Here is a 55894-nt window from a genome sequence, read left to right as displayed (position 1 = left end):
GGCGTTCTTCTTGACGATGCCGATCAGGAGAATAATGCCGATGATGCCGATCACGCCCAGGTCCTGCCCGGAAATCATCAGCGCCAGCAAGGCGCCCACGCCGGCCGACGGCAAGGTCGACAAAATCGTCAGCGGGTGGATGTAGCTTTCGTACAGCACGCCCAGCACGATGTAGACGCAGACGACGGCGGCCAGGATCAGCCACAGCTGGTTCGACAGCGAGTTTTCATACGCGCCGGCCGCACCGAGGAAGGTCAGGGTCACCGATGGCGGCAAGGCGATATCCTTGGCCGCCTGCCGGATGGCGTCGACGGCGCTGCCCAGCGCCACGCCTTGCGTCGTATCAAAGCCCAGCGTCGTGGCCGGGTATTGCGCCACGTGCGTGATCTGCAGCGGCGCCTGTTTTTCGCTGACGCTGGCAAAGGCGGACAGCGGCGTCGACTTGCCGGAACCCGTGCGCACCTGCAGTTCCGACAGGTCGGCCGGCGTGGTGACAATGCCGGGCTGCGCTTCGAGGATCACGCGGTACTGGTTGGTTTCCGTAAAAATGGTCGAGATGATGCGCTGGCCGAAAGCGTTGTACAGCGCGTCGTCGACAGTGGCCGTAGTGACGGACATGCGTGCGGCGCTGTCGCGGTCGATGGCCACCACGACGGCGGCGCCCGTGGCGCCCGCGTCCGTGACCACATTGCGCAGCTGCGATTTTTCGCGCATGCGGGCCGCCAGCTTGCCGGCCCACTCGGTGACGGTGGCCGTGTCGGCCCCTTCGAGCGAGACGCGGTATTGCGTCGGCCCCGATTCCGCATCGATGGTCAAATCTTGCGTCGGCTGCAGATACAGGGTCACGCCGGCCACCTTGGCGACACGGTTGCGCAGGCGCTCCATGATGTCGTCCTGCTTGCCGCTGCGAGAGCGCTTCAGGTTGATCAGCATGCTACCCGTGTGCAGCATGGTATTGTTGGCTGCATCGACGCCCACCAGGGAACTCAGGGTATCGACATCGGGGTCCTCCAGCAGCGCGCTGGCCGCCGCCTGCTGCAAGGTGGCCATGCGTTCGTACGACACGGCTTGCGAGGTTTCGATGCGCGCCTGCAGCTGCCCTGTATCCTGCGTGGGGAACAGGCCTTTCGGGATGGTGATGTACAAAATCACCGTCAACAGCAAGGTGGCCAGGGCCACCAGCAAGGTCAGTCCCTGGCGTTTCAAGACCCACACCAGCGCATGGTCGTACTGGACGATCACGCGGTCGAGGAAAGCCTGGATGCGCTGGCCCGTGGCGCTGACTTTTTCATCGGCATGGCTTTTCAACCAGCGCGCCGACATCATCGGCACCAGGGTGAGCGAGACGACGGCGGAAATCAGGATCGTGATGGCCAGGGTCATGGCAAATTCGCGGAACAAACGGCCCACCACGTCGCCCATGAACAACAGCGGAATGAGCACGGCGATCAAGGACACCGTCAGCGAGATGATGGTAAAGCCGATCTGCGACGCGCCCTTCAGGGCGGCGGCCATCGGCGTTTCGCCCTCTTCGATGTAGCGGGCGATGTTTTCGATCATGACGATGGCGTCATCGACGACAAAGCCGGTGGCAATGGTCAGCGCCATCAGGGACAAGTTATTCAGGCTGTAGCCGAGCAGATACATGACGCCGCAGGCGCCGATCAGCGAGATCGGCACGGACAGGCTGGCGATCACGGTGGCGCGCATGCTGTGCAGGAAGGCGAAAATCACCAGCACCACCAGCAGCACGGACAGCAGCAACTCCATCTCCACGTGTTCGACGGAGGCGCGAATGCCCGTGGTGCGGTCGCTCAGCACGTCGAGCTTCATGGCCGCCGGCAGGCTGGCCTGCAGGTCGGGCAGCAGTGCCTTGATGGCGTCGACCGTCTTGATGACGTTGGCGCCGGGCTGACGCTGCACGTTCAGGATGATGGCCGGCTGTTTGCCCGACCAGGCGCCCAGGCGCGTGTTTTCCGCACTGTCGACCACATTGGCCACATCAAGCAGGCGCACGGGCGCGCCATTCTTGTAGGTGATGATCAGGCGCTTGTAGTCTTCCGCCGTCACCAGTTGATCATTCGCATTGATGGCAAACGAGCGCGTGGGGCCGTCGAAACTGCCCTTGGCGCTGTTGACGTTGGCTCCCGCGATGGCCGTGCGCAGGCTGTCGAGGCCCAGGCCATACGACGCCAGCAATTTGGTGTCGCCCTGGATGCGCACGGCGGGACGCTGGCCGCCCGACAGCGACACCAGGCCCACGCCATTGACCTGGCTGATCTTCAGCGCCAAACGCGTGTTGACGATGTTTTGCACCTGCGTCAGCGGCATCGTGTCCGAGGTAATCGCCAGTGTCAGCACGGGCGCGTCGGCCGGATTGATCTTGGCGTACACGGGCGGCGCCGGCAAGTCGGTAGGCAGCAGGGAACCGCCCGCGTTGATGGCCGCCTGCACTTCCTGCTCGGCCACGTCCAGGGTCTGGCCCAGGGTGAATTGCAGGGTGATGATGGAGACGCCGGCCGCGCTGGTGGAACTCATGCGCTGCAGGCCAGACATCTGCCCGAACTGGCGCTCCAACGGCGCCGTGACGGTCTGCCCCATGACTTCGGGACTGGCGCCCGGGTACAGGGTCTGCACCTGGATGGTGGGGAAGTCCACTTGCGGCAAGGCGGCCAGCGGCAGGAACTTGAAGCCGACCAGCCCCGCCAGCACGATGGCCAGCATCAGCAGCGCCGTGGCGACGGGGCGCTTGATGAAGGGAGTCGATGGACTCATTGCGCTGCGCCCTTCGCCGGCGCGGTGGCTGGCGCTGCGGCTGGCGCACTGGCCGGTACGGATGCGGAAGCCGATGCACTGGCCGCGCCGTCAGCCTGCTGGCGGCGGTGGCGGCGTTCGCCGTTCGCGCCAGTTGCACCGCCCGCGCCGGCACCGCGCGCGCCGGCCGGCTTGTCGCCAGCCAGGGTGACTTTCGCGCCTTCCTTCAGGCGGTCGGCGCCTTCCGTGATGACTTGCTCTCCCGCTTCCAGGCCGGCGCGGATTTCCACCATGTCGGTGGTGGCCTGGCCGCGCGTGACCATGCGCACGGTGACGGTTTTATCCGCTTTCAGCACATATACGAAGTCGCCATTATTGCTGTGACGCAGGGCCGTGACGGGTACCAGCACGGCGCCCGTGATATTGCCCAACTCCAGGCGTACGTTGACGAACTGGCTGGGGAACAGGGCCATCTTGTCATTCGTGTAGCGGGCCTTGGCACGCACGGTACCCGTCTGCACATCGACCTGGTTATCGAGCGCGCTCAAGCTGCCCTTGTCCAGGGTATGCGTGCGCGTGCGGTCCAGCGCCAGCGCCGGCAGGGCCGAGCCGGCATTCAGGCGCTCCTGGATGGTCTGCACCTTATCCTGTGGCACGGAAAACTGCACGTCGATGGGCGACAGCTGCGTCACCACCACCACGCCGCCCGCGTCGCTGGTATTCACCAGGTTGCCGATATCGACCACCTTCAGGCCCGCGCGGCCGCTGATCGGCGACACCACCTTGGTATAACCCAGATTGAGTCTGGCAGTGCCTTCTGCGGCGCGGTCCGTCATTACCGTGCCTTCCAGCTGCTTGACCAGGGCGGCCTGCGTATCGACGTCCTGGCGCGCGATGGAGTCCTGGCCCAGCAGGGTTTGATAGCGTTTCAGTGTCAGGCGCGCGTTTTCCAGCTGCGCTTCATCGCGCTGGCGCTGGCCCGTGGCCTGCATCAGCGCCATCTCGAACTGGGCAGGATCGATTTGCGCCACCACCTGGCCCGCCTTGACCATGCCGCCTTCCTTGAATTTCAATTCCTTCAGGATGCCCGATACTTGCGGGCGCACCGTCACGGTGGACGCCGCCGTCACGGTTCCCAGCGCATCGAGCACCACGGGCAGGTCCGATTTCACGGCAGTGGCCACGCCCACGGTGGTCGAGGGCGCGCCACGGCGCCCGCCACCGGGGCCACCAGGACCACCTGGCCCGCCGGGTCCGCCCATGCCGGGGCCGCCCTGGGCACTGGTGCCGGAGTGGGTCAGGTACCAGGCACCGCCCCCCAACGCAGCCATGACGGCCAGCGCAATGACACTGCCGACGATTTTCGAACGGCGGCTGCGCCGCGGGGTGTTGGGTGTTGTCTGCGAATCCATCGCTTATCCTTGTATAGGCCGCTGGCACGGCGAGTCTGTGGCGCCGGCCGAGGTGGAACACACTCAGGCCGGACGACCGTTTTTCGGGGTTGTTTCGGTACACAGCCGGGGGAGTCAAGAGCTGAAAGTCAGCTGAAAAAACATCGCTCCCTAGCGTGAAACGACTCTAGCATAGTCATGTTTCTGTTTCATTTCTACTTGAAACAATTACACACAGCCAGACTGGCATGGGAGGATCAGGAGGACCGGCTGAGGTGCCGCCGCTGTGGGGGAACGTCGGAAAAATCAGGCTTGCGGGCCGTCGCGCTGCGGCGCCAGCCGTGCGCGAGCGCCTCGCATGCAGATACAAAATCGCTACAAATCTCCCGCCATCGGCCTTGACCTGGCGCCATACGGCTGCTCGGGCGACGGAAACTCTTTACCTCGATTTACAAGGTCAAGCCGAGGATGACATCCTGATAGTCGGTGCGGCCCACGCGGAAAGTGCGCCGGCCCACTTGCGCAAAGCCGCAGCGCGCATAAAACGCCAGCGCATCGTGGTTTTCCGCGTAAACGCCCAGCAGCACGCGCCCTGCGCCGCTGGCGCGCGCCTGGCTCAGCGCCGCCTGCATCAAACGCTGTCCCACGCGCTGGCCCTGGAAGCGGTGCAGCAGGTAGATGCGCTTGATTTCCAGATCTTGCGGATGCGGGTCGGCCACCGGCAAGCTGGCGGGACTGAGCACCAGATAGCCCACGGGCGCGCCGCCGGGCCTGGCTTCGGCCAGCCACAAACGCATGGCCGGCAGCGCCAGCCAGTCGCGGTACAGCTGCGCGTCGTGCTGGCGCTGGCAATGGGCGATGACGTCGGCTCCATCGAGGATACCGGCGAACGCTTCCAGGAAGGTGGCCTGCCCCACCAGCGCCAGCGCCTGGTCATCGCCCTGCACGCATGGGCGGATGGCGATCGCCGTGTCAGTGTGTGTACTCATGTCGTTTGCCATGCATCGCTCCTGATATGAAACAAGCCGGACGAAGCCGGCTTGGGTATGCAGTTTATGTGGATGTTACTTGCCGCCCAGAGGCACCTCGCACAAGCAGTGCGTGAGGGCCATGAATGGTTTGTGCTCGCGCGTGATGCCCGACAGCCAGCTCAGGTCCTGCGCCATGCCTAGCGCCGCGTCGGCCGGCAGGCCCGTGCTGGCCAGGCCCAGTTTCACGTGCTCGCCCAGGCCCAGTGAGGCCATGGCCTTGGAGCCGAACATGCCGATCAAACGGTCCACGTTCGACGTTTCCTGCTCCAGGTAGGTCACGCGGTAGTCGCTGCCCAGCTTGGCGCGCTTGGCGGCCGAGGCCAGCGCATCGCCATAGCTGCCGATACGGTCGACCAGGTTGCGTTCTTTCGCCTGCAAGCCCGTCCAGACGCGGCCCTGCGCCACTTCATTGATCTTTTCAGGCGTGGTCTTGCGCGCCTTCGCGGCCAGGTTCAGGAAATCGCCATACACGTGGTTGATCGAGCCCTGGATCACTTGCGCAAAACGGGGGTCGAGCGGACGCAGGGGGTTGCCCGCGTCGGCCAGCCAGGTGGTGGGCGAACCTGCCGTGTGGATGCCCAGCTTTTCCACTACCTTGTCGGCCGTCGGCAAAATCGCGAACACGCCGATGGAACCGGTGATGGTGGCCGCGTCGGCGATCACTTCATCGGACGAGGTGCTGATCCAGTAGCCGCCCGAAGCGGCCACGTTGCCCATCGAGACGACCACCGGCTTGCCGGCGGCGCGCGTCAGTTCCAGTTCGCGGCGGATCAGTTCCGAGCCGAAGGCGCTGCCGCCCGGCGAATCGACGCGCAGCACGATGGCCTTGATCGATTTGTCTTCGCGCGCCTGGCGGATCAAACGCGAGGTGGACAGGCCGCCGATGGCGCCCGGTGGCGCGATGCCGTCGCCGATTTCACCGGAAGCGATGACCACGCCGACGGCGTCGCCGATGTGCACGGGGCGCAGGCGCGCCAGGTAATCCGTGTAATTGATCTGGCGGAAGTTCGTGCCTTCCGTATTTTTGGCGCCGCGCGCCATCATGAACTGGCGCAGTTCATCGCGCGTTTTCAGGCCGTCGACCAGCTTGGCATCCAGCGAAAGCTTGCCCAGGTCGCCGCCGGCCGCCGTCATCAAGGCAGGCAGATTGTCGATCGATTGCATGATGGCGCCGGCCGGCAGCTTGCGCGCCTTTTCCACGTCCGACGTATAGGTGGTCCACAAACCGTTGTTCAGGTAGCGGTCCGCTTCGGCCGCCGCTTCGGACGGGCCGTTGGCGATGAAAGGCTCGGCCGCGCTTTTATACGTGCCCACTTTCAGCAGGTTGACCGTCACGCCCACTTTGTCGAGCGCGTCGCGGTAGTAATTACGGTAGCGGCCAAAGCCTTCCAGCATGACGCCGCCCATCGGGTGCAGATACACCTCATCGGCCTTGGCAGCCACCAGGTACTGGCGCTGGTTGTAGCTCGAACCCCAGGCCGTGACTTTCTTGCCGGTGGCGCGGAAGCGTTCCACGCCGGCCGCCACTTCGCGCAGCGAAGCGAGACCGCCGCCCTGCAACTCGTCGAGCAGGATCACCATGGAGCCGATGTTCTTGTCCTTGGCCGCCGTGTCGAGCACCGCCAGTACATCGCGCAACTGCACGCTTTTCTTGACTTCGCCGCTGACATTGGCCAGCACCGCCTCGCGCACGCCGCCCGGGGTTTCCTCGACCAGCGGCCCTTGCAAGTCCAGCACCAGGGTGGTCTTTTCCGCCAGGGGCTTGGCGCCGCCGCCAAAGATGGCGATCAGGATGGCGATGACGATCAGCAGGAAAATCAGATTGATGACTGCGCGGCGGGTGGCGTCCAGCGCGCGCCAGAATGCGCCAAAGCCGCGGCGCAGCGGCGGGAAGGGGTTCAGTGACATTGATGCTCCGTGAGGTGATATGCCTAAAGGAAATCAATATAGCTGAAAACGGCCGGAATCGTCGTAGGATTCGTCTTATTTTGACAATATTACGCGCTCTTGCCTCCCCGCCCTGACGGCATGGAAATGAGAAACAGCCCCCCCAGCACCAGGGCACCATTCAATATCAGCAATTCCAGGCCGATGCGGTAATGCTCGAACAGCCGCGCCTGCTCCCCTTCGATCAGGGCGCACAGCAATGGCCCGGCGATGGCCACCAGCGGCACCCAACGGTCGCGCACGTCGCGCCGGCTCAGCAAGCCGAAGGCGAACAGGCCCAGCAGCGGCCCATAGGTATAGCTGGCCAGCTTCAGGATCACGCCTATCATGCTGGGACTATCGATCCACTTGAAGGCCATGATCAGGATCAGGAACAGTGCGGAAAAGCCCAGGTGGACGCGGCGGCGCCAGCGCATCTGCGCCACCGGGGTCAAATCCGTCCTGCGCTGCAGGCCCAGGATGTCGATGCAAAAAGTCGACGTCAAGGCAGTGAGCGCCCCGTCCACGCTGGGAAACAGGGCGGAAATGAGGGCGATGAAGAAAATCAGCTGCACCACGGCGGGGAAGTGCCCGAGCACCACGGCGGGGAACAGTTTATCGCCCGTGGCCGTCACGCCCGCCAGCGGCGCATACAGGTGCAGCAAGCCGCCGAGGAAGAGAAACAGCAGCAGCACGCCCGTCAGCACGACGGTCAGGCTGAGCATATTCTTTTGCGAATCGCGCAAGGTGCGCACGGAAATGTTCTTTTGCATCATTTCCTGGTCCATGCCCGTCATGGCAATCGTGATGAACATGCCGGCGAGAACGTGCTTCCACACATACGCGGGGCTGTCCGGGTCGACGGTGAAGATGCGCGTGAGGCCCTGCGCGCGCATGTGTTCCAGGCTGTCGACGAGGGACAGGTCCATCTCGCGCAACAGGAATATGCTGCAGATGACGAGGCCTGCCAGCATGCACGCCGTTTGCAGGGTATCGGTCCAGACGATGGTTTTCACGCCACCTTCATACGTGTAGAGCAGGATCAGCAGCAGCACGACACCGGCCGTCAGCCAGAATGGCACGCCCAGGCTGTCGAGTATCGTTGCCTGCAGGATATTGACCACCAGATACAGCCGCGCCGTGGCGCCCAGCAGGCGCGAAAGAATAAAGAACGCCGCCCCGCTCTGGTAGGAACGCCGGCCCAGGCGCAGCTCCAGGTAACGGTAAATGGAGGTCAGCTGCAGCCGGTAGTACAGCGGCAGCAGAATAAACGTGATGGCAAGGTAGCCCAGTACATAGCCGATCATCAGCTGGACGTAGCCGAAACCATTGCTCCCCACGGCGCCCGGCACGCTGATGAAAGTGACACCCGTGAGCGTGGTGCCCACCATGCCGAAGGCCACCAGCATCCAGTTGCTGTCCTTGTTGCCGATGAAAAAACTGTCGTTGGTGGCGTGGCGCGAGGTGCGCCACGCCACGCCCAGCAGGATCAGGAAATAGGCGAGGACGACGGCAAAAAGGATGGTGGGCGACATGGGCGTTGCGCTGGCGGCAAAGTGGAACAGGGGCAGAAATATACAGCAAAGCCCCTATTTACGCCGGTCTCAGCAGCCGGTCGGTTTCACGCGCTCCACTTCCAGGCCGAACCACGGGCGCAAGCGCGTGCCGACGACATTGCCGACGAAGGCGCACACCAGCCACAGCCAGCCGTGCAGGCTGCCCGAGACGATACCGCTGAAATACGCGCCGATATTACAGCCGTAGGCCAGGCGCGCGCCGTAGCCGAGCAGCAAGCCGCCCACGACGGCGGCGATGATCGAGCGACGCGGGATGCGCCACACGGGCGCATAGCGGCCCGCCAGCGCGGCGGCCAGCATGGCGCCCAGCACGATGCCGATGTCCATCACGGACGTCTTGTCTTGCGTCAGCGGCGCGGCCAGGGCGGCCGCGTTGGCCTTGGTGGACCAGTAAGCCCAGCTGGCCGTGTCAATGCCGACCACGGATGCGGCTTTCGCGCCCCACAGGGCGAACGCGGACGTCACGCCCCACGGCTTGCCCGACAGCGCCAGGGTGGCGAAGTTCAGCACGACGAGCGCCACGGCGCCCGCCACCAGCGGCCACGGGCCGTGCAGCCAGGGCGACGACTGCGCCGGGCGCAGCGGTGTCGCGACGAGCTTGCCGTGGCGACGCTTTTCAACGAGGACCGTGATGCCTGCGATCAGCGCGAAAACGATCCAGTTCAGCGCCAGTGCCGGTACCAGGCCCAGGGTCGTGACGAGGGAAATGGGCTTGAGTTGCGGCAGCGAGGTCCAGAATGGCATGTGCGCCGTGCCGATCACGGAGCCGACAATGAAGGCAGCCAGGGTGACAAGCATGCGCGTGCTGCCGCCACCGACCGTGTACAGGGTGCCGGAGGCGCAACCGCCGCCCAGCTGCATGCCGATACCGAAGATGAAGGCGCCAAAGATCACCGAGGTGCCAGCGGGAGAAACCAGGCCCGCGACGGGCGTGCCGAACAGGGTGCCGGCCGATAGCGCGGGGAAGAACAGCGCCACGCCCACGGCCAGCATCAGCATTTGCGCGCGCAAGCCGTCGCCGCGGCCATCGGCAATGAAAACGCGCCAGGCGGACGTGAAACCGAAGGCTGCGTGATACAGGGTGATGCCGAGCAAGGCGCCCACCACATACAGCGCGGCCTGGTTGATGCCCACGGTGTGCGCCAGATACCACGCACCCAGCAGGATGAGCACAAGCGCAACGCCCAGCGGTTTCGGATTGATATCGGTGCGCAGGCGTAGCGATGAAGCTGCAGTATCGGACATGGTAGGGAACGCTAAAGGAAGGGAAGCACCATTTTCCCCCGTTTTGCTGTTTTCTGCCAGCAAGTTAGCTTGCCTTGCTGCCCCACCAGCAATGCAAAGATGGCGGGCGGCACGCCGGCAAGGAAGGCCTGCCCCCCTGCCCTGCGTACCTGCAGCCCTTATCGGACGGCGCGCATCATTTCGACAGTTTCACCTGCGTCAGTTCCGCCGTCAGATAGCCGACAGCGCCGCTGGCCTTGCTGTTGTAGTTGGTGTTGATGATGATGTTGATCTGATCCTTCAGCGCCGATGGCAGGCCGGGGAAGCGGTTCCACTCATCACCCGGATGCTGGAAGTTGCTCATCACATAGGTCCAGCCATTGATCTCATCGACCGCATGCAGACCGGTCGATTCCGCGCCGGCCGGGCAGGACAGCAAACGTTCCAGCTTCCTGGTATCGACGTTGTACGCCCACAGGAAGTTGTTCAGGTGGTTGCCGCTGTCCTCGCCGATGAACAGGGTGCGCAGTTTTTCTGAGAATTTCAAGTTGTCGGGACTGGCAATCTTGGCCGGGTTGGCGGTATTGCCCAGGCCATCGGCCGCGATGTCCTCACCTGCGATCAGCAGGGTCGATTCGCTCGGCACCCATTCGCTGTCGATCGCCGCGCCGGTGTCATCCTTCTGTCCGCCCGCCAGCTTGTGCGACACAACGCCGCCCGCCACCAGTTTCTTGAACTTGACGTTGTTGCCGGCCACGTAGCCCGCACCGCCTTCGACCATCGAGTCCTGGATGTTGGCATACGCCGAGTAGGCAATCTTGTCCTTGGCGTTGACCGTCGTGCCTTCGTTCTTGGTAAATGCCATGCTGCCACCCTTGAGGGCGGCGTACCGGTGGGTTTCCAGAAAAGCGGCGGCTTTTTCCTGGCCAGCCTTGACTCTGACCCAGGCGGTTTTCTTGTTCAGGACGATCTTCGTGTAGCTGGCATCGGACGGATCGACCAAGGTCGAATCCATGATGTCGGTGGCCTTGATGCCACCGTCGACCAGCGCCTTGATCTCGGCGTGCGTCGCATGGCCCAGCTTGACCCATTGCAGCTTGCCGGTGGTGGTCTCGGTCAGCTGGGTGGTGTATTTGGCGACGTACAGGGTGCCGCCTGCCGCCAGGTCGGCGATCTTGTCGGCCACAAACATGAACAGCCCGCCATTCGTATAGTCGTCACCGCCCAGGATGGTGCGCTGGTCTGGCATCACCTGCACCAGTTCGCGCGAGTAGCGGCCCAGGCAGTAGTGCTTCTTGATGCTGCCGGTGCCGTCCGGGTTTACCGACACTTCCGGCAGGTGGCCGTAGTCATACGCATTGGCGGTAGTCGTATCGCCAAAGACGTTCTTGCTGAATTCCTTGAGCACGGCCAGGGTCTGGCCACCCAGGCCTTGGTCGAAGGCATCGGGTTCATACTCTTCGCTCGACAAATGGGTGTTCCAAGGCGACAGGCTGGCGCCGCAGGTAATCCACAGGCCTTTGACGGACGAAGTATCGACATTGTGGTATTTCACCAGCGACAACTTGCCGGTGGTCTGGTCCTGATCCAGGGTCAGCACGGCGATCGGCGACGGCAGCGTGCCGTAGGTGGATGCGCCGGCCTGGTTGAGCGAGTTATATTCAAACTGCACGACGGCAAACACAGGCTTGCCCTTGACGCCGGTCACGGTGGCGTTGGCCACCGTCAGCATCGAGCTGCCGTCTGGCGAGTCCGAGAAGAACTGGCGTTCCTTGCCCGGCACCGAGCTGTCGATGATAGGCTGGTTCCTGATGTCGAAGTAGCCGCCCGCAATCACCGTTCCGCCCTTGCCATCAGGCACACGGTCGCCGGTCAGGAAGAAAGGCTGGTACGCCAGGTTGTAGCTGTTGCTGCTGCCATCGCTGAAATTGACCTTGAGCTTGGAGCCGACGGTGGTTGTGGCCAGCGCGGCAGGCGCGCTCGCCAGTGGCGCCGCCATGCCGGTGAATTCTGCCGTGGTAAAGGTCGCAGCCGGGGTGCCTGTGCCTGGCGTGGTCACCGGCGGCACGTCGTTATTCGAACTACCGCCACAACCGGACAGAAAGGCGCTGACACCGGTCAAGCCGGCCAAAGGCAGCATGGGTGCACCGGCAAACAGTTGCAACAGGCGGCGACGTGAGGACTCAGGGACGAAATTCGACATTTTTTGTTTCTTCCGTTATAAATAAATATCGTGGGACAGACCAGCTTGAATACGAGGCCGGAGCATAAACGACAAATATTTCAGCTTGATTACAGGCAAACTGTTCCGGGAAGTAAGGGCAAGCGGGCACTCAGGGTTTCAATGGCCTGTCGCATGCATCGATTTTTCGCCGGCAGCCCGCACGGGGATAGGGTTCAATCGATCCAGGCGGCCGCTCAGGGCCGTCAAGCCAAATGCACCGAGCACGACGAGGGCGCCGATCCAGCCCGTGTGCACGAGGCCCAGGTGTTCCACGATCAGGCCGCCGCCCCAGGCGCCGCCGGCGATGCCCAGGTTGAAGGCGGCGATGTTCAGGCCCGAGGCCACGTCCACGGCGCGGGGCGTGAAGTGCTCGGCCTGCTGCACCACATACACTTGCAAACCGGCCACGTTACCGAAGGCCACGGCGCCCCACAGCAGCACGGTGATGACGACCAGCACGGGATGCGGCGCCGTGAAGGTCAACAGCAGCAAGACGGCTGCCAGCAGCAAAAAGATCAGTTTCAGGGCGCGCACGGGGCCCTTCTTGTCGGCCAGCTTGCCGCCCCAGATATTGCCGAAGGCCACGGAAACGCCATACACGAGCATCACCGCGCCCACGGCGCCGGCGCTGAAACCCGATATTTGCTGCAGGATCGGCGCCAGATAGGTGAAAGCGATGAAGGAGCCGCCATAGCCGACGGCCGTCATGGCGTACACCAGCAGCAGGCGCGGCTGGCCCAGCACCTGCACTTGCTGCAGCAAGGAAGCAGGCTTGCTGTGGGCGATGGTCGATGGCACGTACAGCAGGCTGCCGACAAAGGCCACCAGTCCCAGGGCCGAGACGGCGAGGAAAGTTTCACGCCAGCCAAAATGCTGGCCGATGAAGGTGCCCAGCGGCACGCCCGTCACCAGGGCCACGGTCAAGCCCGTAAACATGATGGCGATCGCGCTGGCCGCCTTGTCCTTCGGCACCAGAGAGGTGGCGATAGTCGAACCGATGGAAAAGAACACGCCGTGCGCCAGCCCCGTCAGGATGCGGGCGATGACCAGGGTTTCATAGCCGGGCGACTTCCAGGCCAGCAAGTTACCCAGGGTGAACAAGACCATCAGCGACAGCAGCAGGGTCTTGCGGGGGATCTTGCCCGTCAGGGCAGTCAGCACAGGCGCGCCGACGGCGACGCCCAGCGCATACAGGCTGACCAGCAGGCCGGCCGATGGCAGGTTGACGCCCAGGTCCGCGGCGATGGTGGGCAACAGCCCGACAATAACAAACTCGGTGGTTCCGATGGCAAATGCGCTGAGGGTCAGCGCGAGCAAGGCAATGGGCATGACAAACTCCGATAAAAGATGTTGGCATGCAGTATCGGGGTTTTCTTTGTGGCGAAAAATACCTGCTCAGGCAGAAGATAATTGCGTTGTAATCAACAATCAATGGATCTGCTACACTGGCCCGATCGAAACCGGAGCTGTTGCATGAATTCAGAAAAACTGGCGCTGCTGGTCACGCGCGAAATGCCATATGGGAAATATCAGGGGCGGCTGCTGGCCGATTTGCCGGGACACTACCTGGGTTGGTTCGCGCGCGAGGGCTTCCCCTCTGGCGAACTGGGCAGTTTAATCGCGCTGATGTACGAGCTCGATCACAACGATTTGCGTGGCTTGCTCGACCCCTTGCGCACGCGCAAATCGCCGTGGCGGCCGGGCGAGTAAGTAGAGTCGTAAGGCGGGTCTTAAAACTGGCGCACCTTCTTCGCCAGCATGGCGCTGAACTCGCCATTTTCCACCAGCTTTTGCAGCTCGCTGGCGCCACCGATGAGCACGCCGTTGACAAAGACCATGGGGAAAGTTGGCCAGCCCGTCCACATTTTCAAGGCATTGCGGCGGTGCCACTGGTTCAGATAACTGCCGTATTGCAGGTACTGGTAGGGCGTACCCAGCACGTCGAGGATCTTGCGCGCCTTGCGCGGAAACGGATTGAGCGCCATGCCGACGACGACCACCTGGTGCGCGGCAATGGCAGCCTGCACTTCGCGCACAATGTCCATATGTTTGCTGCCGATCAAAGGGCGGGCGGCGGGATGGATCTGTGCTTCGTCGAGGATGGCGCGGGTCATGAAAGTCCTGGGGTGAGTGGCATGCGGATCACGCATTGTGCCACGCATACAGGCTGGCGTGGGCTACACTGCGCCTCTTCCCCTCTTCGCGTGGAATATATGCAAGGAATCACTTCCATACCGCAATGCCGCACCCGCCGCCTGCTCGGCGCTCTTCTGCTCGCCGCCAGTTGCACCAGCGCCCTCGCCGCTGCCGATCCTGGGCTCGAAATGGGCCTGATCCATGCGCTGCACCTGAAAAAGGGCACGACAGACAGAGTGGGCACCTCCGGCAAGGCCATCCGGGCCTACATGCGCGAAGGCTACCTGGCCAAGCACCCCGACCAGCGCGCCGATTACACCGATTACTACCTGCTGAAGAAGCCGGCAAGCTTCATGGGACATGAACTGGTGCTGATCGAGGAAGAATACATCACGCAATACATCGGCTGCTGCGCCAGCCCTGGCGTTGGCGTGACGGTAAAGGTGCGCGGCAACACGCAGAAACTGCAAGCGTTTGCCCGCACCCAGCGCTGCACCTTGACCGACCCCGTCAATGTTCAACATAAGCTGAGCGAGGTGACCATCAAGACCAGGATGCCCAAGGGCCATTACGCGTCATTGAGCTGCCGCCAACGCGATGCCGAGCGCGAAGAGCCGTAAGCTGCCGCCGCCATGATGGCCTGCAGCTGCTCGCTGGCCTCCATTCAGAACAGCTCATCGAGCAGCAAATGAAATTGCAGTTTGCCTTGATCGATATCAAGGAGCCCATATTGCTCAACAAACCTTTGCTGCAGCGCGGCGTCCAACTCTCCGAGAGCACGCCAGACGATGGCCAGGTCCTGGTAGCGGTCGGCAATGCCGGCCCGTCCCACGTCGATGCAGCCGCTAATGGCACCTTCCTGCATCAGGATATTCTCCGGCGAGAAATCGCCATGCGTAACGACCAGTTCTGGCGTAATCGGCAGGCAGTCCTGCAGCGCCACCCACACCTGCTCAGCCGTCCAGCCTTGGCGCCTGGCATCGAAATCGTCGGTATCAACCAGGCCTGCATCAATGCGCTGGCGCGCCTGGGCCAGCCGAACGGCAGAGCCAGCATCGAACGGGCAGTCGCTTACGGGCAGCGCGTGCAGGCGGCGCAAGAAGGCCGCCAGTGCGTCGACCACGGCGGGCCTCAGCGCAGGGCTCGCTTCCAGCACCGCGGACGCCCTTATGCCAGGCATGGCCGTCATCAGCAGCCATGCCTGGTCCGGGTCTGCCACGCGGGCGAACTGGACCACGGCCGGCACAGGCAGGTACTGCGCCAGCCAGCGCAGCCGCGCCATTTCATGGGCAATGTCGGCGGCCTCCGCCCCCCCGCCGTGTTTCAGGTACAGGTCCGGCCCACCATCCCGGCCCTGCAGGCGGTAGACGGCAGCGCCCGACTCACCGGCGCTGTCGCGCGTCCACAGAGAAGCAGCCACGGCGGCGCGCAGGCTGACGGGCATGGCTGCCGTCATGGCGACTTGCCGGCTTTTGGATATGCTCATCTGTCTGGCCTTTCCCTTATCCCAGCGGAACGTGCAAGCCCATCTTGAGGCAGGTCAGTGCCACCGAGGTGCGGTAGCGCCGGATATTGTCGTCGCCGCCGAACAAACGCTCCGTCAGCGCCTCGTATTCGGCCATGCTGCTGGCGGTAATGATCAGCAGGTAATCGGCCTCGCCCGTGATGCCGTAGCACTGCTGTATGGCAGGCTCGGCCATGATGCGCGCGCGCATGCCCGCCGTGCGCTGCGGGTGCTCGTCGTGCAAATGCACTTCCACCGTCAAGATCAGGGGGCGGCCCAGGCGGCTCGCGTCGAGCACGGCCACCTCGTTGCGGATCACGCCGCTCTCGCGCAGGCGTCGGATGCGCCGCTGCACGGCCGGTGCGGACAGGTGCACGGTCTGGGCGATTTCGCGCTGCGAGGTCGTGTTATCGCGCTGCAAAATATCCAGGATCGCCAGGTCGAAGGCATCGAGGGCAAGGGAAGGCGTGAGCGAAAGTTGCGTCATGGAGGTCAAAATGCAGTGCAAATATCGGAGCAGACACAATAAACTTTCGCTATTCCGATATCAAGCCTTTTATCCCCATGCCATTACGCCGCTATTCCTCCCTGATTCCCCTGCTAGCCATCCTCGGCTCCGTCACCTGCCTGGGACTGGGCACTTCATGGGCCAAGCACAGCCTGTTCCCACTGGTGGGTGCACAGGGCACGACGGCCGTACGCGTGGGCTTCTCCGCCTTGCTTCTACTACTGTTCTGGCGTCCGTGGCGCTGGCAGCTGAGCCGCGCCGACCTGCGCACGGTGGCCCTCTACGGCGAGGCGCTGGGCTTGACGAACCTGTGTTTCTATATGGCCCTGCGCACGATCCCCTTCGGCATCGCCGTGGCGATCGAGTTTTCCGGCCCGCTGGCCGTCGCGCTGCTGGCCTCGCGCCGCCCGCTCGACTTCGTCTGGGTGGCCTTGGCCGTGGCGGGACTGGCGCTGCTGCTGCCGCTCGGCCACGACGTCAGCAAGCTCGATCCCACAGGCGTGCTGTTCGCCTTGGGGGCCGCCGTCTGCTGGGCCACCTATATTATCTTCGGCAAGCGCGCCAGCCATTTGCACGCGGGCCATTCCGTCGCCCTGGGCCTGGCCATGGCAGCGCTGGTGGTGGTGCCTGTGGGCGTGGCGCACAGCGGCGCCGCCCTGCTCTCGCCCGTCGTGCTGGGCGCGGGCCTGGGAGTGGCCTTGATTTCCAGCGCGATACCGATCTCGCTGGAAATGGTGGCCCTGAAGCGGCTGACACCGCAGGCCTTCGGCATCATGAGCAGCATGGAACCGGCCGTCGCCGCCATGCTGGCCTTCATCCTGCTCGATGAACGGCTGGATGCACCGCAATGGCTGGCCATCGCCATGATCATGGCCGCCTCCATGGGCAGTTCCTATATGGCGCAGCGCCAGAAACGGGCGCCGGCCGCCGCCGTGCATACCTGAACCGTACCCTTAATGCCCGGCTGCCCCCGCCACGTGGACGGCCAGGTTGCGGCGCGCCAGCCAGGCCAGCGGCAGCAGGGCGAGCAAGGCGGCAGCCACGCCGGCCCACGGCGACGACGCCATCAGCTGGCGCGAGACCATTAAGGCACCGAGCATGGAGCCGAAGGAAATGCCCAGGTTAAACGCGGAAATGTTCAGGCCCGAGGCGAAATCGACGGCTTGCGGCGTATAGCGCTCGGCCGTGGCCAGCATGCCGGCCTGCAGGGCGGGCGACAGGCCGAAGGCGAACACGCCCCAGACAAACAACATCACCGTCATCATCCATGGCGAACTGATGCTCAACGCCACGCCCACTTGCGTGGCGGCCAGCAACAGCAGCATCAGGCGCAAGGCCTTTTGCCAGCCCAGGTGGCTCGTCAGGTAGCCGCCCGCCAGGTTGCCAGCAAAGGTAGCGATGCCGAACACGATCAGCAAGGCGCTGGCCATGGTGGCGGAAAAGCCCGTGACATCGGTCAGGATGGGCGTGATGAAGGTGAATGCGGCAAAGCTGCTGCCGAAGCCGAACGTCGTCACGGCCATCATGGTCAGGATGGGACCGCTGCCGAGGGCCGCCAGCTGCGTCATGGCCTTGCCACCCTTGCCCTGCTGCAAGCCGGCCGGCAGCCAGCGCGCCATGGCGCCCAGGCCCACGGCAGCGAGCACGACGACGGCAAAGAAGGGCAAGCGCCAGCCCATCAAATTGCCAAGGAAACTGCCGAAGGGCACGCCGATCACCATCGCCAGGGTCAGGCCCGCAAACATCACGGAAATCGCCCTGCCCGCCTGCGCCTTCGTCACCAGGCTGGCGGCCACGGTGGCGCCGATGGCAAAGAAGGTGCCGTGCGCCACGGCAGTGATAACCCGTCCTGCCAGCAACAGTTCAAACGTGTGGGAAAAGGCGGCCAGCAGGTTGCCGGCCAGGAAAACGCTCATCAGGCCCAGCAAGGCAGCCTTGCGCGGCAGGCGCGACATCAGCAATACCAGCAGCGGCGTACCAATGGCCAGGGCCAGCGCATACAGGCTCACCAGCGAGCCGGCCGATTCGATGGAAATATGCAAATCCTTCGCAATGGTGGGCAATATGCCCACGACGATGAATTCGGTGACGCCGATGGCAAAGGCGCCGACGGCCAGCGCCAGCACGCCGGGCGGCATCTTGCTGGCTGAAGTGGAAACAGGGCTTGCGGTGGTCATGATGGCTCCAACAATGGTTCAAGCCAGCCAGTGTACCGAGACAAATACTTTTGATATAGACTCTCATAATGGAAACACTTATGAAATGGATTCAATAATGGCCAGGCAAGACATCAACCGCGCGTTCGAGATGGCCGTGTTCGTGGCCGTGGTGGAAACGGGCGCCTTTTCCGCCGCCGCGCGCCGCCTTGCCCTGACGCCATCGGCCGTCAGCAAACTGGTCAGCCGGCTGGAAGCGCGTCTCGGCGCGCGCTTGCTCCAGCGCAGCACGCGGCAATTGCACACCACACCCGAAGGCGACGCCTTCTTCGTGCAGTGCAAGCGCATCCTCGACGATATCGATGGCGCCGAGCGCGAGGCATCACAGGGCGCGGCGCCGCGCGGGCGCTTGCGCATCAATTGTTTCGTGCCATTCGGCGTGCACCATCTGCTGCCCATCCTGCCCGAGTTCGCGCAGCGCTATCCCGACATCGTGCTCGACGTGGTCGTCAGCGATGCCATTGTCGACTTGCTGGAAGACCGCACCGACATCGCCATCCGCACGGGCAAGCTGAAGGAATCGAACCTGGTGGCGCGCAAACTGGGCGAAGACGCGATGATCGTCGTCGCCGCGCCCGCCTACGTGGCGCGCCATGGCCTGCCGCGCACGCTGCAGGAGCTGTCACAGCACAATCTGCTGGCATTCAATTTCCGCTGCCAGAACGAAACCTGGCCCTTCCTCGACAAGGAGAGCGGAGCAACCTTGCAGGTGGCGCCGCAGGGCAATACCTGCGTCAGCGATGGCGAAAGCATGCGCCAGCTGGTGCTGGCCGGCATGGGGCTGGGACGCTTTTCGCGCCAGCATGTGCAGCGCGATATTGCGCAAGGTCACTTGGTGGAAGTGCTGCAGGACTGCAACCCGGGCGACACGGAACTCGTGCACGCCGTCTTCGTGGGACCGGGCCTGCAAGTGCCGGCCCGCGTGCGCGTGATGCTCGATTATCTGCTGGAAAAGGTCAAGCTGGGCCAGCCTTAAACGACGGCCTCGCCCAGGCGCAGGCGCTTGCCATCGCCCAGCATCACTTCGAATTCCGCCGCCGGCACGGCCGGACTGAACAGATAGCCTTGCAACTGATCGCAGCCCAGTTCGCGCAGGAAGCGCATCTGCTCGGCCGTTTCCACGCCTTCCGCGACGATTTCCTGGCGCAGCTGCTGCGCCATGGTGACGATGGCGCGGGCGATGGCGCAATCGTTTTCCTCGAAGGGCAAGCCGATGACAAACGAGCGGTCGATTTTCAATGTGCTGATGGGGAATTTTTTCAAATACGCGAGGCTGGAGTAACCGGTGCCGAAATCGTCCAGCGCCAGCGACAGACCCATGGCCACCAGCTGGTTCATGATGTCGATCACCTTGTCGGCGCCACGCATCAACAGGCTTTCCGTGATTTCCAGCATGATCTGGTCGGGCCGCACCTGGTAGCGTTCCAGCACGGCCGCTATGCGCGCTGGTAACTGTTCATCGAACTGGCGCGCCGACAGGTTGACGGCGATGGCCGGCATGTCCAGGCCGCGGTCTTCCCAGTTGCGGATCTGGCGGCAAGCCTCGTCCAGCACCCAGGTGCCCAGCTCCAGAATTAAACTGGTTTCCTCGGCCACGGGAATGAAGAGGCCGGGCGAGACCATGCCGCGCATCGGATGCTTCCAGCGCAGCAAGGCTTCCGCGCCCACGATGCGCCCGCTGGCCAGGCTCACTTTCGGCTGGTAATGCAATTCCAGCTCCTTGTCGCCCAGCGCCAATCGCATTTCGCTTTCCAGGCGCAAATGTTCCTTGGCGCGCCGGTTCATGTCTTCGCGGTAAAACAGGAAGGTCGATTCGATGCTCTGCCCCGCCTTCGCCACGGCCACGTCGGCAAAGCGGAACAGGGCCGGCGCTTCCAGGCCGTCTTCCGGATACACGGTAATGCCAATGCTGGCGCCAACGTGCAGCGCGTGCGCATCGATATTGATCGGTGCTTCGAGCAAGTTGAGCAGTTTTTGCGCCACGTTCGCCGCATGTTCGCGCTTTTCGATATGCAGCAGCGCCACGACGAATTTGCTGTTGTCGACCCGCGCCAGGATGTCGGCGTCGCGCAGGGAACCACGGAACAGCTGGCCGATGGCGATCACCAGCTGGTCGCCCACTTCATGGCCCAGCGTGTCGCTGATGGAACCGATACGGCTGATGTCGATGACCATCAGCGCGCCATGCGTCCCTTGCCGTTTCGCTTCGGCCAGGCCCTGGTCGACCAGCTGGTTCAGCAGGCAGCGGTTGGGCAAACCCGTCAGGCTGTCGTAATTGGCCATGCGCTGCATGCGCGCCTCGGCATCCTTGTGCACGCTGATGTCGGAAAACAGGGAAAACACATGGCTGATCTCGCCATATTCGTCGCGCACGACGCTGATGGTGACGTCCTGCGGGAACAGTTCGCCATTCTTGCGCTTGCCGATGATTTCGCCGCGCCAGGAGCCGTGCCCCCGCATGGCGGCGCGCACCTTGGCGCGGAAGTCGGGATCGTGCACGCCAGAGCGCAACAAGTCCGGCGTGCGGCCGATGGCTTCGGCCGGCGAATAGCCGGTGATGCGGCTGAAGGAACTGTTGATGGAGACGATGCGCTCTTCCGCATCCGTGATCAGCACGGCTTGCTCGCTATCTTCAATGATGCGCGCGTGCAACCTCACCTTGTCCACGTCGGAGAGCGGTTCGCTCATGGCCGACAGGCGCACGGCCATGCCGCAAGCCTTGCCCGCCTGGTCGTGGATCACGTGGCGGTGCATGCGCAGCCAGGTCACCATGCCCGACTTCTTGCGCCGGCGCACATCGGTGGCCACGTCGCCCTGCTTGAAATGCAGTTCCAGCACGCTCGCTTCCGCGTCGTCTTCGGGATACAAAAACAAGATGTGCTGGCCCAGCGCTTCCAGTTCGGAATAGCCGAACATCTGTTCGGCGCCATGGTTCCAGCCAATCAGGAAACCATCAGGATCGATCTCCAGCAAGGCATCGGCCGGGGCCACGCGCACCACGGGCCGGCTGGCGCCGCGCAGCTGCTCCAGCTCGTCCTGCAGCCGCGCCAGGGTGGCGGCCTGCTGCGGCCCCGCCTGTTCACGGGCGTCCTGGGCCAGGCGCAGGCACAGCGCGACCTTCGCCTCAAGCATGGCAACCCCGCGCGTATGCCAGGTCAGGGGAACATATCAGGGGCGCTGCGGTGTGTGTAATCATCAAAATCCCACTATGGGGCATGGAAGTCGGAGCAGAAAGACGGTCGAAATACTGTGAATATGGTAACTTAAAAATGTTGGCATATGTCAACATTTTAAGGCCTGCGCCGAATGGCACGGCACTGCGACCCGGAGTGCCGTGCCTGTGTGTCACGCCCGGCCCGGCAGATGCTGCGCCAAACGGGAAAACACATCGGGTTCACGCATGCGCGCCATCCACCAGCGCAGCGCGGCGCCATCCTCGCCCACGCGCCACGCCAGGTAAAACGTTTCCGACGGTTTCGGCTCTTCCACGGCCTTTTCCACCAGCAAGCCACGCGCAATGGCGGCGCGCGCGCACGGCCCCGGCAGGAAGCCAAAACCCAGCCCCAGCACCTGGTAATCGAACTTGACCTGCATGTTCGGCACGCTCAAGGCATCTTGTCCCAGCAACAATCCCACGGTGCGCGGCGCCATCTGGCGCGCCGAGTCGGCCACGACCACGGCCCGGTGCTGCTGCAGGTGGCCGCGCGACAAAGGTTCCGCTACCTGCGCCAGCGGGTGCGTGGGCGCCACGGCAAAAACGAAATCGAGCATGCCTATCGGCTGCGCGATATAGCCGCCGCCCGCCGGACCGTCGCCGGGCGCGCCCACCAGCAAGTCGACCCTGCGGTCCAGCAAAGCTTCCCAGGTGCCCGACAGGGCATCTTGCGACAGGCGCAAGCGCGTCTGTTGCGCTACCTCATAGAAGGCGCGCACATCGTCGGCCAGGGCCACGGCGGAAAACATGGAATCGATGCCGATGGACAACTCGGTTTCCCAGCCGGACGCCACCCTGCGCACGCGGTGCTCGAGGTCCTGTGCCGCCTTCAATAAATACCGGCCCTCTTTCAGCAATTCCTGGCCGGCCGCCGTCAGCATGACTTTCGGGCCATTGCGCTGGAACACTTGCACGCCCAGGTCGTCTTCCAGCTTGGCCACCGTATAGGAAATGGTGGACGGCACTTTATGCAACTCCTTGCCGGCCGACGAGAATGATCCACGGCGGTCGATGGCGTCGACGATTTGCAAGGCTTCCAGGCTCAGTCTTAACATTCGATTTTTTCGATCATAGTACGGTAGATTTTCCGTTTTTCTTTCTGGACTGGGCGGCCTATACTTTCTCCATCGTACAGCGAAGGGCAGAAAAGAAGCCAGGGCGTAGCGCCAGGCAACGGTCCTTCGAAATTATCGCACATTCACTGATAGAAACGGAGTCCACCATGTTACAGATTCGTCATAGCGAAGAACGCGGCGCCGCCAACCACGGCTGGCTCAATTCCCACCACAGCTTTTCCTTCGGCAGCTACCACGATCCCCTGCACATGGGCTTTGGCCCCTTGCTGGTGATCAATGAAGACCGGGTCACGCCCGGCCAGGGCTTCGGCACGCACGGCCACCGCGACATGGAAATCATTTCGTATGTGCTCGACGGCGCGCTCGAACACAAGGACAGCATGGGCACCGGTTCCGTACTGCACTACGGCGACGTGCAGCGCATGAGTGCCGGCAGCGGCGTGCGCCACAGCGAGTTCAACCATTCTGCCACGGATGGCTTGCACTTCCTGCAGATCTGGATCCAGCCAAACGTGACGGGCATTCCACCTAGCTATGAAGAGAAACACTTCACGCCGGAAAGCAAACGGGGCAAGCTGCGCCTGATTGCATCGAGCGACGGGCGCCAGGGTTCCGTGCTGATACACCAGGATGCTGCCATCTACGCCAGCATCCTGCAGGAAGGCGAACAGGCCGAGCATGGGCTGGACGAAGGCCGCCTAGCCTATGTGCACCTGATCCGCGGCAGCCTGGTGGTCAATGGCACGCCCTTGAAAGCGGGCGACGCATTGAAACTGACGCAGGAAGCGGCCGTGACGATTACCCAGCCTGAAGATGCAGAATTCCTGCTCTTCGACCTGCCTAAATAATTGATGAATATAAAGAAAAAGGAAACCAGCATGAAAAACAATACGGATATCCTGCTCCCCCTCGGCCGTGCCGCCCTTGGCGTGCTGTTCTTCGTTTCGGGCTTGCTGAAAATCGGCGGCTTTGCGGGCGTGGCCGGCTACATGGCCAGCCAGGGCTTGCCGCTGGCGAACATCCTTCTGGTGGGCGTGATCGCCCTGGAGGTAGGCGGCGGCTTGCTGCTGATCACGGGTTGGCAGGCGCGCTGGGCGGCGTTGGCGCTGGCGCTGTTTTTGATCCCGACCACGCTCATCTTCCACGCGTTCTGGAGCGCCGATGCAGCCCACTTCCAGGACCAGCTGACCAACTTCCTGAAGAATCTGTCCATCTTCGGTGGCATGCTGTTACTGGTGGAACGGGGCTTCGGCAAGGCCAGCCGCCTTGCAAAAGCCTGATCCGGCCGCAATTAGAGGGCTATCACCAGGCATTCCTGCCTTCAAATCTCAGCCAGGGGGAATGGTTTCCCCTGCTTTTTGGTATGATGACAGGGCGCGCCGGCACCGCAGTGGTACGGCGCGCCTCCATTTTCGAACATTACCTATATGAGCACAACCATGCAAAGCGGCGCAGACCTCCTGGCGACAGGCGAATTGGATTACACGACTTCCTGCGCACTGCCGACGCCTTGGGCCCAGTTTACCCTGCACGCCTTTGTCGAACACGCCACGGGCAAGGAACACCTGGCCATGGTGCTGGGCGATGTCGGCAACGGCGAACCTGTACTGGCACGCGTGCATTCCGAGTGCCTGACGGGCGACGTGCTGTTTTCCCAGCGCTGCGATTGCGGCGCCCAGCTCGAAGGCGCCTTGAAACGCATCGCCGAGGAAGGCCGCGGCATTTTGCTGTACCTGCGCCAGGAAGGGCGCGGCATTGGCCTGATCAACAAGATCCGCGCCTACCGCCTGCAGGAAGCGGGTGCCGACACGGTGCAGGCGAATGAACAGCTGGGCTTCAAGGCCGACGCGCGCAACTACACCCTGTGCAAGCCCATGTTTTCGCAATTCGGCATCCACAGCCTGCGTTTGATGACGAACAACCCGCGCAAGATTGCCGCCATGGAAGCGCTGGGCATCACGGTGGCCGAGCGGGTGCCGCTGCTGGTCAACCGCAACGCCTTCAACCAGCATTACCTGAATACCAAGCAAAGCAAACTGGGCCACATGATGACGCCGGAAACGGCGCCAGCACTGGAAGACGGCGCCCTGTAATTCCCCGGGCTGGCGCAGCGCGTGCACACTGCCGCACCGGGCCGGCCCCGCTCCTGCTCACGCATAAAGGATGCATGAAATTATCTAACTTCGCCTTCTTGCTGGCCAGCCTGTGCGCCGCCGCAGGCGCACACGCGGCTCCGGCGCCTGCGCCAGCCGCGGCCACCACCGCTTCGACTCCCCTCGCCAAACCGCCACCGGCCACCGCCGCGCCCGCCGCCACCGAACATGCGGCCTTGCCGCCGCCCTCGTCCGCCGCACAAAAGCTGTACACGGCCGCGCGCGCCGACATCCTGCAGGTGCGCGTGCTGCTGAAAAACGGCCGCACGCAATCGTCGGTAGGTTCGGGCTTCCTGATCGGCACGGGCGACCTGGTCGTGAGCAACTATCACGTCGTGTCGCAATTCGCCCTCGATCCCGATACCTACGTGGGCGAATGGGTCGACACCAGCGGCCAGCGCGGCAATGTGGAATTGCTGGCTGTCGACGTGCTGCACGACTTGGCCGTCTTGCGCGTGAACCGCCATGGCACGGGCTTTTTCAACATGCCGGAATCGCTGGCGCCCCTGACTCAGGGCCAGTACCTGTATTCGATGGGCAATCCGCTGGACCTGGGCTTCGCCATCTCGGAAGGCTCGTACAACGGCATCGTGACGCGCAGCTTCTACGACCAGCTGATGTTTACGGGGCCGATCAATTCCGGTATGAGCGGGGGGCCCAGCGTGACGGCCAGCGGCGATGTCGCTGGCGTGAACGTCTCGAAACGCCTCGATGGCGAGCTCGTCAGTTTTCTCGTTCCTGCCCGCTATGCCCAGCAATTGCTGGCCAAGGTGGCCCTGCAAGGCAGGGCGCCGAAAGACTTCAAGCCGCTGGTGACGGCGCAGCTGCTGGCGCATCAGGAAGTGATGCTGGCGCGCCTGCTCGACACGCCCTTGAGCCTGAAAGCCATGGGCCCGTACCGCGTGCCCGTGCGCGAATCGGACCAGATGCGCTGCTGGGGCCGCTCCAACGTGAAGTCCGACAAGCCCTACATGCTCGACAACACCAGCTGCGCCATGGAATCGGCCATCTTCATTTCCGGCGCACTGCAGACGGGGCAAGTGTCGATGCGCCACGAATTCCTGCGCAGCAGCGAACTGGGCGCGCTGCGCTTTTCCGAACTGGCCAGCGCCTCGTTCAAGAATGAAAGTTTCGGCAGCTACAAAAGCGTGCACCTGACAGGGCCACATTGCACCGAACAGTTCGTCAAAAACAAGACCCTGCCCCTGCGCGCCGTCCTGTGCGTGCGCGCCTACCGCAAGTTTACCGGCCTGTACGACTTTGCCCTGCTGGCCGCCAGCACCGATGAGCCACTGATGAGCCTGCAAAGCCGCATCGACGCGCGCGGCGTGTCTTACGCAAACGGCATGCGCGTCACGCGTACCTTCCTCGAAGCGCTGTCGCGCGCTCCCTCCGCCACCGGGACGCGCAAGCCATGAAGCCGCCCTATTACCTTGAAATCCTTGCCGAGAACGGCGAAGTGCAGCAGCGCCAGCGCATCGATGCCTTGCCGATCCGCATCGGCCGCGGCTACGACAACGACTTCATTCTCGACGACGCGCATACGGCCGCCCGCCACGCCGTCATCGAAGACGATGGCGCGGAAGGCTTGCTGCTGCGCGACCTGGGCAGCCAGAATGGCGTGATTTACCGGGGCCAGCGGCAACTGCAAGTAGCCTTGAACGGCAACAGCATCGTGCGCCTCGGTCATACGCGCCTGCGCGTGCGCGCCAGCGATCACCCTGTTGCGCCCGAGCTGAGCGATACCACCAGGCACGACTGGGAAGGCTTGCGCCCCGCCGTCGCCGGCCTGGCCATGATCGCCACCTCGGCCGCCTTCAGCAACTGGCTGGGCGACGCGGAAGCCTTCGACCCGATTTCCTACCTGATGATCGTCGCCTACGCACTGGCCGGCGGCCTTGTGTGGGCGTCGATCTGGGCCGTGGCGAACCGCCTTTTCGGCCATGTGGCGCGCTTTGGCCGCCACCTGTTCATCATCGGCTGCGGCTTGCTGGCCATGGAAGTGTGGGAACTGGGCAGCAATGTGGCGGCGTATGCGCTGTCGCTGGAAGTGCTGACGCGCTACGGGCGGCATATGTTCATCGTGATTGTATGCGTCATGATCTACTACCATTTGCGCACGATCAAACCCCAGCACCCGCGCCGCTTCGGTCTCGTTGCCGTCGTGCTGGCCATCGTCGGCTCGACCCTGATTTTGCTGAGCAACCTGCAGATCAGCGGTCGCCTGGCCGACGAGGCCTACATGTCGGCAATCTACCCGCCGGCACTGCGTCTGAGCCCGGATCACACGACCGAGGTTTTCTTCCGCGATGCGGCCAGCCTGCAGCGCGCCGTCGATGCCGAGCGGGGCAAGGCGACCAAGGGGGCAGAGGAAGACGAGGACAGCGGCGACTGACAACGCACACGTAAAAAAAGCCCGCCGTGTCCTGGCGGACCGGCGGGCTTTTTTACGTGCGCAGCGAAGCCCGCACTGTCTCCCAGCTTAGAACTTGTCGTCCTGCCTGCGGCGTGCCGTGAAGCCCAGTAAGCCCAGGGTGGTCAGCAGCATGGCGTAGGTGCTCGGTTCCGGCACAGCCGACACCAGGTCACCGCTGCTGGAAAAACTGGCGAAATCGCTGTTACCCGCCTTTAACTGGACTTGCTGGCCTTCATCGCAGCAGCCCTCCAGGCCATCGATACTCAAGCTACGATTACCTGCCGGCATGGTGCCAGAACCGGCGAGGAACTGGCTGCTGCTTTGAATGTTGGCAGCCCACCACAGGTCGCTGCTCTTGCCGTCCAGCGCCGCGCCGGCATTCACCACGGACGGGTAAGCGGCAGCTTGCAAGCCAGTATTCGAGTAATCGGTGGTGACGATAATGGTGCTGGCGTTCGCGTGGGCAAACACACCAGCAGCGATCAGGGACAGGACGATTTTAGGCAAATTTTCCATGATAAGTATCCAGTCAGTAAGTATTCAACGGGCGCAGCGGGCGTGCTTGAGCTGAATACACGCTGCATTGAGGCGTGTCGGCATCGCGCTGGCAATTGCAAGGATGAGCGGTCGGGGGCCTGGCTTTCGCAGAGCTTCGCGGGCTTGCGGCATGCCATGGCGGCACTGCAAGCGTCCTGGAACGGGTTCGGGTTCCCGGACAAAGCCAGACAGTTGACGGGTCAGGTAAAACGTTGAATCTATTGTATCTTAAATTCCCTGGAGGAAAAGTATTTTTCTTTTTACCATGTAAAATATTTTTATGACAATCGCGCTGAAGGCAGCAAAAACGGCCAGGATAGCCTTGCTGCCCGGGCAGCACTGTCGCCGCGCAGACTGACTCGGTGTCGCACCAGCACCACAAAGGCACGCGCCAGTGTCGCATCTTGCGCATTTCTTTTCGCATGCCGCTGCACCACGCGACGAAACAGCATGGCAAAATGCAGTCATGCAGTTATCTGTCCGATGAGGGAGAAAGAGGAAATGGTCAACCTGGAAGAACTACGCTATCTGGCATTGTCGTTTCCCGACACCACCGAGGAAGAACACCACGACCGTCCAGCCTTCCGCGTAGGCGGGAAGATCTTTGCCACCCTGCCCGACGACAAGCACATCAACGTGCTGCTCGATGCGGAAGCGGCGCATATCGCCACCGTCATCTCGCCGTCCGGCTGCGAAAAACTGTGGTGGGGCGAGCGGCTGGCCGGTATCACGGTATGCCTGGCGGATGCCGAACTGGACATGCTAGCCGCCGCCCTGACGGCCGCCTGGCGGCGCAAGGCGCCCAGCGACCTGGCCAAGACCATCGCCCCGACAGGGTAGTTACAGCGGCCAATTGCGCAACAGCAAGCCCACCATCTGCTGCAATTGCTCGCGCGATACGCCCGCCGCCGCCTGAATGGCCATGCCCTGCGACAGGGTCACGACAAAGCGCGCCTGCTGCTCGGGGCAGGAATCGGGCGGCAAATCCCCCTCTTCCTTGGCGCGCCGCAAGCGGTCGCGCAATTTGATTTCACCGCGCAGACGGCGCGCAAACAATTCATCGCGGATCGGCAAGGCATCGTCGCTGCAGGCGAGCGCCGCATTCACGCCCATGCAGCCGTGCGGACCATCGGGCATGGTTTGCGCATCGACATACTGCGTCAGCAAGGCTTCCACCACCTGGCGGGCCGTCGGCTGTTCCAGCGCAGCATCGAAAAACTGCATGCGCGTGTCGCTGTAGCGCTCCAGCGCCTTGTGGAACAATTGCTCCTTGTTGCCGAAAACGGCGTACAGGCTGGGCCGGTTCATGCCCATGGCTTTCGTCAATTCCGGCAAGGAACTGCCTTCATAGCCTTTCTCCCAGAACACTTTCATGGCGCAATCGAGCGCTTCGTCCGCGTCAAAGGTGCGTGGCCGGCCCGTTTTCGCCTTGACCGCTTGCTCTTTTTTATCTTGTTTCATACCGTTCGGTAAAAAATTATTGACAACAATGTCTGCCTGGCCTGATTATATACCGACCGGTTAAAAACCTCTCGGCTTTTCAGGACTCCCTATGCAAACACCACCTGCTTCCCCCTCCGCCCCGGCGGCCACCAGCAACGATACCACCGTGGCGCCCTGGCTGGCCGTCTTATCGGTCGGCATCGGCGCCTTCGCCCTCGTCACGTCAGAATTCCTGCCCGTCGGCCTGCTGCCGGCCATGGCTGCCGAACTGGATATCAGCAAGGGCCAGGCGGGGCTGATGATCACCACGCCCGGCATCGTTGCCGCGTTTGCCGCCATCTTCGTCACCGTCGGTTCGGGCCGCCTGGACCGCCGCATCGTGCTGCTGGCACTCACCGCCCTGCTGGTCGCTTCGAACCTGCTGGTGGCGCTGGCGCCCTCATATGGGGCGATATTACTGGGCCGCGCCATGTTGGGCGTGGGCGTCGGCGGCTTCTGGGCGATCGGCAGCGCCATCGGCCCGCGCCTGGTGGCGCCGCAACATGCGTCGCGCGCCATGTCCATCATCTTCGCCGGCGTCTCGCTGGGCACGGTGGCCGGCGTGCCGGCCGGCGCGCTGGTGGGCGAACTGGTGGGCTGGAGGGTCGCCTTCGGCGCGGCCAGCGCCATTGCCGTGCTGGTCTTCCTCGGCCAGTTGTTGCTGCTGCCCAAGCTGCCACCGACACAGGCCATCCGCTTGCGCCAGTTGCCGATGATTTTCGGCATCCGCAAGGCCAGGCTGGGCCTGATCGCCACGGCCATGCTGTTCACGGGCCAGTTCGCCGCCTACACGTATATCGCACCCTTCCTCACGCAAATTTCGCACCTGTCCGCCGGCACGGTCAGCGCCATGCTGCTGGTATATGGCGCTTCCGGCTTCATCGGCAACCTCGTGGGCGGCTGGGCCGCCGGCCGCTACGAACGGGCCGCGCTAATGGTCACAGGTGCAGTGCTGGGCCTGTCCACTCTGGCCTTGGCCGCGTTCGGCAGCCATGCGCTCGCCGCCATGCTGCTGGTGGCCGTGTGGGGCTTCGGTTTCGGCGCCATGCCGATCGCCGTGCAAACGTGGATGTTCAAGGCGGCACCGGACTTGATGGAAGGCAGCAGCGCGCTGTTTGTTGCGATTGTGCAAGTGTCGCTGGCGTCCGGCGCCCTGCTCGGTGGCATGGCCGTCGACCGGCTGGGCGTATCGAGCGCGATGGTGGTGGGCGGCCTGTTCGCCCTTGGCTGCGCGTTGACGATCGCGCTCTTCGGCAAGCCGCAGGCCAGCGCCAAGGCCGGCGCGTCCTGCATCGCATCGTAGGAAAGTAGTATCAGATGCGGCCGCGCCGAAATTCGCCGAGGAATTTCAAGACTTCGGCCGGCGTCATCAAGACGTCCGCGTCACCGTGATACGCATACAGGAAGGGCGTGCCGCCCAGGCGGTCCGTCAGCTTGGCGAACAATAAAAAACGGCTGCCCAGCGGGTAGCGCTGCAGGTCCACGAGGCGGCGCGAACACTGCACGGCCAGTTCGGGCGAAAAGGCCTGGCCCGGCACGGGGCGAATTTCCACGCGGCCATCGATGGCGCGCGATTCGACGGCAACGTGCCGGTATGCATAAGTATCACGGGCCATGCCGCCACCTTGTCTTGAGTAAAGGCGCCATCTTAAGCGAAGATGGCGCCTGCCGTACTACTGCCCCACGATGCGCAGCAAGCGGCCGTTGTCCTCATCCGTCAGCGCATACAGGTAGCCGTCCGGTCCCTGGCGCACGTCGCGCACGCGCGCGCCGATTGCCAGGCGGTCTTGCCCCGTCACCTTGCCATTCGCATCGACGGCGATGCGGCGTATATCCTTGGCCGCCAGGCCGCCGCTGAAGATGCTGCCGCGCCAGGCGGCAATCTTGTCGCCCGTGTAGACGGCCAGCCCTGACGGCGCCGGCGACGGCACCCAGGCCACGCTCGGATTGATCATGCCCGCCACTTCATGCTTGCCGACGGGTTCATGCGTCTTGTAGTCGGCGCCATAGCTTTGCAGTGGCCAGCCGTAGTTGCCACCCGCTACCACCAGGTTCAGCTCGTCGCCGCCATACGGGCCATGTTCCGTGGCCCACACGCGGCCGGAAACGGGGTCGAGCGCCAGGCCTTGCACGTTGCGGTGTCCATATGACCAGATTTCCGGCAAGGCGCCCTTGGCCGCCAGCGGATTGCCGGGCGCCGGCTTGCCATCTTCCGTCAGGCGCAGGATGGAACCCTGGTGCGTGGCCAGGTTTTGCGCCTGCTCGCGCGCCAGGCGGTCGCCTATGCGCAGCGGCGGATTGCCGCCGTCGGCCACGCTCATCAGCAAGGTGCCGTCCGGTAACCACAACAGGCGCGAGCCGAAGTGCTGGCCGCCACTCTTGTCGGTCGCCACCTTGAACAGGGTCTGGATGCCCGTCACCTTCTTGCCGTCGAATACGCCGCGCACCAGGGTCGTGCGGTTCGCGTCATTGGTGCCCGTTGACAGCGTCATGTACACGCGCGGATTCGGCTTGCTGGCATCCTGCGGATGCACCACGATATCGAGCAAGCCGCCCTGCCCGCCCGTAAACACCTTGGGCATGCCTTCCAGCGCCACGTCGGTAAAAGTCTTGCCATTCAGCAAATGCAAGCTACCCTGCTTGCTGGTCACCAGCGCGCGCCCGTCGCCCAGCCAGGCAATGCCCCAAGGCTGGCGCACGCCTTCGGCGACCGTCTCGGCCTTCCATCCCTGTTTCGCGGCGGGCGGTTCGCCCGTGGCTTGCAGTTCGGCCCAGGCCGACGGCGCGGCGGCCAATGCCCATGCAAGCAAGATGCTGGTGCGGCGTAACTGGAACATGCTCTCTCCTGTCAGTGAATGATGCGAAAGTGGTGTCTCAGGCGCGCAGCAGCAAGGCCACGGCTTCGGCGGCGATGCCTTCTTCACGGCCCAGGTAGCCCAGCTTTTCATTCGTCTTGGCCTTGATGTTGACCTGACCCACGGCGACGCCCAGGTCTTCGGCCACGTTGGCGCACATGGCGGCGATGTGCGGTGCCATCTTCGGGCGCTGGGCGATGATGGTGGCGTCGATATTGCCGATGATATAACCGGTGGCTTGCACGCGGCGCACGGCTTCGCGCAGCAGGGTGCGCGAATCGGCGCCCTTGAATTGCGCATCCGTATCGGGAAAATGGTGGCCGATGTCGCCCAGCGCGGCGGCGCCGAAGATGGCGTCGGTAATCGCGTGCAGCAGCACGTCCGCATCGGAATGGCCCAGCAAGCCCAGGTGATGGGGAATCTTCACGCCGCCGATGATCAGGTCGCGGTTTTCCACCAGCGCGTGGCAGTCATAGCCCTGGCCGATGCGGAAAGGAAGTACGGGAGTCGTTGTGTTCATGCGGGTCTCTCTGGAATTCAAGGATGTGCCAGGTACAGCTCGGCCGTGTGTATGTCGCGCGGTAAAGTGACCTTCAGATTGCGCGGATGGCCTTCGACCAGCCTGGGCGCCAGGCCCAGGGCTTCGACGGCGCTGGCGTCGTCCGTGATGGCGTGCGGGTCGGGCGCCTGCGACAGGGCCCGGTGCAGCAAGGCATAGGAAAACATTTGCGGCGTCTGCGCCAGCCACAGGTGATCACGCGGCACCGTCTGCGCCGACAGGCTGCCCGGCCCTGCCCGCTTGACGGTGTCGACCACGGGCAAGGCCAGCAAGCCACCGGCCGGATGGTCACCCACTTCAGTGATGAGCTTGCCGATCAGCGCTGGCGTCAGGCCCGGTCGCGCCGCGTCGTGCACCAGCACCTGGTCGAGGGCATCGATGCTGCCGTGCAAGGCCTGCAAGGCATTCAAGATCGTTTCCATGCGCGTGGCGCCACCGCAGCGCAACACGGTAACGCCGTACCCGGCGCCTTGATCTGGCACAAGCCCATCGATCTGCCCATCGTCTGCGCTGACGACGATATACGTGTGCGCGATCAGGGGACTGGCGAGAAAGGCGTCAAGCGCGTGGCGCAGCATGGGCTTGCCCGCGATGGGTAAATATTGTTTGGGGCTGCCCGCTTCCATGCGCGCGCCCACGCCGGCGGCGGGGATCAGCGCAAAGTGGCGGACCGTGTTCGGTGCTGCTGTCATGCCATTCCTTGTCTAGTTGGCGGGCGCTGCCTTGCCCGACAGGATATTCTGGATCTCGCCTTTGCACGCCTTGCCCAGGCGTGCATATTCCTGCGGCGAATCGATGGCCGCCTGCAAGGTTTCCACCTTGCGCATTTCGGCCTTGACGTATGGCAACCAGCCCGTGTCGATCTCGCGCGCCAGCGCCGCCTTCGCCGTGCCGCTGGGCGCATACAAGGGCCGCGCCTCGAAGCGCTTGGCCAGGGCGGCGCGCACAGTCTTTTCCACGCGCGGCAAGTGTTCCATATAGGTTTTCATGTGCCGCAGCTCATGCGTGAGTATTTCATCATACGCGCAAGTTCCGGGAGCAAACTCGCGGCCGATATAGATCACCACGGGCGCATACGTGAGGGTCACGGTAATCTGCGGCGCCACGCATTCATAGCCGCTGGCCGGATCCTGCAGCATGGGGCCGGCCAGGGCGATGGCCACACGCGAATCCGTCCTGGTCAATCCCAGCACCCAGGTATTCGCGCGCGCCGTCCCCTTCATCACCGTCAGGGCCTTGTACGGCAGATGCGTATCGATGCTGTAGCCGTTCTGCTGCGCCGTCAGCACGGACACCGTCTTGCTGATCGTGTCTTCGCAGCGCACCTGGAACGGCGTGCGCGCCTGCGCCTGTGCACCCACGGTGACACAGGCAAGCAGCAGGAAAAGAGCCGTACGCATGCGCAGGATCAAGCCGCTTGCCAGGCGCCGCTGGTAATTTTGTCTAGCCAGAAGATACCGATGACGGTTTTCACATCCGTGATCGTGCCATCCTTGACCCAGTCGAGCAGCTGCGGCACCGTGGCGGTAAACGTTTCCAGAAATTCGCCCTCGTCGAGCTGGCGTTCGCCGGCCACCAGGCCGCGCGCCAGAAACAGTTCCAGGTGCTCGTCGGAATAGGCGATGGCGTTATGGATGGTGGAGACGAATTGCCAGTCGCTGGCCGTGTAGCCCGTTTCCTCCAGCAATTCGCGCTGGGCGCAAGCCAGGTGCGATTCTCCCGCATCGATCTTGCCAGCCGGGAATTCAATGAAGACCCGGTCCAGCGGATAGCGGTACTGGCGTTCCATCAGCACCGTGCCATCGTCGAGCAGCGGCAGGATGACGACGGCGCCAGGATGCAGGACGAATTCACGCGCCGTGATCTTGCCGTCAGGCAGGGCGACACGGTCGCGCTGCACGCGCAAGAAGCCCCCTTGGTAGACGAGCTCGCCGTCCACCTTGGTTTCAGTTAAATTCATATCCATGCGTTCTGTATCCATACCTTGATTATGCTCAATAAAAAAAAACGGCGCCAGAGGCGCCGCTTTCGGAGGGGAGGAACACTGACAAAGCCGTAGCGAGCGGCAGTGATTTGTGGCTGAGAAGCGGAACTGTGCTGTAGCACAGTGAGCATCGCAGGCCGCAAAGCGCGACGCGCAGCAGGTTTGGTCAGCGTTCTAGCGACGTTTGCGCAGATAGCGTGTTACGAAGCCGGGAAAGGCCAGTACCAGGAACAGGCATCCGGTGATGGCGTAAAACTCCCACGTCTGCGGGAAACCGTTGCCGATGCGCGCTTCGAGCGCGAACGCCACGGCGCCGACGATGAAGTACAGAATCACCATCTCCAGCAGGCGCAGCGCCAGCGGCTTGCGCCAGCCTTTGCCGTCCTCTGCCTGCGCCGCCTTTTTCAGGGGCACGGCGGCAAACAGTTTCTCATTCACGAATGGCAGGTTGGCGCCCAGGATACCCAGGGCGATCACCAGCCAGCTCGAGGCGGTGACATCCATCGGTCAGGACGCCAGGGTCTTGGTAATGGCGGTCGCGCAGGCAGCCAGGATGCTGTTAGGCATCACGCCGAGGGCCAGGACGAACACGCCGTTCAGGGCCAGCACGACGCGCATGTCGCCATGCACGACCAGCGCGTTGGTGTCCGTCGGCTCGTCGAACCACATCATTTTCACGACGCGCAGGTAGTAGAAGGCGCCGATCAGCGAGAACAGCACGGCAGCGATGGTCAGCCACAGCTGGCCGGTAGCCAGCACGGAGGCCAGCACCGAGTACTTGGCCATGAAGCCCATCAGCGGCGGCACGCCGGCCAGCGAGAACATGAACAGGGTCATCACCAGCGCGAAAATCGGGCTGCGTTTGCCCAGGCCCTTGAAGTCGGCCAGTTCTTCTGCTTCGAAACCATTACGTGCCAGCAACATGATCACGCCAAAGGTACCCAGGGTGGTGAACACGTAGGTGATGACGTAGTACATCGAGGCGCCATAGGCGGTGGCCGCGCCAGCCGCGTTCAGGGTGTTGTTCGGCGCATCGACGGTGCCGGACAGCAGACCCAGGAGAACGAAGCCCATTTGCGCGATGGTCGAGTACGCCAGCATGCGCTTCAAATTGGTTTGCGCGATAGCGGTGAAGTTACCGATAGCCAGCGACATCACGGCCAGTACCAGCAGCATTTGCTGCCAGTCATGCGCCATCGGCAGCAAGCCCTCGCCCAGCAAACGCAGGGTGATGGCGAACGCGGCCAGTTTCGGCGCGCCGCCCAGCAGCAGGGTCACGGCTGTCGGCGAACCTTGATACACGTCAGGCACCCACATGTGGAATGGCACGACGCCCAGTTTGAAGGCCAGGCCGGCTACCAGGAAGACCAGGCCGAAGACCATGATGGTGCCGTTGGTCTTGCCGTTTTCCAGCGCCACGCGCAGTTCACCCAGGTCCAGCGTGCCGGAGGCACCGTACAGCATGGAGATACCGTACAACATGAAACCGGAAGCCAGCGCGCCCAGGATGAAGTATTTCATGGCCGCTTCCGTGGCCTTGGCATTGTCACGGCGCAAGGCGATCAGCGCGTAAAGCGACAGCGACATCAGTTCCAGACCCAGGTAGATGATCAGGAAGTTGTTGGCCGAGATCATGATCATCTGGCCCAGCAGTGCAAACAGGGCCAGCACGTAGAACTCGCCGCCCAGGTTACCCGACAGCATGCTGCGGTCGGTGGCATAGGCACGCGAGTAGATCAGGGTCAGCGCCACGGCGCCGTACGAGAACAGTTTCAACAGCTGCGACATCGGATCCGACACGAACATGTTGTGGAACGTGTAGACGGTGGTGCCCGCGTTGAAGTCGCCCACGGTCAGCAAGGCGCAGCCTGCCAAAGTCAGCAGCGACAGCGCATAGGTGATCGATCGCTTCGCCGCAGGCAAGAACATATCGATCAGCAAGAGCGCCGACGTGGCGATCAGCAGAAAGATTTCCGCGTACAGCGGTACCAGATTAGGTGCATTAGTCATGTTATCGGTCTTCTATTTAAGGCAACTTGCTGATGGCGACATGCTGCAACAGGTCGGCAACCGAAGTTTGCATCGTGTCGGTGAACGGGGCTGGGTACAGACCCATCACGAGCACGGCGATGGCCAGCACAGCAAGCATGAAGAATTCACGCTTGTTAATGTCGGTCAATTCGGCCACATGCTTGTTCTTGATCTTGCCGAACACCACGCGCTTGGCCATCCACAGCGAGTACGCCGCGCCCCAGATCAGTGCCGTTGCAGCCAGCAGACCAATCCAGAAGTTGTATTTCACCGCGCCCAGGATCACCATGAACTCGCCGACGAAGCCGGAAGTCGCTGGCAAGCCGCAGTTGGCCATCGAGAACAGCACGAAGAAGGCGGCAAATTTCGGCATGCGGTTTACGACGCCGCCGTAGTCGGCGATGTTGCGGGTATGCATGCGGTCATACAGCACGCCGATGCACAGGAACATCGCGCCGGAGATGAAGCCGTGCGAGACCATCTGCACGATACCGCCCTGCACCGAGATGTCGTTGAACATGAAGAAGCCCAGGGTGACAAAACCCATGTGCGCGATCGACGAATAGGCGACCAGTTTTTTCATGTCGGTTTGCACCAGGGCAACCAGACCGATATAGATGACGGCGATCAGCGACAAGGCGATCATGAAGCCCGACAGGTAGTGGCTGGCGTCCGGCGTGATCGGCAGCGAGAAACGCAGGAAGCCGTAGGCGCCCAGTTTCAGCATGATGGCGGCCAGCACGGCGGAACCACCGGTAGGCGCTTCCACGTGGACGTCCGGCAACCACGTGTGAACGGGGAACATCGGCACTTTCACCGCGAAGGCCATCAGGAAGGCCAGGAAGATGAAGATCTGTTCGTTCATCGTCAGCTTGAATGCATGCCAGGCCAGGATGTCGAAGCTACCCGTCACATTGCGCAGGTAGATGATGGCAACCAGGGTCAGCAGCGAACCGAAGAAGGTGTACAGGAAGAACTTGAACGACGCGTACACGCGGTTCGAACCACCCCAGATACCGATGATGATGAACATCGGGATCAGGGTTGCTTCAAAGAAGAAGTAGAACAGCAAGCCGTCCAGCGCGCAGAACACGCCGATCATCAGGCCCGACAGGATCAAAAAGGCACCCATGTACTGGGCGATGCGCTTCTCGATCACTTGCCAGGCCGAAATGACGACGATGACCGTGATGAAGGCCGTCAGTGGAATGAACCACAGCGACAGGCCGTCGATACCCAGCGAGTACCAGATATTGAAGGTGGCTATCCACGGTGCTTTTTCGACGAATTGCATGCCGTGTGCGGCGTTGTCGAAATGCTGGATCAGCGGCAAGGTGCACAGCATGCTGAGCACCGCGCCAGCCAGCGACAGCCAGCGGGTAAAGCCCGCTTTGCTGTCACGGCCGAGAGCCAGGACCAGGACGCCGCAAATGATCGGCACCCAGATCGACAGACTCAGGTAAGGAGGTAGTGTAGAAATCGTAGACTGCATCATGGTTCTCAGTATTCTTTTATCAGGTCAGCTTACTTAGCGGGCCAGAATGGCAGGAAATAGATCAGGAAGCCCAGCACGCCCAGGATCATCACGAATGCATAGTGATAGATGTAGCCGGTCTGCAACACTCGCGACAGCGAGGACAGCCAGGCGACAACCTTGGCGCTGCCATTGACGACGAAACCGTCGATCAGCTTCTTGTCACCGAAGTTCCACAGGCCATTACCCAGCAAGCGGGCACCGCCGGCGAACACGACTTCATTGAACTTGTCCATGTAGTACTTGTTGTCCAGCAGGGTGTGGATCGCGTGGAACTTGGCAAAGAACCAGGCCGGTACACGCGGGTTGACCATGTAGCAGTAGTAGGCTGCCACCACGCCGGACAATGCCAGCCAGAACGGAGCCGTCGACAGGCCGTGGATCGCCATCGCCATCGCGCCGTGGAATTCATGCGACAACTCTTCCATTGCTGGATGGTTTTCGCCAACAAAAATCACGCCCTTGAAGAAATCGCCATGCAGCATCGGGCCGATAGTCAGGTAACCGATCAGCAGCGACGGGATCGCCAGCATCACCAGCGGGAACCACACGACGAATGGGGATTCATGCGGCTTCTGGCCAGGTTCCAGACCGTGGTGGCCGTGGTCATCCTCTTCCTCTTCGTGATGGTCATCATGTGCATCGCCGTGCGCGCCATGGGCCGCTTTCGGTGCGTGATGGTCGTCATGGCCGTGCGCATGCGCCTGGCCGAAACGTTCCTTGCCGTGGAAGACGAGGAAATACATGCGGAACGAGTAGAACGCGGTAACGAAGACGCCAGCCAGTACGGCGAACTGGGCAAAGCCAGCACCCCAGATGTGCGTTGCTTCGACGGCTTCGATGATGCTGTCTTTCGAGTAGAAACCGGAGAACAGCGGCGTGCCGATCAGGGCCAGCGAACCGACCAGCGACGTGATCCAGGTGATCGGCATGTACTTGCGCAGGCCGCCCATGTTGCGGATGTCCTGGTCATGGTGCATGCCGATGATGACGGAACCGGCGCCCAGGAACAGCAGCGCCTTGAAGAATGCGTGCGTCATCAGGTGGAACACGGCCACGGAGTACGCGGACGAGCCCAGCGCGACAGTCATGTAGCCCAGTTGCGACAGAGTCGAGTAAGCGACGACGCGCTTGATGTCGTTCTGGATGATGCCCAGGAAACCCATGAACAGCGCCGTGATGGAGCCGATCACCAAGATGAAGGACAGTGCCGTGTCGGACAGTTCGAACAGCGGCGACATGCGCGAGACCATGAAGATACCAGCCGTCACCATCGTCGCGGCGTGAATCAGTGCCGAGATCGGGGTAGGACCTTCCATCGAGTCAGGCAGCCATACGTGCAGCGGGAACTGCGCCGATTTGCCCATCGCGCCGATGAACAGGCAGATGCAGGCAACGGTCAGCAGCGCCCAGTCGGTACCAGGCAAGCTCAACAGCGCCAATTCGTCTTTCTTCGCGAACACTTCCTGGTAGTTCATGGTGCCGGCGTAAGCCAGCAGCAGGCCGATGCCCAGGATGAAGCCGAAGTCGCCCACGCGGTTGACCAGGAAAGCCTTCATGTTGGCCACGATGGCCGTCGGACGCTGGTACCAGAAGCCGATCAGCAGGTAAGAGACCAGGCCCACGGCTTCCCAACCGAAGAACAGTTGCAGGAAGTTGTTGGCCATGACCAGCATCAGCATCGAGAACGTGAACAGCGAGATGTAGGCGAAGAAGCGGTTGTAGCCTTCGTCGTCCTTCATGTAGCCGATCGTGTAGATGTGCACCATCAGGGAGACGAAGGTGACCACGCACATCATCATCGCCGACAGCGAATCGATCTGGAAGCCCACTTCCATCTTCAGGGTGCCGATCGTCATCCAGTTATAGATCGTGCCATTGAATGTCGCGCCATCCATCACTGCCAGCAATGTCTGCACGGACAGGATGAACGCAATCAGTACGCCAAGGATCGTCGCGGTATGCGACGTCTTGCGTCCGACCAAATTACCCAGGAACTGGGTGCCAAGCAAACCTGCAATCGCGGCACCGGCCAGCGGCGCCAGCGGTACGGCAAGAAGGAGGTTAGGGTTGAGGAGTTGCCCCGCCATGATGAACCTTAATCGTTATTATTCGAGAGATCGAGTCTGAAAAACATCAGCCTTTAAGGCTGTCCAGGTCTTCGACGTTGATGGTATCCAGATTACGGAACATCACCACCAGAATAGCCAGACCGATAGCCGACTCAGCGGCGGCAACCGTCAGGATGAAGAAAACGAAGATCTGACCGGCCGCGTCGCCCATGAAATGGGAGAACGCGATGAAATTCATATTCACCGCCAGCAGCATCAATTCGATTGCCATCAGCAATACGATGATGTTCTTGCGGTTCAGGAAAATACCGACGATCGAGATTGCGAACAGGATCGCGCCCAGGACCAGAAAATGTGTGAGCGATAATGTCATGGTGCCTCCTTAACTTCCGGCTCAGCCGCAGGACGCTCGACGACCGCGTCCATCTTGATGATCTTCAGGCGGTCGTTGCGCTTGACGCGTACCGCATCGCCCGGAGCAAAATGCTTGGTGTCCTTGCGTTTGCGCAGGGTCAGTGCAACCGCGGCAACGATGGCCACCAGCAGCACGACGGCAGCGATCTCGAAGGCGAACACATATTTCGTGTAGATCAGCAGGCCCAGTTCCTTGGTGCCGCCCAGATTGACGTTCACCGGAGCGATGCTAGGCGCAAAGTTGCGGAAACCGTGCCACAGGACAGCGGCCATTTCCAGCACGATGATCACGCCCACCGTCACGGACAGCGGCAGGTAGCCCCAGAAACCTTCGCGCATGCGGTCGATATTGATATCGAGCATCATGACCACGAAGAGGAACAGCACCATCACGGCGCCGACATACACCAATACCAGCACGATGGCCAGAAATTCAGCTTGCAGCAGCATCCAGATGCCCGCTGCGGAAAAGAAGGACAGTACCAGGAACAGTACTGCGTGGACCGGATTACGGGCCGTGATAACGCGCGTCGCTGCCAGAATCAAGATCAGCGCAAAGGCGTAAAACAAAATTGTTTTAAAGTCCATAAAAAACCCAATAGACGTACAGATGAACGAGGGGCGCGCCGCAGCCAGAGGCTACGGCGCATCCATCAGCGATAAGGTGCGTCGGCGGCGCGCGCAGCGGCGATGTCATTTTCATAACGATCACCCACGGCCAGCAACATCTCTTTCGTGTAATACAAATCCCCGCGTTTCTCGCCGTGGTATTCCAGGATTTGCGTCTCGACGATCGAATCGACCGGGCAGGACTCTTCGCAGAAACCGCAGAAGATGCACTTGGTCAAGTCAATATCGTAACGCGTGGTGCGGCGCGAACCGTCGTCACGCTGTTCCGATTCGATCGTGATGGCCATCGCCGGGCAAACTGCTTCGCACAGTTTGCAGGCGATGCAACGTTCCTCGCCGTTCGGGTAGCGGCGCAGCGCGTGCAAGCCACGGAAACGCGGCGAGATCGGTGTCTTCTCTTCCGGGAATTGCACCGTGATCTTGCGCGAAAACATGTACTTGCCTGTCAGCGCCATGCCCTTGATCAGCTCGCCTAACAAGAGGCTGCTGAAGAAATCTTTTACCTTATCCATTCGTATGCACTCTCTTACTTCCAAATATTCCAGGATGTCTGCATCCAGGCAGCGACGAAGACCAGGTAGACCAGCGTCAACGGGATAAACACTTTCCAGCCGAGGCGCATGATCTGGTCATAACGGTAGCGTGGGAAAGTACCGCGCACCCAGATGAACACCGACACGATGAAGAAGGTCTTGGCGAACAGCCAGAAGAAGCCGCCGAAACCACCCCAGAACTCAAGGAAAGCAAATGGTGCGGACCAGCCACCGAGGAACATGATCGAAGCCAGGGCGCCGATCAGTATCATGTTGGCGTATTCAGCCAGCATGAACATGGCGTAGGCCATGCCCGAGTACTCGACCATGTGGCCGGCAACGATTTCCGACTCGCCTTCGACGACGTCGAATGGGTGACGGTTGGCTTCAGCCAGGCCCGACACCAGGTAAATGACGAACATCGGCAGCAGCGGCAACCAGTTCCACGACAGGAAGTTCACGCCCTTGTCGGCGAAGAAGCCGATTTGCTGGCCGCCAACGATGTCGATGAAATTCAGGCTGCCCGATACCATCAGCACGATGACCATCACGAAGCCCATCGGGATTTCATACGAAATCATCTGTGCCGAAGCGCGCATGGCGCCCATGAACGAGTACTTCGAGTTCGACGCCCAGCCGGCGATGATGATGCCGTAGACTTCCATCGAGGTAATCGCCAGCAGCATCAGCAAGCCCGCGTTGACGTTGGCCAGCACGGCTTGCGGACCGAACGGCACGACCGACCAGGCAGCCAGGGCCGGCATGATGGTCATGATCGGGCCGATCACGAACAGGCCCTTGGCGGCCTTGGACGGGATGATGATCTCTTTGAACAAGAGTTTCAGCGCATCGGCGATAGGCTGCAGCAAGCCCAATGGGCCCACGCGGTTCGGGCCGACACGGATCTGAATCCAGCCGATCAGCTTGCGTTCCCACAAGGTCAGGTAGGCAACCAGGCCCATCAGCGGCAACAGCACGCACAGGATCTTGATCAGGGTCCAGAAGAACGGCCAGGAGCCGCCCAGCAAATCCTGGCCACCGCTGTTGATGACGTTTACAAATTCAGGCAGAGCCATCAGATTTTCCCCTCTGCTGTTTCAACTGTGATGTCACCGAACATGCCGCCCAGGCTAGCCGTCGAGGCATGCGCCGCCGACACTTTGACCACATTGGCTGGCAAGCCGGCATGAATAGCCGCCACCAGAATGGCGCTGCCGGAGCCTTGCGCCACTTTGACCTTGTCGCCTGCCTTGATGCCCAGCTTGTCAGCCAGCGCCAGGGACAGGTGCGCTTGCGGCGCGGCACCATCGACCGTGCGTTGCAAAGGTTCGGAGCGGCGTACCAGCGCGTCGGCGAAGTAGATCGGCACGTCGGCGATGCGTTGCAGCGCCGGCGAAGCCGGTGCGTAGCTTGCCGCTTCCGGTGCGTTCTTGGCGATATTGTTCAGCTGTGCCGACAGATCGGTCACGCCAGCGCCAAACGCTTCGTCGCGGATCGCTTCGGAGGTGTCGTAGTCGAAACCGGCCAGGCCCAGGATGTTGCCCAGCACGCGCAGCACTTTCCAGGCTGGACGGGTTTCCGCCAGCGGTTTCACGGTGCCGTTGAAGCTTTGCGCGCGGCCTTCGCAGTTCACGAAGGTACCCGAGGTTTCAGCGAACGGCGCGATCGGCAGCAAGACATCGGCGTAATCCATGCCGTGCTTGAAGGCCGACATCGCCACGACCATGTCGGCGCCATCCAGGGCGGCGCGGGCCGTTTGTGGATTGGCAGCATCGAGTTCCGGCTCGGCGTGCAGCAGCACGTAAGCTTTCTTCGGCACGGCAAAGGCAGCTTGCACATTGGTGCGCGGCTTGGCGACCAGGTGCGCGCCAACCGTGTTGGCCGCTTCCGTCAGGTAACCGAGCTTGGCGCCCGTCTGTTCGGCGATCCATTGCGCGGCAGCATGCAGTTGCGACGCTTGCGGGTGTTGCGTTGCCGCGTTACCCAGCAGCACGGCGCCATGATCGCCAGCCATCAGGCTGGCGGCGATGGCGACAGCCACGTCCGAAGCGGTCACCGCTTCAAAACCGTTTGGCGCGGCGATTTCTTTCGCTTTAGCAACAGCAGCGACCACTTCCGACAGGGCCGCCAGCCAATCGCTAGGCGCCACGATCATCTTGTTGGCGATGGTGATCAGTTGATCATCGTCCGAGGCGTGCAGGATGGACAGCTTGGCGCCGCCCTTGACGGACGCGCGCAGACGCGTAGCCAGCAATGGGTGATCCTTGCGCAGGAACGAGCCGATGACGAAGGCGCGCTTGATCTGGCCAAATTCATTGATCGGCATGCCCAGCCATGGCTTGACGCCGGCATCGAGCGCGAAGTCGGTCTGGCGCAGGCGGAAGTCAACGTTCTCGGAACCGAGGCCGTGGACGACTTTTTGCAGCAGGACCAGCTCTTCGACGGTCGAATGCGGGGTGGCCAGCGCGGCGATGGCGTCAGCGCCATGCTCATGCTTGATATTTTTCAAACCGTGCGCCACGTATTCCAGCGCCGTTTGCCAATCGACTTCTTTCCACTCGTTGCCTTGTTTCAGCATCGGGGAAGTCAGGCGTTCAGCGCTGTCCAGCGCTTCGTACGAGAAACGATCCTTGTCCGAGATCCAGCACTCGTTGACAGCTTCGTTTTCCAGTGGCAATACGCGCTTGACCTTGCCAGCTTTCACTTGCACGATCAAGTTGGTACCCAGACCGTCATGCGGGCTGACCGATTTGCGGCGCGACAGTTCCCACGTACGGGCGCTGTAACGGAATGGCTTCGAGGTCAGTGCGCCGACGGGGCACAGGTCGATCATGTTGCCCGACAGTTCGGAGTCGACCGTCTGGCCGACAAACGACACGATTTCCGAGTGTTCGCCGCGGCCGATCATGCCCAGCTCCATCACGCCGGCCACTTCCTGGCCAAAGCGTACGCAACGGGTGCACTGGATGCAGCGCGACATTTCCTGCATGGAAACCAGCGGACCGGCTTCCTTCGGCTGCACCACGCGCTTGTCTTCCTTGTAGCGCGATTCGCTCTTGCCGTAGCCCACTGCCAAGTCTTGCAACTGGCATTCGCCGCCCTGATCGCAGATAGGGCAATCAAGCGGGTGGTTAATCAGCAAGAATTCCATGACCGACTTTTGCGCCTGCACAGCTTTATCGCTGGCGGAGCGCACGATCATGCCGGCACTGACCGGGGTCGCACAAGCGGGCAAAGGCTTGGGCGCCTTTTCCACTTCGACCAGGCACATGCGGCAGTTCGCTGCGATCGACAATTTCTTGTGATAGCAGAAGTGCGGAATGTAGGTTCCCAATTTGTTGGCGGCGTCCATCACCATGCTACCAGCAGGGACTTCGACTTTTTTGCCGTCTATTTCGATTTCAACCATGGTGATCGTTACCTGACGCAGCTTAGATATATGCGGGCACTAAGCAATGCTTGTGCTCGATATGATATTCAAATTCTTCACGGAAATTCTTAATGAAGGCCCGTACCGGCATGGCAGCCGCATCGCCCAGCGCGCAAATGGTGCGGCCCTGGATGTTGTCGGCGATCGAGTTGAGCATGTCCAGGTCGTCTGGACGACCCTGCCCCTGCTCGATGCGATGCACCATGCGGTACATCCAGCCTGTGCCTTCACGGCAAGGCGTACACTGGCCGCACGATTCTTCAAAATAGAAGTAGGACAGGCGTTCCAGCGCCTTCACCATGCAGCGTGTTTCGTCCATCACGATGACAGCACCCGAACCCAACATCGAACCGGCTTTCGCGATCGAGTCATAGTCCAGGTCGGTCTGCATCATGATGTCGCCGCGGATCACCGGAGCGGACGAACCGCCAGGGATCACGGCCTTGATCTTTTTGCCACCGCGCATGCCGCCTGCCAGTTCCAGCAGGGTCGCAAACGGGGTGCCGAGCGGCACTTCATAGTTGCCCGGTTTTTCCACGTCGCCCGAGATCGAGAAGATCTTCGAACCGCCATTGTTCGGCTTGCCCATCGCCAGGTATTTCTCTGGACCGATGTTCAGCACGAAGGGCACGGCCGCGAAGGTTTCCGTGTTGTTGATCGTCGTCGGCTTGCCGTACAGGCCAAACGAGGCGGGGAAAGGCGGCTTGAAGCGCGGCTGGCCTTTCTTGCCTTCCAGCGATTCGAGCAGGGCCGTTTCTTCGCCGCAGATGTAAGCGCCATAACCATGGTGCGCATGCAACTGGAACGAGAATTCGCTGCCCATGATCTTGTCGCCCAGGAAACCGGCGGCACGCGCCTCTTCCAGCGCTTCTTCGAAACGCAGGTATTCCTGGAAGATTTCACCGTGGATATAGTTATAGCCGACGGTGATGCCCATCGCATAAGCGCCAATGGCCATGCCTTCGATCAGCGCATGGGGATTGTAACGAATGATGTCGCGGTCCTTGAAAGTACCCGGTTCGCCTTCATCTGTATTGCAGACGAGGTATTTTTGACCCGGGAACTGGCGCGGCATGAAGCTCCACTTCAAGCCGGTAGGGAAACCCGCGCCGCCACGGCCGCGCAAGGACGAAGCTTTGAGGTCGGCGATGATCTGTTCCGGCGTGATTTTCTCTTCCAGGATACGCCGCAGGGCCGAATAGCCGCCGCGGTTCACATAGTCTTGCAAATGCCAGTTCTTGCCATCCAGATCCTTCAGGATCAATGGATCGATATGGCGGTTGTGGAGTGACGTCATTTCTTGAGTTCCTCCAGCATGGCGTCGATTTTCTCGTTCGACATCCAGCTGCACATGGTTTTATTACTGACCAGCAAGACAGGCGCATCGCCGCAAGCACCCATGCACTCGCCTTCAACCAGGGTGAACTGGCCGTCTGCGGTGGTTTCGCGGAAATCGATACCCAGTTTCTGCTTCAGGTACTCTGCAGCGCGCACGCCGCCCGACAGGGCGCATGGCAGGTTGGTGCACACGGTAATCTTGTGCTTGCCCACGGGCTTGACGTTGTACATATTGTAGAACGTGGCCACTTCCTGCACGGCAATCGCCGGCATGCCGATGTAATCGGCCAGTTCCTTCATGGTTTCCGGCGCCAGCCAGCCCAGTTCATCCTGGGCATGGGCCAGCGCGGCCATGACGGCCGACTGACGCTGGTCGGCCGGGTACTTGGCCAGCTCGCGGTCAATTTTCTTATAGCATTGCTCTGATAACAACATACTTTTTGCCTCTTAGCGGTCAATACTGCCGAACACGATATCTTGCGTCCCGATGATGGTCACGGCGTCGGCAAGCATGTGCCCACGCGCCATCTCGTCGAGCGACTGCAAGTGAGCGTAGTCTGGCGCGCGCAGTTTCATGCGGTACGGCTTGTTGGCGCCATCGGACACCAGGTACACGCCGAACTCGCCCTTCGGATGTTCCACGGCGCTGTAGGCCTCGCCTGGCGGCACGTGGAAACCTTCGGTAAACAGCTTGAAGTGGTGAATCAACGATTCCATGTTGGTCTTCATGTCGACGCGGCCCGGAGGCGCCACCTTGCGGTTGCTGGTCATGACAGGACCTTCATTGTTGCGCAGCCACTCCACGCATTGCTTGATGATGCGGTTCGACTGGCGCAGCTCTTCCACGCGGACCAGGTAGCGGTCGTAGCAATCGCCGTTGGTGCCGATAGGAATGTCGAAATCCATCAGGTCGTACACTTCGTACGGCTGTTTCTTGCGCAAGTCCCACTGCACGCCCGAGCCGCGCAGCATGGCGCCCGTAAAGCCCATGGCCAGCGCATCTTCCGGCGACACCACGCCGATGCCGACGGTACGCTGTTTCCAGATACGGTTGTCGGTCAGCAAGGTTTCGTACTCGTCCACGGAATTCGGGAAACGGCGCGCGAAGTCTTCGATGAAGTCCAGCAGGGAACCCTGGCGGTTTTCATTCAGCTTGGAAATCGCCTTGGCGTTGCGAATGATCGACGCCTTGTGCTGCGGCATTGCGTCCGGCAAGTCGCGGTACACGCCGCCCGGACGGTAGTAGGCTGCGTGCATGCGCGCGCCCGAGACTGCCTCGTAGGCGTCGAACAAGTCTTCGCGGTCGCGGAAGCAATACAGGAACGGGCCCATGGCGCCAACGTCCAGCGCGTGGGTGCCCAGCCACATCAGGTGATTCAGGATGCGCGTCATTTCGTCGAACATGACGCGGATGTATTGCGCGCGCAGCGGCACTTCCAGGCCCAGCATCTTTTCGATGGCCATCACGTACGCATGCTCATTGCACATCATCGACACATAGTCGAGACGGTCCATGTACGGCACGGATTGCAGATAGGTCTTTTGCTCGGCCAGCTTTTCGGTGGCGCGGTGCAACAGGCCGATATGCGGGTCGGCACGCTGGATGACTTCGCCATCCATCTCCAGCACCAGGCGCAGCACACCGTGCGCGGCCGGATGCTGTGGCCCAAAGTTCAGGGTGTAGTTCTTAATCTCAGCCATTATTTCATCCCGTAATGTTCTTCGCGGATCACGCGCGGCACGTTTTCCCGCGGCTCGATCGTCACGGGCTGGTAAATCACGCGCTTCTGTTCCGGATCGTAGCGCATCTCGACATAGCCGGAGACGGGGAAATCCTTGCGGAACGGATGGCCGATGAAACCGTAGTCGGTCAGCAGGCGGCGCAAGTCGTTGTGGCCTTCGAAGAGGATGCCCAGCAAGTCGAACGCTTCGCGCTCATACCAGTTGACGGCACGCCAGATGTTCACCACGGAGGGCAGCAGCGGCATGTCGTCGTCGGGTGCGAATACGCGCACGCGCACGCGCCAGTTGTGCTTAACCGACAGCAAGTGCGAGACGGCCGCAAAACGCAGGCCATCCCAGCTACCGTCGCCATAGGTCGAGTAGTCGACGCCACACAGGTCGAGCAATTGCTCGAAATGCAGGGTCGGATCGTCGCGCAAGGTCTGCATCACGGCCAGGTAGTCCTCGGCCTTGACGACCAGGGTGACTTCGCCCAGCGCAACCGTCGTGCTAACGCGATCGCCCAGGGCAGTGCCGAGGGCGTTTTGCAATACTTCTAAATGTGTTGTCATAATCTGAAGCGGCCCGGTTAGCGTGCGATCGTGCTGGTACGCTTGATCTTGTTCTGCAACTGCATGATGCCGTACAGCAAGGCTTCAGCGGTCGGAGGACAGCCAGGCACATACACGTCGACAGGCACGATGCGGTCGCAGCCGCGCACCACAGAATAGGAGTAATGGTAGTACCCGCCACCATTGGCGCAGGAACCCATCGAGATGACCCAGCGTGGCTCTGCCATCTGGTCGTAGACCTTGCGCAAGGCCGGCGCCATCTTGTTGCACAGGGTGCCGGCAACGATCATGACGTCGGACTGACGCGGCGACGGACGAAACACGACGCCGAAACGGTCCATATCGTAGCGGGCTGCGCCCACATGCATCATTTCGACCGCACAGCAGGCCAGACCGAACGTCATCGGGAACATAGACCCGGTGCGCGCCCAGTTGATCAGCTTGTCGGCCGAGGTGGTGATGAAACCTTCGCTTAATACGCCTTCAATAGCCATGGCTTATTCCCAGTCAAGGGCACCTTTCTTCCAAATGTACCAAAATCCGACCACGAATTCAGCGATGAACACCATCATCGTGACGAAACCGGCCCAACCCAGGTCGCGCATTGCAACGCCCCACGGGAAAAAGAATGCCGTTTCCAGATCGAACAAAATAAACAGGATTGCGACCAGATAGTAGCGCACATCAAATTTCATGCGCGCGTCTTCGAATGCTTCAAAGCCACATTCGTACGGGGAGAGTTTTGCTGCGTCAGGCTTGTTAGGACCTAACAGGCGCCCCAGGAGCTGGGGAGCGATACCGACACCAAGGCCGATAATAATAAACAGCAGGACGGGGAAGTAATTTTCGAGGTTCACGATTGATAAGCTTATATTGAACGATCGGTTAAATGAGGACGCTGCGATCATTTGCAGCGTATCTAACGCACGACCCCAATCAAAGCTAAGACCAGGATCGAACGACACATCCTCGTAAAAAAAGCCAGCAACTTTGTACGAGCCATGGCTCGTGCGCCGTTGCTGGCTTCTGATTTCTGGTGCCGACGACGAGACTCGAACTCGTACAGCTTTCGCCACTACCCCCTCAAGATAGCGTGTCTACCAATTTCACCACGTCGGCGGTAAGGCCCGTATTCTACTCTGCTTTGCCGCTAAAGTTAATGCACAAATGCATCAAAACACAGATAAAAACGATAAATTTTTACATCTTCCAGCGCGTCACGATTTTTTCCTGCCGCGCTGCTAAAACATTGAGCAATAATCTGCCCGTAATGAGAACTACTCTCGATGAGGTATCGAGATACTGCTCAGTGACGACACAATTACTTCGGAATCGCGCCTGCCGGAGTACTGGCAACCGGTGCCGCAGCTGCCGGAGCGCTGGCCGCTGGCGCTGCTGCAGATACCGTCGTCGGGATCGCGCCCGCACCGGTGACTGGCACTGGCTTGACGACCTTATCCATCACGCCGCCGCCGACAGTGGTGGCGCGCTGATTGGCCATCAGCGACAGGGCCAGGGTGGCGCCAAAGAAGATCGCGGCGGCAACGCCCGTCGACTTCGACATGAAGTTCGACGAACCCGTCGCACCGAACAGGCTGCCCGAGGCGCCCGAACCGAAGGCGGCACCCATGTCGGCGCCCTTGCCGTGCTGCAGCAACACCAGCGCGATAATCGACAATGCCGAAATAACCTGTACTACCACTACCAGATTGAACATCATGTTCATTGCAATTCCATTCTTAGTTTAAATTAATTCAATCAGCGGCGTGAATAATCGCCAGGAAATCCACCGCCTTCAATGCTGCACCACCGATCAGACCGCCATCGATATCCGGCATCGCCATCAATTCTTTTGCGTTCTCCGGCTTCATGCTGCCGCCGTACAGGATTTGCACGCCGGCCGCCGCTACCGCATTCTTTGCCGCCAGCTGGCCGCGCAATACCTGATGCACGTCCTGCGCCATTTGCGGCGTGGCTGTCTTGCCAGTGCCGATGGCCCAGACTGGCTCGTAGGCCAGCACCAGTTTCGCCACGTCGTCGGCGGAAATCGCCGCCAGCACGGCGCCCAACTGCTGCGCCACGACCGCGTCGGTCTGGCCCGCTTCGCGCTGCGCCAGCGTTTCGCCGATGCAAACGATAGGCGTAATGCCCGCCGCCAGCGCAGCTACCGTCTTGGCCGCCACCAGTGCATCGCTCTCGCCATGGTAGGCGCGGCGCTCGGAATGCCCGATCACCACATAGCTGCAGCCAAAATCCTGCAGCATCGCGACCGAGATTTCGCCCGTGTAGGCGCCGCTGGCGTGCGCGGACACATCCTGCGCGCCCCAACCAAGAGCCGTGCCTGCCAATTGCGTCTGGCACTGCGCCAGATACGGCGCGGGCACACAGACGGCGCTGGCGGCGCCAGAGGCAGCCAGGCCAGCCACTATTTCAGACAATAACACCGCGTTCGAGGTGCGACTGCCGTTCATTTTCCAATTTCCGACGACGAGTTTGCGACGCATAGTAGCCTAAATTCTAATAACCCGTCATTCTAACTCCGGCGTCGATGCCGGTCAAACAGGCAGTGCCCCGTTTCAGGCAACTTGCAACATGATCTTGCCTACATGCGTGCTCGCTTCCATCAAGGCATGCGCCTCGTTGGCTTTTTCCAATGGGAAGGTTTGATAGATCACAGGCTTGATCTTGCCCGCCTCGATCAGGGGCCAGACGGTCGAGCGCAGGTGGTTCGCGATGGCCGCCTTGAAGGCGACGGGACGGGGGCGCAGGGTCGAGCCGCTGACGCTCAGGCGGCGGCGCAGCACCTGCCCCAGGTCCAGGGTGGCCTTGCTGCCGCCCTGCACGGCGATCAAGCCGATGCGGCCATCGTCGGCCAGGCAATCGATCTCGCGCGGCAGGTAGTCGCCACCCACCATGTCGAGGATGACATCCACACCGCGGCCTGCCGTCAACTCCTTGACGACGGCAACGAAATCTTCCGTGCGGTAATTGATGCCCCGTTCGGCGCCCAGCGCCTCGCAGGCGCGCGCTTTTTCATCGCTGCCCGCCGTGGCGAACACGCGGTGACCGAGCGCGGCCGCCAATTGAATGGCCGCCACGCCAATGCCGGACGTGCCGCCCTGCACCAGCAAGGTTTCGCCGTCGGCCAGCGCGCAGCGATCGAACACATTGCTCCAGACGGTGAAGAAGTTTTCCGGCAGGGACGCGCCTTCCAGCGCCGTCAAGCCTTTGGGCAAAGGCAGGCATTGGCCGCTTGGGGCTGCGCAGTATTCGGCATAGCCGCCGCCCTGCACCAAGGCGCAGACCAGGTCGCCCTTCTTGAATACAGTGTCAGTAAAATCGCCATCGACGACTTCGCCAGCCACTTCCAGGCCCGGCAAGTCGGACGCGCCGGCGGGCGGCGCATACTTGCCCAGGCGCTGCAACACGTCGGGACGGTTGATGCCGGCCGCGTGCACCTTAATCAGCAGTTCGCCCGCCTTATAGTGCGGCATGGGACGTTCGGCGATCTGCAAAACGTCGGCGGGACCTGGCTGGCTGATGGCAACTGCACGCATGGCGGGACTCTTTCAAGGGAAAATGGCGATTGTACGCCAAGCCGCCAGCCCTTGCAGACGACCACTCCCCCTCAACCGGCGCCCGTCTTCGACTGGCGCGGCAAGGGCGTGCCCGGCTTCCATTTCGCCGACAGGGCCTGCCCCTCCTCGACTTGCTCATGCGTCATCTTGCGCACCACGGCGGCGCGCTGGTCGGCCGCATTTGCGTTGCCATTCGCGGCCGCCAGGTTCCACAGCATGTAGGCGATGACGTTGTCCTGCTGCACGCCGCCCATGTGGTAGCGATACATCAGGCCCAGCACCTGCTGCGCCTCCGCATGATTCTGCTCGGCAGCCTTGCGGAACCAGCCCACTGCCTGCTTGTGATCCTGCAGCACGGCATTGCCCGTGTAATACATGGCGCCCACCACATACTGGGCGTCAGCCTTGCCCTGCTCGGCCGCCTTGCGGTGCCAGAACATGGCTTGCTTGTAATCCTGCGGCAAGCCCCGTCCCATGTAATACATCAAGCCCAGCAAATGCTGGGCATCGGCGTTGCCCGTCTTTGCAAGGGGCAATATTTCCTTGTAGGCTAGCGCGTAATTCTTGTTGTTGTAAGCACTGGCGCCTTCGGCGAAACCAGCCCGCGCGGGTAGCTGTATCGTCAACAGCATGAGTAATGTAATGATCAGTTTTTTCATCGGAATGGGATGTGGTCTGACTACTTATTCTTGTCCTGCCAATAATATCTGCGGCAGGATGCTTTTACTTCCAGCTAACTTTGCCCAGGCCCTCGACGCTGACATCGCGGTTGGCCGGCTTGCCGTACACCACCACCGACCCGAGTCCGCTCAGGTTCAGCTTGGCATTCGTATGGGCATTCACCGTGGCATTGCCGAGGCCACTCAATTCCAGGTTGACGGCGTCCGCCTCGAATTGCTGCGCATTCAGGCTGCCCAGGCCGCCCAGGCTGGCTTTCAGGATGCGTCCGCGTCCGCCCAGCACTACCGAGCCGGCACCCTGCAAGTCCAGCTCCGCTTTGTCGTTATTGCCGATCCAGAGCTGCATGCTGCCCACGCCACCCAGGCTGGCATTGAGCTTGCGGTAGTCGCCCACCAGCTTGATGCTGCCCGCCCCTTCCAGCGACAGGGTCAGCTCCTCGCCCTTGAAACCGGTGATGTCGGTGCTGCCAAAGCCTTCCGAGCTCAGTTCGCGCAAGTTCGGCAAGACGAGGTCGGCGCGTATCGACGAGGGACCGATCTTGAAGCCGCGCACTTCCGTCTCGATGTGCAGGGTATCGCCGCTTTGCGCCGTGCTGACATCGGCGATGTAGCGCTTGTCGGCCGTGATGCTCAGCGAAGGCACGTTGCCCTGGCGAATGCGCACTTCCATCACGCCATCGAGCTTGACGCGTACCACGCGGGCGTCGATGTTGCGCATTTCCAGCAAGCGGGTCTCGGCGGCCGCGCCGCGCACCAGGCCCAGTGCCGCCAGGAACAGCAGCGCCAGTTGGAGTGTCTTTTTCATGTAATGCATCCTCGGTATCTTGTTTTTATCTGTCTGGCCGCCCGCCGGGGGCGCCCGCATTGCTCGCGCAGCACCACTGTAGCAGCGCGGAAAATTGCTGACAATCAATTATGCAAAACGGGATTTTTCCGCGGCACTGAGGCGCTTGGCCTTGATCACCACCACTTGCATGGCAGCCTTGTTCGCTGGCGCGGCCAGGGTGGCCGTGGAACTGGCCACTTGCAGGGCCGGGGCGGCCGGGGCAATGGCGTAGCAGCTGGCGCTGACCAGGATGGCGGCGGCAACGGCAATGACTTCCATGTTTTTAGCGACGTTCATGTTGTTCTCCTCGGGTGTCTGGCAGTGGGCTTGCGGTATGGTGTCACTATAGCCATACCGCCCCCGGCCAACACGCCGATTGCGACGAACTGCGCTTTTGGCAGGCTGACCTGACAAAAACGCGGATGAACGTGCCGAATAGGCGTCGCGAATCAACGTCGCGACTGCTGCGCGCTTAAAACTCTTCCCACTCGTCGGCGCCGGACTTCGCTGCCTTGACCGGCTTGCTCGGCGACAGCGCGCGGGCCGGCGCGCGCGGCGCTGGCGCCGCTGGCCTGGCCTTGAGGCGCGTCACGGGTGCGGACGCCGCGCTGGCGCCTGCATCTCCGAGGCGGAACATGCCGACGGCCTGCGCCAGGTCCACCGCCTGCTCCTGCAGGCTTTCCGCGGCGGCCGCTGCCTGCTCGACAAGGGCCGCGTTCTGTTGCGTCATGGTATCCATGTGCGTGACGGCCGTATTGATTTCGCCGATGCCGGCACTCTGTTCGCGGCTGGCCACCGTGATCTCGCTCATGATGGTCGTCAATTGCTGCACCGAGGCCACCACCTGATCCATGGTCTGGCCCGCTTCATCGACGAGCCTGCCGCCGGCGCCCACCTTTTCCACCGAGTCGCCGATCAATTCCTTGATTTCCTTGGCTGCCTGGCTCGAGCGTTGCGCCAGGTTGCGCACTTCGGACGCCACCACGGCAAAGCCCCTGCCCTGCTCGCCTGCGCGGGCCGCCTCGACGGCCGCATTCAAGGCCAGGATATTCGTCTGGAAAGCGATGCCATCGATCACGCCGATGATGTCGACGATCTTGCGCGAGCTTTCCTGGATGCCTGCCATGGTGCCCACCACCTGCTGCACGACGCGGCCACCCTTGGCCGCCACTTCCGAGGCGGACATGGCCAGCTCGTTGGCCGCATGCGCATTTTCCGCATTCTGCTTGACGGTCGAGGTCAGCTCATCCATCGAACTGGCCGTCTCTTCCAGCGCGCCCGCCTGCGCTTCCGTGCGCGAGGACAGGTCGGCATTACCGGCGGCAATGTCGGCTGACTCACTGCGCACCAGGGTGCTGATGCTGCGGATCTGCACCAGCACGGTGGCGATTTTCTCGACGAACAAATTGAAGGCCTTGGCGATCTGCGCTAGCTCATCCGCACCTTCCGCGTCGAGGCGGCTGGTCAGGTCGCCGTCGCCGGTGGCGATCGCTTCCATCGCATCGCGCACCAGGCCCAGGCGGCGCAAGGCGCGCGCTACCAGCACGCTCAGTGCCGCGGCGGCCAGGGCCAGCACCAGCAAGGCCGTCAGGGCCGAGGCGCGCAGCATGGAGCTCAGGGCTTGCGTGGCTTCCGCGCGATCGAGCACGGTAGCCAGCAGCCAGTCGCTGCCCGGCACCTTACTCACATGCAAGATACCTTCGCGCTCGCCAAGGCGAATGGCGGCACCGTCGCCGCTCTTTTCAATATTGCCCAGCGCCTGCGCGC

At 61.9% G+C, this 55894-nt stretch carries 55 protein-coding genes and 1 tRNA gene (2 of these 56 running past the window's edge); 11 read left to right on the top strand and 45 right to left on the bottom strand.

The window, feature by feature from the left end:
• From C8C89_RS12730 to C8C89_RS12695, 8 genes are all read right to left on the bottom strand, one after another.
• Positions 1-2775, bottom strand: partial view of an efflux RND transporter permease subunit gene (locus C8C89_RS12730; protein ID WP_133990182.1) — the 5' portion only. Its footprint begins 345 nt before the window's first position; the window shows 2775 of its 3120 coding nt (coding positions 1-2775); the start codon lies at positions 2773-2775; the stop codon falls past the left edge of the window.
• Positions 2772-4166: an efflux RND transporter periplasmic adaptor subunit gene (locus C8C89_RS12725; RefSeq protein ID WP_133990180.1), complete on the bottom strand. Its 1395-nt coding sequence runs from the start codon at positions 4164-4166 to the stop codon at positions 2772-2774. Before C8C89_RS12725 ends, C8C89_RS12730 begins: the two co-directional genes overlap by 4 nt.
• Positions 4167-4594: 428 nt before the next feature.
• On the bottom strand, positions 4595-5134 hold the full coding sequence (locus C8C89_RS12720; protein ID WP_133990178.1) for a GNAT family N-acetyltransferase: 540 nt from the start codon (positions 5132-5134) through the stop codon (positions 4595-4597).
• A 75-nt stretch (positions 5135-5209) separates the two neighbouring features.
• Complete coding sequence (gene sppA, locus C8C89_RS12715; protein ID WP_133990176.1) at positions 5210-7084, bottom strand: signal peptide peptidase SppA; 1875 nt, start codon at positions 7082-7084, stop codon at positions 5210-5212.
• A gap of 89 nt (positions 7085-7173) precedes the next feature.
• Complete coding sequence (locus C8C89_RS12710; protein ID WP_133990174.1) at positions 7174-8637, bottom strand: sodium:solute symporter; 1464 nt, start codon at positions 8635-8637, stop codon at positions 7174-7176.
• A 69-nt stretch (positions 8638-8706) separates the two neighbouring features.
• Positions 8707-9924 carry a YeeE/YedE family protein gene (locus C8C89_RS12705; RefSeq protein WP_101482063.1) on the bottom strand — a complete coding sequence of 406 codons (1218 nt, stop codon included), beginning with the start codon at positions 9922-9924 and terminating at the stop codon, positions 8707-8709.
• Between the two features lie 175 nt (positions 9925-10099).
• On the bottom strand, positions 10100-12106 hold the full coding sequence (locus C8C89_RS12700; RefSeq protein WP_101482064.1) for an alkaline phosphatase PhoX: 2007 nt from the start codon (positions 12104-12106) through the stop codon (positions 10100-10102).
• Positions 12107-12244: 138 nt separating this feature from the next.
• The gene (locus C8C89_RS12695; RefSeq protein WP_133990172.1) at positions 12245-13456 is read right to left on the bottom strand and encodes an MFS transporter; all 1212 of its coding nucleotides are present in this window, start codon (positions 13454-13456) and stop codon (positions 12245-12247) included.
• Positions 13457-13600: 144 nt separating this feature from the next.
• Between C8C89_RS12695 and C8C89_RS12690 the strand changes: the two genes are divergently transcribed.
• Complete coding sequence (locus C8C89_RS12690) at positions 13601-13837, top strand: DUF3820 family protein (protein ID WP_071076391.1); 237 nt, start codon at positions 13601-13603, stop codon at positions 13835-13837.
• Positions 13838-13857: 20 nt separating this feature from the next.
• Here C8C89_RS12690 and C8C89_RS12685 read toward each other — a convergent pair whose 3' ends face one another.
• Positions 13858-14241: a glutaredoxin domain-containing protein gene (locus C8C89_RS12685; protein ID WP_101482066.1), complete on the bottom strand. Its 384-nt coding sequence runs from the start codon at positions 14239-14241 to the stop codon at positions 13858-13860.
• A gap of 99 nt (positions 14242-14340) precedes the next feature.
• Here C8C89_RS12685 and C8C89_RS12680 point away from each other — a divergent pair, with 99 nt between their 5' ends.
• Complete coding sequence (locus C8C89_RS12680) at positions 14341-14883, top strand: hypothetical protein (RefSeq protein WP_133990170.1); 543 nt, start codon at positions 14341-14343, stop codon at positions 14881-14883.
• A gap of 44 nt (positions 14884-14927) precedes the next feature.
• Here C8C89_RS12680 and C8C89_RS12675 read toward each other — a convergent pair whose 3' ends face one another.
• Both C8C89_RS12675 and C8C89_RS12670 read right to left on the bottom strand, forming a co-directional pair.
• Positions 14928-15749, bottom strand: coding sequence for an APH(3') family aminoglycoside O-phosphotransferase (locus tag C8C89_RS12675; RefSeq protein WP_133990168.1), 822 nt, complete (start codon positions 15747-15749; stop codon positions 14928-14930).
• A 16-nt stretch (positions 15750-15765) separates the two neighbouring features.
• A complete protein-coding gene (locus C8C89_RS12670; protein WP_133990166.1) occupies positions 15766-16254 on the bottom strand; it encodes an Lrp/AsnC family transcriptional regulator in 489 nt (162 codons plus the stop codon).
• Between the two features lie 77 nt (positions 16255-16331).
• Between C8C89_RS12670 and C8C89_RS12665 the strand changes: the two genes are divergently transcribed.
• The gene (locus tag C8C89_RS12665; protein ID WP_133990164.1) at positions 16332-17219 is read left to right on the top strand and encodes a DMT family transporter; all 888 of its coding nucleotides are present in this window, start codon (positions 16332-16334) and stop codon (positions 17217-17219) included.
• 9 nt (positions 17220-17228) lie between these two features.
• On the opposite strand, the gene C8C89_RS12660 is transcribed toward C8C89_RS12665, so the two are convergent.
• Complete coding sequence (locus C8C89_RS12660; RefSeq protein ID WP_180338502.1) at positions 17229-18452, bottom strand: MFS transporter; 1224 nt, start codon at positions 18450-18452, stop codon at positions 17229-17231.
• Between the two features lie 85 nt (positions 18453-18537).
• Here C8C89_RS12660 and C8C89_RS12655 point away from each other — a divergent pair, with 85 nt between their 5' ends.
• Positions 18538-19467, top strand: a complete 930-nt coding sequence (locus C8C89_RS12655) for a LysR family transcriptional regulator (protein WP_243857993.1) — start codon at positions 18538-18540, stop codon at positions 19465-19467.
• Here C8C89_RS12655 and C8C89_RS12650 read toward each other — a convergent pair.
• Complete coding sequence (locus C8C89_RS12650) at positions 19464-21623, bottom strand: EAL domain-containing protein (protein WP_101482073.1); 2160 nt, start codon at positions 21621-21623, stop codon at positions 19464-19466. The genes C8C89_RS12655 and C8C89_RS12650 overlap by 4 nt on opposite strands.
• Positions 21624-21836: 213 nt before the next feature.
• A complete protein-coding gene (locus C8C89_RS12645; protein ID WP_101482074.1) occupies positions 21837-22760 on the bottom strand; it encodes a LysR family transcriptional regulator in 924 nt (307 codons plus the stop codon).
• Positions 22761-22927: 167 nt separating this feature from the next.
• Between C8C89_RS12645 and C8C89_RS12640 the strand changes: the two genes are divergently transcribed.
• The 5 genes from C8C89_RS12640 (at position 22928) to C8C89_RS12620 (ending at position 27329) form a co-directional block, all read left to right on the top strand.
• A complete protein-coding gene (locus C8C89_RS12640) occupies positions 22928-23629 on the top strand; it encodes a pirin family protein (protein WP_101482075.1) in 702 nt (233 codons plus the stop codon).
• 30 nt (positions 23630-23659) lie between these two features.
• Positions 23660-24061 carry a DoxX family protein gene (locus tag C8C89_RS12635; protein WP_101484640.1) on the top strand — a complete coding sequence of 134 codons (402 nt, stop codon included), beginning with the start codon at positions 23660-23662 and terminating at the stop codon, positions 24059-24061.
• A gap of 159 nt (positions 24062-24220) precedes the next feature.
• Positions 24221-24874, top strand: a complete 654-nt coding sequence (ribA, locus tag C8C89_RS12630) for a GTP cyclohydrolase II (protein ID WP_133990162.1) — start codon at positions 24221-24223, stop codon at positions 24872-24874.
• Between the two features lie 74 nt (positions 24875-24948).
• Complete coding sequence (locus C8C89_RS12625) at positions 24949-26352, top strand: serine protease (RefSeq protein WP_133990160.1); 1404 nt, start codon at positions 24949-24951, stop codon at positions 26350-26352.
• Positions 26349-27329, top strand: a complete 981-nt coding sequence (locus tag C8C89_RS12620) for an FHA domain-containing protein (RefSeq protein ID WP_133990158.1) — start codon at positions 26349-26351, stop codon at positions 27327-27329. Before C8C89_RS12625 ends, C8C89_RS12620 begins: the two co-directional genes overlap by 4 nt.
• Before the next feature lie 87 nt (positions 27330-27416).
• Here C8C89_RS12620 and C8C89_RS12615 read toward each other — a convergent pair whose 3' ends face one another.
• Positions 27417-27866: a CCXG family PEP-CTERM protein gene (locus C8C89_RS12615; protein WP_133990156.1), complete on the bottom strand. Its 450-nt coding sequence runs from the start codon at positions 27864-27866 to the stop codon at positions 27417-27419.
• A gap of 504 nt (positions 27867-28370) precedes the next feature.
• On the opposite strand from C8C89_RS12615, the gene C8C89_RS12610 reads away from it, so the two are divergent.
• Positions 28371-28727, top strand: coding sequence for an MmcQ/YjbR family DNA-binding protein (locus C8C89_RS12610; protein ID WP_243857992.1), 357 nt, complete (start codon positions 28371-28373; stop codon positions 28725-28727).
• Here C8C89_RS12610 and C8C89_RS12605 read toward each other — a convergent pair whose 3' ends face one another.
• Entirely contained in the window at positions 28728-29348 is a 621-nt protein-coding gene (locus C8C89_RS12605; RefSeq protein ID WP_101482080.1) for a TetR/AcrR family transcriptional regulator, read from the bottom strand. It abuts the gene before it with no gap.
• A gap of 91 nt (positions 29349-29439) precedes the next feature.
• On the opposite strand from C8C89_RS12605, the gene C8C89_RS12600 reads away from it, so the two are divergent.
• Positions 29440-30672, top strand: a complete 1233-nt coding sequence (locus C8C89_RS12600; RefSeq protein WP_133990154.1) for an MFS transporter — start codon at positions 29440-29442, stop codon at positions 30670-30672.
• A 10-nt stretch (positions 30673-30682) separates the two neighbouring features.
• Here the strand turns inward: C8C89_RS12600 and C8C89_RS12595 are convergent, their stop codons facing one another.
• From C8C89_RS12595 to C8C89_RS12455, 29 genes are all read right to left on the bottom strand, one after another.
• Entirely contained in the window at positions 30683-30985 is a 303-nt protein-coding gene (locus tag C8C89_RS12595) for a hypothetical protein (protein WP_101482082.1), read from the bottom strand.
• 57 nt (positions 30986-31042) lie between these two features.
• Positions 31043-32206: a PQQ-dependent sugar dehydrogenase gene (locus tag C8C89_RS12590; protein ID WP_133990152.1), complete on the bottom strand. Its 1164-nt coding sequence runs from the start codon at positions 32204-32206 to the stop codon at positions 31043-31045.
• A gap of 37 nt (positions 32207-32243) precedes the next feature.
• Entirely contained in the window at positions 32244-32744 is a 501-nt protein-coding gene (gene ispF, locus C8C89_RS12585; protein WP_133990150.1) for a 2-C-methyl-D-erythritol 2,4-cyclodiphosphate synthase, read from the bottom strand.
• A gap of 17 nt (positions 32745-32761) precedes the next feature.
• Complete coding sequence (gene ispD / locus C8C89_RS12580) at positions 32762-33475, bottom strand: 2-C-methyl-D-erythritol 4-phosphate cytidylyltransferase (protein WP_101482085.1); 714 nt, start codon at positions 33473-33475, stop codon at positions 32762-32764.
• A gap of 12 nt (positions 33476-33487) precedes the next feature.
• The gene (locus C8C89_RS12575; protein WP_166674721.1) at positions 33488-34183 is read right to left on the bottom strand and encodes a hypothetical protein; all 696 of its coding nucleotides are present in this window, start codon (positions 34181-34183) and stop codon (positions 33488-33490) included.
• Between the two features lie 8 nt (positions 34184-34191).
• A complete protein-coding gene (locus C8C89_RS12570) occupies positions 34192-34749 on the bottom strand; it encodes an NUDIX hydrolase (RefSeq protein WP_101484641.1) in 558 nt (185 codons plus the stop codon).
• A 192-nt stretch (positions 34750-34941) separates the two neighbouring features.
• Positions 34942-35271: a DUF2818 family protein gene (locus C8C89_RS12565; protein ID WP_133990145.1), complete on the bottom strand. Its 330-nt coding sequence runs from the start codon at positions 35269-35271 to the stop codon at positions 34942-34944.
• Between the two features lie 3 nt (positions 35272-35274).
• Entirely contained in the window at positions 35275-36777 is a 1503-nt protein-coding gene (nuoN, locus tag C8C89_RS12560; RefSeq protein ID WP_096236656.1) for an NADH-quinone oxidoreductase subunit NuoN, read from the bottom strand.
• Between the two features lie 16 nt (positions 36778-36793).
• The gene (locus C8C89_RS12555) at positions 36794-38293 is read right to left on the bottom strand and encodes an NADH-quinone oxidoreductase subunit M (RefSeq protein WP_101482088.1); all 1500 of its coding nucleotides are present in this window, start codon (positions 38291-38293) and stop codon (positions 36794-36796) included.
• Between the two features lie 29 nt (positions 38294-38322).
• Positions 38323-40422, bottom strand: coding sequence for an NADH-quinone oxidoreductase subunit L (gene nuoL / locus C8C89_RS12550; RefSeq protein WP_101482089.1), 2100 nt, complete (start codon positions 40420-40422; stop codon positions 38323-38325).
• 46 nt (positions 40423-40468) lie between these two features.
• Positions 40469-40777 carry an NADH-quinone oxidoreductase subunit NuoK gene (gene nuoK / locus C8C89_RS12545; protein WP_010399724.1) on the bottom strand — a complete coding sequence of 103 codons (309 nt, stop codon included), beginning with the start codon at positions 40775-40777 and terminating at the stop codon, positions 40469-40471.
• Positions 40774-41406: an NADH-quinone oxidoreductase subunit J gene (locus tag C8C89_RS12540; RefSeq protein WP_034779507.1), complete on the bottom strand. Its 633-nt coding sequence runs from the start codon at positions 41404-41406 to the stop codon at positions 40774-40776. Before C8C89_RS12540 ends, nuoK begins: the two co-directional genes overlap by 4 nt.
• Positions 41407-41471: 65 nt before the next feature.
• Positions 41472-41960, bottom strand: a complete 489-nt coding sequence (nuoI, locus tag C8C89_RS12535; protein WP_010399726.1) for an NADH-quinone oxidoreductase subunit NuoI — start codon at positions 41958-41960, stop codon at positions 41472-41474.
• 14 nt (positions 41961-41974) lie between these two features.
• Positions 41975-43057 (bottom strand): NADH-quinone oxidoreductase subunit NuoH, encoded by a 1083-nt coding sequence (gene nuoH / locus C8C89_RS12530; RefSeq protein WP_133990143.1) that lies wholly within the window; start codon positions 43055-43057, stop codon positions 41975-41977.
• Positions 43057-45390 carry an NADH-quinone oxidoreductase subunit NuoG gene (nuoG, locus tag C8C89_RS12525; protein WP_101482091.1) on the bottom strand — a complete coding sequence of 778 codons (2334 nt, stop codon included), beginning with the start codon at positions 45388-45390 and terminating at the stop codon, positions 43057-43059. Before nuoG ends, nuoH begins: the two co-directional genes overlap by 1 nt.
• A gap of 22 nt (positions 45391-45412) precedes the next feature.
• Positions 45413-46708 (bottom strand): NADH-quinone oxidoreductase subunit NuoF, encoded by a 1296-nt coding sequence (nuoF, locus tag C8C89_RS12520; RefSeq protein WP_010399729.1) that lies wholly within the window; start codon positions 46706-46708, stop codon positions 45413-45415.
• Positions 46705-47184 carry an NADH-quinone oxidoreductase subunit NuoE gene (gene nuoE, locus C8C89_RS12515; protein ID WP_035820520.1) on the bottom strand — a complete coding sequence of 160 codons (480 nt, stop codon included), beginning with the start codon at positions 47182-47184 and terminating at the stop codon, positions 46705-46707. Before nuoE ends, nuoF begins: the two co-directional genes overlap by 4 nt.
• 12 nt (positions 47185-47196) lie before the next feature.
• Positions 47197-48450: an NADH-quinone oxidoreductase subunit D gene (locus tag C8C89_RS12510; RefSeq protein WP_010399731.1), complete on the bottom strand. Its 1254-nt coding sequence runs from the start codon at positions 48448-48450 to the stop codon at positions 47197-47199.
• Positions 48450-49043, bottom strand: a complete 594-nt coding sequence (locus C8C89_RS12505; protein ID WP_101482092.1) for an NADH-quinone oxidoreductase subunit C — start codon at positions 49041-49043, stop codon at positions 48450-48452. The genes C8C89_RS12510 and C8C89_RS12505 overlap by 1 nt, the downstream gene beginning before the upstream one ends.
• Positions 49044-49060: 17 nt before the next feature.
• Complete coding sequence (locus C8C89_RS12500; RefSeq protein WP_010399733.1) at positions 49061-49537, bottom strand: NADH-quinone oxidoreductase subunit B; 477 nt, start codon at positions 49535-49537, stop codon at positions 49061-49063.
• Between the two features lie 3 nt (positions 49538-49540).
• Positions 49541-49900 carry an NADH-quinone oxidoreductase subunit A gene (locus tag C8C89_RS12495; protein WP_010399734.1) on the bottom strand — a complete coding sequence of 120 codons (360 nt, stop codon included), beginning with the start codon at positions 49898-49900 and terminating at the stop codon, positions 49541-49543.
• 177 nt (positions 49901-50077) lie between these two features.
• A tRNA-Leu gene (locus C8C89_RS12490) sits at positions 50078-50162 on the bottom strand.
• Positions 50163-50364: 202 nt separating this feature from the next.
• Positions 50365-50769, bottom strand: a complete 405-nt coding sequence (gene secG / locus C8C89_RS12485; RefSeq protein WP_133990141.1) for a preprotein translocase subunit SecG — start codon at positions 50767-50769, stop codon at positions 50365-50367.
• Between the two features lie 28 nt (positions 50770-50797).
• On the bottom strand, positions 50798-51547 hold the full coding sequence (gene tpiA, locus C8C89_RS12480; protein WP_101482094.1) for a triose-phosphate isomerase: 750 nt from the start codon (positions 51545-51547) through the stop codon (positions 50798-50800).
• 72 nt (positions 51548-51619) lie between these two features.
• Positions 51620-52600 carry an NAD(P)H-quinone oxidoreductase gene (locus C8C89_RS12475; RefSeq protein ID WP_101482095.1) on the bottom strand — a complete coding sequence of 327 codons (981 nt, stop codon included), beginning with the start codon at positions 52598-52600 and terminating at the stop codon, positions 51620-51622.
• 71 nt (positions 52601-52671) lie between these two features.
• Positions 52672-53280, bottom strand: coding sequence for a tetratricopeptide repeat protein (locus tag C8C89_RS12470; RefSeq protein ID WP_077407077.1), 609 nt, complete (start codon positions 53278-53280; stop codon positions 52672-52674).
• A gap of 64 nt (positions 53281-53344) precedes the next feature.
• A complete protein-coding gene (locus C8C89_RS12465; protein WP_101482097.1) occupies positions 53345-54106 on the bottom strand; it encodes a DUF2807 domain-containing protein in 762 nt (253 codons plus the stop codon).
• A 108-nt stretch (positions 54107-54214) separates the two neighbouring features.
• Positions 54215-54424 carry a hypothetical protein gene (locus tag C8C89_RS12460; RefSeq protein WP_101482098.1) on the bottom strand — a complete coding sequence of 70 codons (210 nt, stop codon included), beginning with the start codon at positions 54422-54424 and terminating at the stop codon, positions 54215-54217.
• 175 nt (positions 54425-54599) lie between these two features.
• Positions 54600-55894 carry the 3' portion of a methyl-accepting chemotaxis protein gene (locus C8C89_RS12455; protein ID WP_166674720.1) on the bottom strand. Its footprint extends 652 nt past the window's final position, so only the last 1295 of its 1947 coding nucleotides appear in the window; its start codon lies beyond the right edge, outside the window; its stop codon occupies positions 54600-54602.

Origin of the sequence: Janthinobacterium sp. 75, assembly GCF_004365495.1 — a bacterium.
GTDB lineage: Bacteria > Pseudomonadota > Gammaproteobacteria > Burkholderiales > Burkholderiaceae_D > Janthinobacterium.
Note: the sequence above shows the minus strand (reverse complement) of the source record. Positions and strands in the feature narration are given on the sequence as shown.

What these genes read in the sequence shown, in the direction of transcription:
- C8C89_RS12725 (WP_133990180.1), bottom strand. Translation starts at nt 4,166, where the DNA reads ATGGATTCGCAGACAACACCCAACACCCCGCGGCGCAGCCGCCGTTCG.
- C8C89_RS12720 (WP_133990178.1), bottom strand. Translation starts at nt 5,134, where the DNA reads ATGAGTACACACACTGACACGGCGATCGCCATCCGCCCATGCGTGCAG.
- sppA (WP_133990176.1), bottom strand. Translation starts at nt 7,084, where the DNA reads ATGTCACTGAACCCCTTCCCGCCGCTGCGCCGCGGCTTTGGCGCATTC.
- C8C89_RS12710 (WP_133990174.1), bottom strand. Translation starts at nt 8,637, where the DNA reads ATGTCGCCCACCATCCTTTTTGCCGTCGTCCTCGCCTATTTCCTGATC.
- C8C89_RS12705 (WP_101482063.1), bottom strand. Translation starts at nt 9,924, where the DNA reads ATGTCCGATACTGCAGCTTCATCGCTACGCCTGCGCACCGATATCAAT.
- C8C89_RS12700 (WP_101482064.1), bottom strand. Translation starts at nt 12,106, where the DNA reads ATGTCGAATTTCGTCCCTGAGTCCTCACGTCGCCGCCTGTTGCAACTG.
- C8C89_RS12695 (WP_133990172.1), bottom strand. Translation starts at nt 13,456, where the DNA reads ATGCCCATTGCCTTGCTCGCGCTGACCCTCAGCGCATTTGCCATCGGA.
- C8C89_RS12690 (WP_071076391.1), top strand. Translation starts at nt 13,601, where the DNA reads ATGAATTCAGAAAAACTGGCGCTGCTGGTCACGCGCGAAATGCCATAT.
- C8C89_RS12685 (WP_101482066.1), bottom strand. Translation starts at nt 14,241, where the DNA reads ATGACCCGCGCCATCCTCGACGAAGCACAGATCCATCCCGCCGCCCGC.
- C8C89_RS12680 (WP_133990170.1), top strand. Translation starts at nt 14,341, where the DNA reads ATGCAAGGAATCACTTCCATACCGCAATGCCGCACCCGCCGCCTGCTC.
- C8C89_RS12675 (WP_133990168.1), bottom strand. Translation starts at nt 15,749, where the DNA reads ATGAGCATATCCAAAAGCCGGCAAGTCGCCATGACGGCAGCCATGCCC.
- C8C89_RS12670 (WP_133990166.1), bottom strand. Translation starts at nt 16,254, where the DNA reads ATGACGCAACTTTCGCTCACGCCTTCCCTTGCCCTCGATGCCTTCGAC.
- C8C89_RS12665 (WP_133990164.1), top strand. Translation starts at nt 16,332, where the DNA reads ATGCCATTACGCCGCTATTCCTCCCTGATTCCCCTGCTAGCCATCCTC.
- C8C89_RS12660 (WP_180338502.1), bottom strand. Translation starts at nt 18,452, where the DNA reads ATGACCACCGCAAGCCCTGTTTCCACTTCAGCCAGCAAGATGCCGCCC.
- C8C89_RS12655 (WP_243857993.1), top strand. Translation starts at nt 18,538, where the DNA reads ATGGATTCAATAATGGCCAGGCAAGACATCAACCGCGCGTTCGAGATG.
- C8C89_RS12650 (WP_101482073.1), bottom strand. Translation starts at nt 21,623, where the DNA reads ATGCTTGAGGCGAAGGTCGCGCTGTGCCTGCGCCTGGCCCAGGACGCC.
- C8C89_RS12645 (WP_101482074.1), bottom strand. Translation starts at nt 22,760, where the DNA reads ATGTTAAGACTGAGCCTGGAAGCCTTGCAAATCGTCGACGCCATCGAC.
- C8C89_RS12640 (WP_101482075.1), top strand. Translation starts at nt 22,928, where the DNA reads ATGTTACAGATTCGTCATAGCGAAGAACGCGGCGCCGCCAACCACGGC.
- C8C89_RS12635 (WP_101484640.1), top strand. Translation starts at nt 23,660, where the DNA reads ATGAAAAACAATACGGATATCCTGCTCCCCCTCGGCCGTGCCGCCCTT.
- ribA (WP_133990162.1), top strand. Translation starts at nt 24,221, where the DNA reads ATGCAAAGCGGCGCAGACCTCCTGGCGACAGGCGAATTGGATTACACG.
- C8C89_RS12625 (WP_133990160.1), top strand. Translation starts at nt 24,949, where the DNA reads ATGAAATTATCTAACTTCGCCTTCTTGCTGGCCAGCCTGTGCGCCGCC.
- C8C89_RS12620 (WP_133990158.1), top strand. Translation starts at nt 26,349, where the DNA reads ATGAAGCCGCCCTATTACCTTGAAATCCTTGCCGAGAACGGCGAAGTG.
- C8C89_RS12615 (WP_133990156.1), bottom strand. Translation starts at nt 27,866, where the DNA reads ATGGAAAATTTGCCTAAAATCGTCCTGTCCCTGATCGCTGCTGGTGTG.
- C8C89_RS12610 (WP_243857992.1), top strand. Translation starts at nt 28,371, where the DNA reads ATGAGGGAGAAAGAGGAAATGGTCAACCTGGAAGAACTACGCTATCTG.
- C8C89_RS12605 (WP_101482080.1), bottom strand. Translation starts at nt 29,348, where the DNA reads ATGAAACAAGATAAAAAAGAGCAAGCGGTCAAGGCGAAAACGGGCCGG.
- C8C89_RS12600 (WP_133990154.1), top strand. Translation starts at nt 29,440, where the DNA reads ATGCAAACACCACCTGCTTCCCCCTCCGCCCCGGCGGCCACCAGCAAC.
- C8C89_RS12595 (WP_101482082.1), bottom strand. Translation starts at nt 30,985, where the DNA reads ATGGCCCGTGATACTTATGCATACCGGCACGTTGCCGTCGAATCGCGC.
- C8C89_RS12590 (WP_133990152.1), bottom strand. Translation starts at nt 32,206, where the DNA reads ATGTTCCAGTTACGCCGCACCAGCATCTTGCTTGCATGGGCATTGGCC.
- ispF (WP_133990150.1), bottom strand. Translation starts at nt 32,744, where the DNA reads ATGAACACAACGACTCCCGTACTTCCTTTCCGCATCGGCCAGGGCTAT.
- ispD (WP_101482085.1), bottom strand. Translation starts at nt 33,475, where the DNA reads ATGACAGCAGCACCGAACACGGTCCGCCACTTTGCGCTGATCCCCGCC.
- C8C89_RS12575 (WP_166674721.1), bottom strand. Translation starts at nt 34,183, where the DNA reads ATGCGTACGGCTCTTTTCCTGCTGCTTGCCTGTGTCACCGTGGGTGCA.
- C8C89_RS12570 (WP_101484641.1), bottom strand. Translation starts at nt 34,749, where the DNA reads ATGGATATGAATTTAACTGAAACCAAGGTGGACGGCGAGCTCGTCTAC.
- C8C89_RS12565 (WP_133990145.1), bottom strand. Translation starts at nt 35,271, where the DNA reads ATGGATGTCACCGCCTCGAGCTGGCTGGTGATCGCCCTGGGTATCCTG.
- nuoN (WP_096236656.1), bottom strand. Translation starts at nt 36,777, where the DNA reads ATGACTAATGCACCTAATCTGGTACCGCTGTACGCGGAAATCTTTCTG.
- C8C89_RS12555 (WP_101482088.1), bottom strand. Translation starts at nt 38,293, where the DNA reads ATGATGCAGTCTACGATTTCTACACTACCTCCTTACCTGAGTCTGTCG.
- nuoL (WP_101482089.1), bottom strand. Translation starts at nt 40,422, where the DNA reads ATGGCGGGGCAACTCCTCAACCCTAACCTCCTTCTTGCCGTACCGCTG.
- nuoK (WP_010399724.1), bottom strand. Translation starts at nt 40,777, where the DNA reads ATGACATTATCGCTCACACATTTTCTGGTCCTGGGCGCGATCCTGTTC.
- C8C89_RS12540 (WP_034779507.1), bottom strand. Translation starts at nt 41,406, where the DNA reads ATGGACTTTAAAACAATTTTGTTTTACGCCTTTGCGCTGATCTTGATT.
- nuoI (WP_010399726.1), bottom strand. Translation starts at nt 41,960, where the DNA reads ATGGATAAGGTAAAAGATTTCTTCAGCAGCCTCTTGTTAGGCGAGCTG.
- nuoH (WP_133990143.1), bottom strand. Translation starts at nt 43,057, where the DNA reads ATGGCTCTGCCTGAATTTGTAAACGTCATCAACAGCGGTGGCCAGGAT.
- nuoG (WP_101482091.1), bottom strand. Translation starts at nt 45,390, where the DNA reads ATGGTTGAAATCGAAATAGACGGCAAAAAAGTCGAAGTCCCTGCTGGT.
- nuoF (WP_010399729.1), bottom strand. Translation starts at nt 46,708, where the DNA reads ATGACGTCACTCCACAACCGCCATATCGATCCATTGATCCTGAAGGAT.
- nuoE (WP_035820520.1), bottom strand. Translation starts at nt 47,184, where the DNA reads ATGTTGTTATCAGAGCAATGCTATAAGAAAATTGACCGCGAGCTGGCC.
- C8C89_RS12510 (WP_010399731.1), bottom strand. Translation starts at nt 48,450, where the DNA reads ATGGCTGAGATTAAGAACTACACCCTGAACTTTGGGCCACAGCATCCG.
- C8C89_RS12505 (WP_101482092.1), bottom strand. Translation starts at nt 49,043, where the DNA reads ATGACAACACATTTAGAAGTATTGCAAAACGCCCTCGGCACTGCCCTG.
- C8C89_RS12500 (WP_010399733.1), bottom strand. Translation starts at nt 49,537, where the DNA reads ATGGCTATTGAAGGCGTATTAAGCGAAGGTTTCATCACCACCTCGGCC.
- secG (WP_133990141.1), bottom strand. Translation starts at nt 50,769, where the DNA reads ATGAACATGATGTTCAATCTGGTAGTGGTAGTACAGGTTATTTCGGCA.
- tpiA (WP_101482094.1), bottom strand. Translation starts at nt 51,547, where the DNA reads ATGCGTCGCAAACTCGTCGTCGGAAATTGGAAAATGAACGGCAGTCGC.
- C8C89_RS12475 (WP_101482095.1), bottom strand. Translation starts at nt 52,600, where the DNA reads ATGCGTGCAGTTGCCATCAGCCAGCCAGGTCCCGCCGACGTTTTGCAG.
- C8C89_RS12470 (WP_077407077.1), bottom strand. Translation starts at nt 53,280, where the DNA reads ATGAAAAAACTGATCATTACATTACTCATGCTGTTGACGATACAGCTA.
- C8C89_RS12465 (WP_101482097.1), bottom strand. Translation starts at nt 54,106, where the DNA reads ATGAAAAAGACACTCCAACTGGCGCTGCTGTTCCTGGCGGCACTGGGC.
- C8C89_RS12460 (WP_101482098.1), bottom strand. Translation starts at nt 54,424, where the DNA reads ATGAACGTCGCTAAAAACATGGAAGTCATTGCCGTTGCCGCCGCCATC.